Source organism: Pantoea graminicola, from assembly GCF_048452665.1.
Taxonomy (GTDB): Bacteria; Pseudomonadota; Gammaproteobacteria; order Enterobacterales; family Enterobacteriaceae; genus Pantoea.
The window spans coordinates 1-57,671 of the sequence record NZ_JBLWSJ010000004.1; the positions used below are offsets into that span (position 1 = coordinate 1).

51 protein-coding genes, 4 tRNA genes and 1 rRNA gene (1 of these 56 running past the window's edge) are annotated in these 57,671 nt (G+C 57.0%); 33 read left to right on the forward strand and 23 right to left on the reverse strand.

Features of this window, described 5'->3' with window-relative positions; translation table 11 throughout:
* The first annotated feature begins 13 nt into the window (after positions 1-13).
* A tRNA-Thr gene (locus tag ACNY69_RS10605) sits at positions 14-89 on the forward strand.
* Positions 90-123: 34 nt separating this feature from the next.
* Positions 124-239: ribosomal RNA gene (gene rrf, locus ACNY69_RS10610) — 5S ribosomal RNA — on the forward strand.
* A gap of 201 nt (positions 240-440) precedes the next feature.
* On the opposite strand, the gene ACNY69_RS10615 is transcribed toward rrf, so the two are convergent.
* From ACNY69_RS10615 to msrP, 14 genes are all read right to left on the reverse strand, one after another.
* Complete coding sequence (locus ACNY69_RS10615; RefSeq protein ID WP_111139686.1) at positions 441-1,202, reverse strand: amino acid ABC transporter ATP-binding protein; 762 nt, start codon at positions 1,200-1,202, stop codon at positions 441-443.
* 8 nt (positions 1,203-1,210) lie between these two features.
* A complete protein-coding gene (locus tag ACNY69_RS10620) occupies positions 1,211-2,311 on the reverse strand; it encodes an amino acid ABC transporter permease (protein WP_293774344.1) in 1,101 nt (366 codons plus the stop codon).
* 15 nt (positions 2,312-2,326) lie between these two features.
* Entirely contained in the window at positions 2,327-3,505 is a 1,179-nt protein-coding gene (locus ACNY69_RS10625; RefSeq protein ID WP_293774346.1) for an amino acid ABC transporter permease, read from the reverse strand.
* 68 nt (positions 3,506-3,573) lie between these two features.
* Positions 3,574-4,599, reverse strand: a complete 1,026-nt coding sequence (locus ACNY69_RS10630; RefSeq protein ID WP_111139683.1) for an amino acid ABC transporter substrate-binding protein — start codon at positions 4,597-4,599, stop codon at positions 3,574-3,576.
* A gap of 535 nt (positions 4,600-5,134) precedes the next feature.
* The gene (fis, locus tag ACNY69_RS10635; protein WP_003855228.1) at positions 5,135-5,431 is read right to left on the reverse strand and encodes a DNA-binding transcriptional regulator Fis; all 297 of its coding nucleotides are present in this window, start codon (positions 5,429-5,431) and stop codon (positions 5,135-5,137) included.
* A gap of 23 nt (positions 5,432-5,454) precedes the next feature.
* Complete coding sequence (dusB, locus tag ACNY69_RS10640) at positions 5,455-6,420, reverse strand: tRNA dihydrouridine synthase DusB (RefSeq protein ID WP_009087532.1); 966 nt, start codon at positions 6,418-6,420, stop codon at positions 5,455-5,457.
* A gap of 366 nt (positions 6,421-6,786) precedes the next feature.
* Positions 6,787-7,668 carry a 50S ribosomal protein L11 methyltransferase gene (prmA, locus tag ACNY69_RS10645; RefSeq protein ID WP_418798265.1) on the reverse strand — a complete coding sequence of 294 codons (882 nt, stop codon included), beginning with the start codon at positions 7,666-7,668 and terminating at the stop codon, positions 6,787-6,789.
* A gap of 16 nt (positions 7,669-7,684) precedes the next feature.
* Entirely contained in the window at positions 7,685-9,130 is a 1,446-nt protein-coding gene (panF, locus tag ACNY69_RS10650; RefSeq protein WP_418798268.1) for a sodium/pantothenate symporter, read from the reverse strand.
* A complete protein-coding gene (locus ACNY69_RS10655) occupies positions 9,120-9,362 on the reverse strand; it encodes a YhdT family protein (RefSeq protein ID WP_111139680.1) in 243 nt (80 codons plus the stop codon). Before ACNY69_RS10655 ends, panF begins: the two co-directional genes overlap by 11 nt.
* A 72-nt stretch (positions 9,363-9,434) precedes the next feature.
* Positions 9,435-10,784, reverse strand: a complete 1,350-nt coding sequence (accC, locus tag ACNY69_RS10660; protein ID WP_111139679.1) for an acetyl-CoA carboxylase biotin carboxylase subunit — start codon at positions 10,782-10,784, stop codon at positions 9,435-9,437.
* 11 nt (positions 10,785-10,795) lie between these two features.
* A complete protein-coding gene (gene accB / locus ACNY69_RS10665) occupies positions 10,796-11,257 on the reverse strand; it encodes an acetyl-CoA carboxylase biotin carboxyl carrier protein (protein WP_111139678.1) in 462 nt (153 codons plus the stop codon).
* 25 nt (positions 11,258-11,282) lie between these two features.
* Positions 11,283-11,735 carry a type II 3-dehydroquinate dehydratase gene (gene aroQ, locus ACNY69_RS10670; RefSeq protein ID WP_111139689.1) on the reverse strand — a complete coding sequence of 151 codons (453 nt, stop codon included), beginning with the start codon at positions 11,733-11,735 and terminating at the stop codon, positions 11,283-11,285.
* 232 nt (positions 11,736-11,967) lie between these two features.
* A complete protein-coding gene (msrQ, locus tag ACNY69_RS10675) occupies positions 11,968-12,570 on the reverse strand; it encodes a protein-methionine-sulfoxide reductase heme-binding subunit MsrQ (protein WP_111139688.1) in 603 nt (200 codons plus the stop codon).
* 3 nt (positions 12,571-12,573) lie between these two features.
* Entirely contained in the window at positions 12,574-13,578 is a 1,005-nt protein-coding gene (gene msrP / locus ACNY69_RS10680) for a protein-methionine-sulfoxide reductase catalytic subunit MsrP (RefSeq protein ID WP_418798271.1), read from the reverse strand.
* Positions 13,579-13,863: 285 nt separating this feature from the next.
* On the opposite strand from msrP, the gene csrD reads away from it, so the two are divergent.
* The 8 genes from csrD to tldD all read left to right on the forward strand — a co-directional run bounded on the left by csrD (position 13,864) and on the right by tldD (position 26,356).
* Positions 13,864-15,813 carry an RNase E specificity factor CsrD gene (gene csrD, locus ACNY69_RS10685; RefSeq protein ID WP_418798273.1) on the forward strand — a complete coding sequence of 650 codons (1,950 nt, stop codon included), beginning with the start codon at positions 13,864-13,866 and terminating at the stop codon, positions 15,811-15,813.
* A 311-nt stretch (positions 15,814-16,124) separates the two neighbouring features.
* Positions 16,125-17,168, forward strand: a complete 1,044-nt coding sequence (gene mreB, locus ACNY69_RS10690; RefSeq protein ID WP_003855260.1) for a rod shape-determining protein MreB — start codon at positions 16,125-16,127, stop codon at positions 17,166-17,168.
* 148 nt (positions 17,169-17,316) lie between these two features.
* On the forward strand, positions 17,317-18,342 hold the full coding sequence (mreC, locus tag ACNY69_RS10695) for a rod shape-determining protein MreC (protein ID WP_111139675.1): 1,026 nt from the start codon (positions 17,317-17,319) through the stop codon (positions 18,340-18,342).
* The gene (gene mreD / locus ACNY69_RS10700; protein WP_111139674.1) at positions 18,339-18,827 is read left to right on the forward strand and encodes a rod shape-determining protein MreD; all 489 of its coding nucleotides are present in this window, start codon (positions 18,339-18,341) and stop codon (positions 18,825-18,827) included. The genes mreC and mreD overlap by 4 nt, the downstream gene beginning before the upstream one ends.
* Positions 18,828-18,835: 8 nt before the next feature.
* Positions 18,836-19,429: a Maf family protein gene (locus ACNY69_RS10705; RefSeq protein WP_111139673.1), complete on the forward strand. Its 594-nt coding sequence runs from the start codon at positions 18,836-18,838 to the stop codon at positions 19,427-19,429.
* Complete coding sequence (gene rng, locus ACNY69_RS10710; protein ID WP_418798278.1) at positions 19,419-20,888, forward strand: ribonuclease G; 1,470 nt, start codon at positions 19,419-19,421, stop codon at positions 20,886-20,888. Before ACNY69_RS10705 ends, rng begins: the two co-directional genes overlap by 11 nt.
* 130 nt (positions 20,889-21,018) lie before the next feature.
* Positions 21,019-24,846, forward strand: a complete 3,828-nt coding sequence (gene yhdP / locus ACNY69_RS10715; RefSeq protein ID WP_418798281.1) for an AsmA2 domain-containing protein YhdP — start codon at positions 21,019-21,021, stop codon at positions 24,844-24,846.
* Between the two features lie 64 nt (positions 24,847-24,910).
* A complete protein-coding gene (gene tldD, locus ACNY69_RS10720) occupies positions 24,911-26,356 on the forward strand; it encodes a metalloprotease TldD (protein ID WP_111139670.1) in 1,446 nt (481 codons plus the stop codon).
* A 188-nt stretch (positions 26,357-26,544) separates the two neighbouring features.
* On the opposite strand, the gene aaeR is transcribed toward tldD, so the two are convergent.
* The gene (aaeR, locus tag ACNY69_RS10725) at positions 26,545-27,462 is read right to left on the reverse strand and encodes an HTH-type transcriptional activator AaeR (protein ID WP_111139669.1); all 918 of its coding nucleotides are present in this window, start codon (positions 27,460-27,462) and stop codon (positions 26,545-26,547) included.
* Between the two features lie 233 nt (positions 27,463-27,695).
* Here aaeR and aaeX point away from each other — a divergent pair, with 233 nt between their 5' ends.
* The 5 genes from aaeX to ACNY69_RS10750 all read left to right on the forward strand — a co-directional run bounded on the left by aaeX (position 27,696) and on the right by ACNY69_RS10750 (position 32,691).
* Positions 27,696-27,899 (forward strand): p-hydroxybenzoic acid efflux pump operon protein AaeX, encoded by a 204-nt coding sequence (gene aaeX, locus ACNY69_RS10730; protein ID WP_003855277.1) that lies wholly within the window; start codon positions 27,696-27,698, stop codon positions 27,897-27,899.
* A 7-nt stretch (positions 27,900-27,906) separates the two neighbouring features.
* On the forward strand, positions 27,907-28,839 hold the full coding sequence (gene aaeA, locus ACNY69_RS10735; protein WP_367395869.1) for a p-hydroxybenzoic acid efflux pump subunit AaeA: 933 nt from the start codon (positions 27,907-27,909) through the stop codon (positions 28,837-28,839).
* Positions 28,840-28,848: 9 nt separating this feature from the next.
* Positions 28,849-30,801, forward strand: a complete 1,953-nt coding sequence (gene aaeB, locus ACNY69_RS10740) for a p-hydroxybenzoic acid efflux pump subunit AaeB (protein ID WP_293774364.1) — start codon at positions 28,849-28,851, stop codon at positions 30,799-30,801.
* Positions 30,802-30,914: 113 nt separating this feature from the next.
* On the forward strand, positions 30,915-32,366 hold the full coding sequence (locus ACNY69_RS10745; RefSeq protein ID WP_111139666.1) for an NAD-dependent succinate-semialdehyde dehydrogenase: 1,452 nt from the start codon (positions 30,915-30,917) through the stop codon (positions 32,364-32,366).
* Between the two features lie 55 nt (positions 32,367-32,421).
* Positions 32,422-32,691 carry a barstar family protein gene (locus ACNY69_RS10750; protein ID WP_418798285.1) on the forward strand — a complete coding sequence of 90 codons (270 nt, stop codon included), beginning with the start codon at positions 32,422-32,424 and terminating at the stop codon, positions 32,689-32,691.
* A 53-nt stretch (positions 32,692-32,744) separates the two neighbouring features.
* Here ACNY69_RS10750 and yhcN (ACNY69_RS10755) read toward each other — a convergent pair whose 3' ends face one another.
* The 4 genes from yhcN (ACNY69_RS10755) to argR all read right to left on the reverse strand — a co-directional run bounded on the left by yhcN (ACNY69_RS10755) (position 32,745) and on the right by argR (position 34,661).
* Positions 32,745-33,008, reverse strand: coding sequence for a peroxide/acid stress response protein YhcN (gene yhcN / locus ACNY69_RS10755; protein WP_111139665.1), 264 nt, complete (start codon positions 33,006-33,008; stop codon positions 32,745-32,747).
* A 92-nt stretch (positions 33,009-33,100) separates the two neighbouring features.
* Positions 33,101-33,364 carry a YdgH/BhsA/McbA-like domain containing protein gene (locus ACNY69_RS10760; protein WP_111139664.1) on the reverse strand — a complete coding sequence of 88 codons (264 nt, stop codon included), beginning with the start codon at positions 33,362-33,364 and terminating at the stop codon, positions 33,101-33,103.
* Positions 33,365-33,458: 94 nt separating this feature from the next.
* Entirely contained in the window at positions 33,459-33,722 is a 264-nt protein-coding gene (yhcN, locus tag ACNY69_RS10765) for a peroxide/acid stress response protein YhcN (protein ID WP_111139663.1), read from the reverse strand.
* Between the two features lie 468 nt (positions 33,723-34,190).
* The gene (gene argR, locus ACNY69_RS10770; RefSeq protein ID WP_009087485.1) at positions 34,191-34,661 is read right to left on the reverse strand and encodes a transcriptional regulator ArgR; all 471 of its coding nucleotides are present in this window, start codon (positions 34,659-34,661) and stop codon (positions 34,191-34,193) included.
* 428 nt (positions 34,662-35,089) lie between these two features.
* Here argR and mdh point away from each other — a divergent pair, with 428 nt between their 5' ends.
* Positions 35,090-36,028 carry a malate dehydrogenase gene (gene mdh, locus ACNY69_RS10775; RefSeq protein ID WP_293774372.1) on the forward strand — a complete coding sequence of 313 codons (939 nt, stop codon included), beginning with the start codon at positions 35,090-35,092 and terminating at the stop codon, positions 36,026-36,028.
* 46 nt (positions 36,029-36,074) lie between these two features.
* Here mdh and mscM read toward each other — a convergent pair whose 3' ends face one another.
* The 3 genes from mscM to rsgA all read right to left on the reverse strand — a co-directional run bounded on the left by mscM (position 36,075) and on the right by rsgA (position 41,538).
* Positions 36,075-39,404, reverse strand: coding sequence for a miniconductance mechanosensitive channel MscM (gene mscM / locus ACNY69_RS10780; protein ID WP_367395868.1), 3,330 nt, complete (start codon positions 39,402-39,404; stop codon positions 36,075-36,077).
* Between the two features lie 14 nt (positions 39,405-39,418).
* A complete protein-coding gene (gene asd / locus ACNY69_RS10785) occupies positions 39,419-40,318 on the reverse strand; it encodes an archaetidylserine decarboxylase (RefSeq protein WP_111139660.1) in 900 nt (299 codons plus the stop codon).
* A 170-nt stretch (positions 40,319-40,488) separates the two neighbouring features.
* Positions 40,489-41,538 carry a small ribosomal subunit biogenesis GTPase RsgA gene (gene rsgA / locus ACNY69_RS10790; RefSeq protein ID WP_367395867.1) on the reverse strand — a complete coding sequence of 350 codons (1,050 nt, stop codon included), beginning with the start codon at positions 41,536-41,538 and terminating at the stop codon, positions 40,489-40,491.
* 101 nt (positions 41,539-41,639) lie between these two features.
* Here rsgA and orn point away from each other — a divergent pair, with 101 nt between their 5' ends.
* From orn to ACNY69_RS10810, 4 genes are all read left to right on the forward strand, one after another.
* On the forward strand, positions 41,640-42,188 hold the full coding sequence (gene orn / locus ACNY69_RS10795; protein ID WP_293774378.1) for an oligoribonuclease: 549 nt from the start codon (positions 41,640-41,642) through the stop codon (positions 42,186-42,188).
* 154 nt (positions 42,189-42,342) lie between these two features.
* A tRNA-Gly gene (locus tag ACNY69_RS10800) sits at positions 42,343-42,418 on the forward strand.
* 28 nt (positions 42,419-42,446) lie between these two features.
* Positions 42,447-42,522 (forward strand) — tRNA-Gly (locus tag ACNY69_RS10805).
* A gap of 26 nt (positions 42,523-42,548) precedes the next feature.
* Positions 42,549-42,624 (forward strand) — tRNA-Gly (locus ACNY69_RS10810).
* Between the two features lie 349 nt (positions 42,625-42,973).
* On the opposite strand, the gene queG is transcribed toward ACNY69_RS10810, so the two are convergent.
* Positions 42,974-44,113 (reverse strand): tRNA epoxyqueuosine(34) reductase QueG, encoded by a 1,140-nt coding sequence (queG, locus tag ACNY69_RS10815; RefSeq protein WP_418798291.1) that lies wholly within the window; start codon positions 44,111-44,113, stop codon positions 42,974-42,976.
* On the opposite strand from queG, the gene nnr reads away from it, so the two are divergent.
* The 13 genes from nnr to rnr form a co-directional block, all read left to right on the forward strand.
* Positions 44,112-45,632 carry a bifunctional ADP-dependent NAD(P)H-hydrate dehydratase/NAD(P)H-hydrate epimerase gene (gene nnr / locus ACNY69_RS10820; RefSeq protein ID WP_418798293.1) on the forward strand — a complete coding sequence of 507 codons (1,521 nt, stop codon included), beginning with the start codon at positions 44,112-44,114 and terminating at the stop codon, positions 45,630-45,632. The genes queG and nnr overlap by 2 nt on opposite strands.
* A complete protein-coding gene (gene tsaE, locus ACNY69_RS10825; RefSeq protein ID WP_111139655.1) occupies positions 45,629-46,105 on the forward strand; it encodes a tRNA (adenosine(37)-N6)-threonylcarbamoyltransferase complex ATPase subunit type 1 TsaE in 477 nt (158 codons plus the stop codon). The genes nnr and tsaE overlap by 4 nt, the downstream gene beginning before the upstream one ends.
* Positions 46,102-47,772: an N-acetylmuramoyl-L-alanine amidase AmiB gene (gene amiB, locus ACNY69_RS10830; protein WP_418798295.1), complete on the forward strand. Its 1,671-nt coding sequence runs from the start codon at positions 46,102-46,104 to the stop codon at positions 47,770-47,772. The genes tsaE and amiB overlap by 4 nt, the downstream gene beginning before the upstream one ends.
* A gap of 49 nt (positions 47,773-47,821) precedes the next feature.
* Complete coding sequence (mutL, locus tag ACNY69_RS10835) at positions 47,822-49,687, forward strand: DNA mismatch repair endonuclease MutL (protein WP_293774388.1); 1,866 nt, start codon at positions 47,822-47,824, stop codon at positions 49,685-49,687.
* Positions 49,680-50,630, forward strand: coding sequence for a tRNA (adenosine(37)-N6)-dimethylallyltransferase MiaA (gene miaA / locus ACNY69_RS10840; protein WP_293774390.1), 951 nt, complete (start codon positions 49,680-49,682; stop codon positions 50,628-50,630). The genes mutL and miaA overlap by 8 nt, the downstream gene beginning before the upstream one ends.
* Before the next feature lie 103 nt (positions 50,631-50,733).
* A complete protein-coding gene (gene hfq, locus ACNY69_RS10845) occupies positions 50,734-51,051 on the forward strand; it encodes an RNA chaperone Hfq (protein ID WP_111139211.1) in 318 nt (105 codons plus the stop codon).
* 72 nt (positions 51,052-51,123) lie between these two features.
* The gene (gene hflX, locus ACNY69_RS10850; protein ID WP_293774393.1) at positions 51,124-52,404 is read left to right on the forward strand and encodes a ribosome rescue GTPase HflX; all 1,281 of its coding nucleotides are present in this window, start codon (positions 51,124-51,126) and stop codon (positions 52,402-52,404) included.
* A 227-nt stretch (positions 52,405-52,631) separates the two neighbouring features.
* Positions 52,632-53,870, forward strand: a complete 1,239-nt coding sequence (gene hflK, locus ACNY69_RS10855; RefSeq protein ID WP_111139213.1) for an FtsH protease activity modulator HflK — start codon at positions 52,632-52,634, stop codon at positions 53,868-53,870.
* Positions 53,871-53,873: 3 nt separating this feature from the next.
* Positions 53,874-54,878, forward strand: coding sequence for a protease modulator HflC (gene hflC / locus ACNY69_RS10860; RefSeq protein ID WP_111139214.1), 1,005 nt, complete (start codon positions 53,874-53,876; stop codon positions 54,876-54,878).
* Between the two features lie 55 nt (positions 54,879-54,933).
* Positions 54,934-55,134 carry a DUF2065 domain-containing protein gene (locus tag ACNY69_RS10865; protein ID WP_111139215.1) on the forward strand — a complete coding sequence of 67 codons (201 nt, stop codon included), beginning with the start codon at positions 54,934-54,936 and terminating at the stop codon, positions 55,132-55,134.
* A 166-nt stretch (positions 55,135-55,300) separates the two neighbouring features.
* Positions 55,301-56,599 carry an adenylosuccinate synthase gene (locus ACNY69_RS10870; protein ID WP_293774396.1) on the forward strand — a complete coding sequence of 433 codons (1,299 nt, stop codon included), beginning with the start codon at positions 55,301-55,303 and terminating at the stop codon, positions 56,597-56,599.
* A gap of 218 nt (positions 56,600-56,817) precedes the next feature.
* Entirely contained in the window at positions 56,818-57,261 is a 444-nt protein-coding gene (nsrR, locus tag ACNY69_RS10875) for a nitric oxide-sensing transcriptional repressor NsrR (RefSeq protein ID WP_111139217.1), read from the forward strand.
* Between the two features lie 16 nt (positions 57,262-57,277).
* Positions 57,278-57,671, forward strand: the start of a protein-coding gene (rnr, locus tag ACNY69_RS10880) for a ribonuclease R (RefSeq protein WP_111139218.1). It continues 2,102 nt past the right edge of the window; 394 of the gene's 2,496 nt are visible here — the first part of the coding sequence; the start codon lies at positions 57,278-57,280; the stop codon falls past the right edge of the window.

The window sequence follows — 57,671 nt, forward strand, 5'->3', positions numbered from 1 at the left end:
TCAAATTTAGTGTGCTGATATGGCTCAGTTGGTAGAGCGCACCCTTGGTAAGGGTGAGGTCCCCAGTTCGACTCTGGGTATCAGCACCAGTTAAGACACGAGTTCGGTAAATAAAAGAATTTGCCTGGCGGCTGTAGCGCGGTGGTCCCACCTGACCCCATGCCGAACTCAGAAGTGAAACGCCGTAGCGCCGATGGTAGTGTGGGGTCTCCCCATGCGAGAGTAGGGAACTGCCAGGCATCAAATAAGAGAGAGCCCTTCGCACATGCGAAGGGCTTTTTTCGTTGTGTGGCAATAACGCTTTCACTTTCTGGCGTCTGTTATCCCCTCACTCTGCCGTCAGTGCATCTGCCAACAGTCAAAAAGCGAAGCTGCCTGAGTTATTCAGGCCATAAAAAACCCGGCACCAGGCCGGGTTAACAGGTTGTCTGAGCGTCTTATCAGTGGATAACCTGCGACAGAAACGCCCGGGTGCGCTCCGATTTTGGATTGGCAAAGAACTCCTGCGGTGGCGCGACTTCGACGATCTCACCGCGATCCATAAAGATCACCCGGTCTGCGACCGTTCGGGCAAAACCCATCTCGTGCGTTACACAGAGCATCGTCATCCCATCTTCAGCCAGGCCAATCATCGTATCCAGCACCTCTTTCACCATTTCAGGATCCAGCGCCGACGTTGGCTCATCGAACAGCATAATTTTCGGCTTCATACAGAGCGAGCGGGCAATCGCCACACGCTGCTGCTGACCGCCCGAGAGCTGTCCGGGAAACTTATGCGCATGTTCAGCGATACGCACGCGCTGCAGATAGTGCATGGCCAGTTCGTCCGCTTCCTTCTTAGGGATCTTCCTCACCCACGACGGCGCCAGCGTGCAGTTCTGCAACACGGTCAGGTGGGGGAAAAGGTTGAAGTGCTGGAAGACCATACCGACTTCGGTGCGCACGCGCTCAATATTACGCACGTCATCGTTGAGGTGAATTCCATCCACCACAATGCGCCCCTGCTGATGCTCCTCCAGATGGTTGATGCAGCGAATTGTGGTCGATTTTCCGGAGCCGGATGGGCCGCACAGCACGATGCGTTCGCGGGGTTTTACCTGCAGATTGATGTCTTTCAGTACGTGGAACTGCCCGTACCATTTATTTACGTTCTCAAGCGAGATCATCAGCGGGTCGGAAGAGTGTGTCATAGAGTCAGTCATGTAAAACCTCAGTGCGGTGTACGCCCGGTGTGAAAGCGCTTTTCCAGATACTGGCTATAGCGCGACATGCTAAAACAGAAGATCCAATAGACCAGCGCAGCAAATACATAGCCCTCGGTCGACATGCCCAGCCAGGCCGGATCGACCGTCGCCTGCTGGACGCTGCTGAAGAGATCGAAGAGGCCAATGATGATGACCAGACTGGTATCTTTAAACAGGGCGATGATGGTGTTCACCAGGCCGGGGATCGTGAGCTTCAGAGCCTGTGGCAGGATCACCAGCATCTGTGTCTTCCAGTAGCCGAGCGCCAGCGATTCGGCGGCTTCATACTGCCCTTTAGGCAGCGCCTGCAGGCCGCCGCGAACTACCTCGGCCACATAGGCGGACTGGAAAAGGATCACCCCGACCAGCGCACGCACCAGCTTGTCGATCGTTGTGCCTTCCGACATAAACAGCGGCAGCATTACGGATGACATAAACAGCACGGTGATCAGCGGAACGCCACGCCAGAACTCGATGAAGATAATCGACAGCGTGCGCACCACTGGCATCCGCGAACGACGACCCAGCGCCAGCAGGATGCCCAGCGGCAGTGCACCGGCAATCCCGACCGAGGCGATAATCAGCGTCAGCGTTAACCCACCCCATTGACGGGTTTCAACCCGCTCCAGCCCCAGATAACCGCCATAGAGCAGGAACCAGACCGTCAGCGGATAGATGACCGCCCAGGCGGCGATATAACGTCCGCGATAAGGCAGGCTTTTCACGAACATCGGCACAATCGACAACAGGCCAATCACCAGTGCCAGGTTAATGCGCCAGCGCAGCTCATGCGGGTAGAGCCCATACATGAACTGACCAAATCGCGCATGGATAAAGACCCAGCAGGCGCCCTCTTTGGTGCAATCGGCGCGCGTGGAGCCGATCCAGTTGGCCTGAAAAACCAGCCAGTTCAGCGCGGGCGGAATGACATGCCAGATTATCCAGAGGCATAGCAGCGTCAGTAAGGTATTAAACCAGCTTGAAAACAGATTTTTACGAGCCCAGAGCCAGGCGCGACTGAACAGCGTCGTCGGGACGGGGGGCGTTTCATGTGTAGTCACAGACATAGGGATCCCGTTCTCTTAACGCTCAACCAGCGCAATCTTGCGGTTGTAGACGTTCATAAGCAGCGATATCAGCAGGCTGATAATCAGGTAAACGCCCATCGTGATCGCGATTGTTTCGATAGCCTGACCGGTCTGATTCAGGACCGAGCCGGCAAACAGCGACACCATATCGGGATAACCGATGGCGGCGGCCAGTGAGGAGTTCTTCACGATGTTCAGATACTGGCTGGTCAGCGGCGGAATAATCACCCGCATGGCCTGCGGGATAATCACCTGGCGCAGCGTCACCGGATTCGGCAGGCCCAGCGAACGTGCGGCTTCATGCTGACCATGCGGTACCGACTGAATGCCGGAGCGGATAACTTCCGCGATAAACGACGAGGTATAGATCGAGAGTGCCAGCGTCAGCGCCGCCAGCTCCGGAATCATCACCGAGCCACCCCGGAAGTTGAACCCGCGCAGTTGCGGCACATCCCAGTGCGTTGCCGGACCAAAACCCATGTAGGCCAGCAGCGGGAAAAGGATCAGCATCCCCACCGCAGCGGGCCATGTGCGACGTAACTGACCGGTTTTCAGCTGGTGCGTTCGGTTAAAGCGGAACAGGCCATAGCTCACAGCCAGTGCCAGAAGCAGCGCGATAACAAACGGCCAGCTGCCGGGGGCGTAGGTCGGCCACGGCACGTAGAGCCCGCGATTGCTGACATAAGCCAGATCGAAGGCGTTCAGCGCCTGGCGCGGGCCGGGCAGGTTGCGCAGTACCGCAAAGTACCAGAAGAAGATCTGCAGCAGAGGCGGGATATTACGGAAGGTTTCGATATAGATATTTGAAAGCTTCCGCAGCAGCCAGTTGTCAGACAGGCGGGCCAGACCGACCGCGAATCCGATAATCGAGGCGAAAACAATACAGAGTGCAGAGACCAGCAGCGTGTTGGTTAATCCGACCATAAACACGCGCGCGTAGGTATCTCCCTCCGTGTACTCAATCAGGTGCTGCACGATGCCGAAACCGGCCGTGCGCTCAAGAAATCCGAATCCCGATGTAATGCCGCGACTGGCGAGGTTGATAATGGTGTTGTGCACCAGATAACCCACCACACCAAGCACCGCGACGACGGCGATGAGCTGATAAATCCAGGCGCGAACCGTGGGATTACCAAATGAAAAATCCCTTTTCACGGTTGGGCGTTGTGACATGTTGAAACCTCAGTAACGAAAGCTGGGGTAGGGCACCGCAGAATACGGTGCCCGATTGGCGAGGTCTGTTAACGTACCGGCGGTGCGTACTGAATGCCGCCCTGGTTCCACAACGCATTCTGACCGCGAGCAATCTTCAGTGCGCTATCTTTACCGACGTTACGGTCAAAGCTTTCCTGATAGTTGCCCACCTGCTTGATGATGTTGTAGGCCCACTTGTTATCCAGCTTCAGATCTTTACCAAAATCACCTTCTGATCCGAGCAGATGCGCCATATCCGGCGTCGTTGGCTTCGCGGCCATCTGGTCGACGTTCTTCGAAGAGATACCCATCTCTTCCGCGTTCAGCATGGCGTAGAGCGACCATTTCACGATGGTGAACCAGTCATCATCGCCGCGGCGTACCAGCGGCCCCAGCGGCTCTTTAGAAATCACTTCTGGCAGCACGATGAAGTCGTCAGGCTTGCCCAGCTTGATACGCAATGCATAAAGCTGAGACTGGTCAGAGGCCAGCGTGTCGCAGCGACCGCTATCCAGCGCCTTGGCCGACTCATCAGAACGATCAAAGGTCACCGGGGTATATTGCATCTTGTTGGCTTTGAAGAAGTCCGCCACGTTCAGCTCGGTGTCGGTGCCCGCCTGGATACAGACGGTGGCGCCATCCAGCTCTTTCGCACTTTTCAGACCGGCTTTCTGGTGAGTCAGGAAGCCGATGCCGTCGTAATAGTTCACGCCCGCAAACAGGAAGCCCATACCGCCATCACGCGATGAGGTCCAGGTGGTGTTACGTGACAGCACATCGACTTCGCCGGACTGCAGGGCGGTGAAACGCTCTTTGGCGGTCAGCGGGGTATATTTGACTTTGGTGGCATCGCCAAATACTGCGGCAGCCGCAGCACGACAGACATCCACATCGATACCCGTGAACTTGCCACTGGCGTCGGCATAGGAAAAGCCCGGCAAGCCGTCACTGATCCCACATTGAACAAACCCTTTTTTCTTGATCGCATCCAGTGTGGTGCCTGCGTGTGCCTGCTGAGCAAGGCCAGCCAGCGCAGCAGCGGCGATCAGCGTAGAGAGCATCATCTTTTTCATAAAGCATCCTGTGTGGCGGGATTATGTTGTTATGTTTGCGCACTTTACTGTGCGTTTTTTTCCTGTCTGTGGCAGTCAGCCATCCACGACTCTGCAAAGCTGATGCCAGGTTTGCAGAGGCCTGAATAGGATTGAAAGAACGGCTAATAATCGGAAGCACCCTGAAAGTTCCGCTAATATCGCGCACCAAAAGGAAGCAATGCGAGTCGACCCGATCACATTTAGTGCAAATAGTTTCACTAAATGAGAGCAGTGTGAGCGTTCACTCAGGGCGAAATGTATGGAAAGCATCTGTTGCTTTTTAATGCGCAGAAAATCACACAATCAGAGGTGACAGGGAGGGAGAGCCAGACCAGAAGTAAAACAGCAGAGAGAACAGGGAAAGCGAGGGGGCAAAATATCACGCCAGCAACTGCAACTATAGTTACCATATTGCGGGCAACTGTTTCACGTCCTGTGCCGCGACTTTGTGGGATAACGCACAAATAAAAACGCCAGCCCGAAGGCTGGCGTGATTAACAGACTGAACTAAAAATCAGTTCATGCCGTATTTTTTCAGTTTCTTACGCAGCGTACCGCGGTTGATACCCATCATCAGGGCAGCACGGGTCTGGTTGCCACGGGTATACTGCATCACCATGTCCAACAGAGGCTGCTCGACTTCAGCCAAAACCAGCTCATACAGGTCGCTCACATCCTGACCATTCAGTTGAGCAAAATAGTTCTTCAGTGCCTGTTTAACCGAATCACGCAAAGGTTTTTGAGTTACCTGATCCTGTGAGTTAACGGTAGAAACGGTCAGTACGTCAGAATTTACGCGTTGTTCGAACATAGTTCTTTCAGCTCTTTATTTCGTTACGCAAGATTTTCGAAGTATGCCTCCAACGCCTCCAGCTGTTCGCTGGCATCCTCAATGGCGTTGAATGTGCGCCGAAACTGGTCATTAGGGGCATGCTCCTGCAGGTACCAGGAGACGTGCTTGCGCGCTATACGGTATCCCTTGCCTGAACCGTAAAAGTCGTGCAGCTCACGTATATGCGAAACAAGCAAGCGCTTGACCTCTGCCAGCGGCAGCGGGGCAAGCAGCTCCCCAGTGTCCAGATAATGCTGGATTTCCCGGAAGATCCACGGTCTTCCCTGAGCAGCGCGTCCTATCATCAGAGCATCGGCCCCTGTATAGTCGAGCACCGCTCTGGCTTTATGCGGGTCAGTTATGTCTCCATTCGCGATAATCGGAATGGAAACACTCTGCTTAACTGTCCGAATGCTGTCATATTCAGCTTCTCCGTTGAACAGGCAGGCACGAGTGCGGCCATGTATCGTCAGAGCCTGGATACCGCAGCGTTCAGCCAATTGGGCAATCGCGACACAGTTCCTGTTTTCAGGATCCCAGCCAGTACGAATTTTCAGCGTGACCGGCACGTTCACTGCATTAACCACTGCGGAGAGAATCGACTCCACCACGGCGGGATATTGCAGCAAGGCTGAACCCGCCATTTTGCGGTTAACCTTCTTGGCAGGGCACCCCATATTAATGTCGATAACCTGTGCACCAGCTTCAACATTAATGCGTGCAGCTTGCGCCATTTCGCTGGGATCGCAACCGGCAATCTGCACGGCGCGAATGCCTGGCTCATCACTGTGCACCATACGTAAGCGAGATTTGTCGCTTGCCCAGACTTCGGGGTTTGATGACAACATCTCAGAAACTGCCATGCCTGCACCCATTTCATGACACAACGTCCTGAACGGCCTGTCGGTAATACCGGCCATAGGCGCTGCAATCAGTCGATTTCTCAGCTGGAGGTTTCCAATACGCATGAAGTCAGAATGGCCATACTGTGTCTGCAAGGCGGCGTATATTACGCATTTTTGCAGGAAGATGAAAGGCCAAACTTTGAACAATCAGCAAGAAAGATCAATGAAAACGGGGTGATGACAGGAACTATTAATAATTAAACTTAAATATCAGACACTTAATAATTTATGCTGAAATTGTGAACAAAAGTTTTTCCAGAAAAGTACGCCAATTCACCAGATAATAAACGTCACATGCCGTGATTAACGATACAAGCATCCAGTCCAGGTCAGAAAAGCCCGCAACTTACGCTGCGGGCTGGTTGAATATGCTGTTACGACGCTTTGCGCCTGAAACTGCGCTATCCGTGAGGCAGAGGGGGGCAAAAATCAGGATTTAATTCCGGTAATCCGGCACCACTCCTCTTTGACCGCCACCGGGTCGAGAGCGAATTCGCCCGCGTAGGCTTCACAGACACCCTCCGCCTGGCTCTCTAACACACCGGACAGGCCCAGATGGCCGCCAGACTTCGGCAACACGCTAATCAGCGGGGCCAGCTCACGCAGCGGGCCTGCCAGGATATTGGCGACGACCACATCCGCCTGCAGATTGTCGGGCTGCTGGTAGGGCAGATAGAGCGACAGACGGTCGGCAACGCCATTACGCTCGGCATTATCCCGGCTGGCCTGAATCGCCTGCGGATCGATATCAATGCCGATCGCCTGAGCGGCACCCAGCTTCAGGGCGGCGATCGCCAGGATCCCCGAACCACAGCCGAAATCGATCACGGTCTTGCCGGCCAGATCCAGCCCGTCAAGCCAGGTGAGGCAGAGCGACGTCGTGGGATGCGTGCCGGTGCCGAATGCGAGCCCGGGATCCAGCATCACGTTGACGGCATCGGGATCCGGCACGTCGCGCCAGCTTGGACAGATCCAGAGACGCTCGCCAAAACGCATCGGGTGGAAGTTTTCCATCCATTCTCGCTCCCAGTCTTTGTCTTCGATCTGCTCGATCCGGTGGCGAAAACCTGCACCCAGCAGCGGATGCTGGGCCAGTTCGGCGGTGACAAAAGCCATGTCCGTCTCTGCATCAAACAGGCCGATAACATCGGTATCGCCCCACAGGCGTGTCTCACCCGGCAGCGGTTCATAAACCGGCGTGTCGTTGGTATCCTGAAAAGTCACGGAGACGGCACCGATCTCCATCAGTGCGTCGCTCAGCGTTTCCGCATGTTCACCTGAGCTGTTTATTTTGATTTGAATCCACGGCATAACGTCTCTCTTTCCGTCAATGTTGCGACGCGTCGACCCTATGCGGCGCGCGTCCAAACAGGTTGCCCACTAAAAAGGCCAGCAGGCTCAGAATCAGTGAAGGCACGATGGGGTGAAAACCCAGAATCTGCAGGTTGAGGCTCGCCAGAAAGGCGTAGCAGCCTCCGCCCACCACCATGCCGGTAATGGCACCAGCGGCATTGGCGCGCTCCCAGTAGAGGCCCAGAACCAGTGGCCAGAGGAACACCGCCTCAAGGCCGCCAAAGGCCAGCAGATTCAGCCAGATAATCATATCGGGCGGGTTCCATGCCGCAATCAGCAGCAGGATACCCAGTGCAAAGGTAATGGTGCCAGACAGCCGTCTCAGCCGCGTCTCATTCTCCAGATGTTGCGGGGCGACACGCAGATAGAGATCTTTTATCAGCGTAGCCGACGCCTGCAACAGCTGGGCATTGATGGTCGACATAATGGCGGCCATCGGTGCAGCCAGAAACAGACCGGCCGCCAGCGGCGGCAGAACGGTAATCATCAGGGTCGGTATTACGCTATCCGGCACGGTCAGGTTCGGCAGGACGGCCCGGCCCAGCGCACCGGCCAGATGCATACCCAGCATCAGGATCACCACCACGATGGTGCCCAGAATAATAGCCCGATGCACGGCCTTGCTGTCTTTGTATGAGATGCAGCGCACCGCCGTATGGGGCAGGCCAATTACTCCAAAGCAGACCAGAACGATAAACGAACTCAGGAACGTTGGCGTAATAATCTCGCCAGGCCCCTGCGGCGACAGCAGCGCAGGATCGATCGCATGCAGTTTCTCAACGGCCATGCTGAGGCCGCCAGCCTGATGGATCACCGCGAACAGCAGCAGGCAGGTGCCAATCAGCATCACGATCCCCTGCATGGCGTCATTGAGAACGCTGGCGCGGAAGCCGCCAAACGCCGTATAGAGCGCGATGGTGCCGCCAAAGATCAGCAATCCTTTGTCATAGGGGATGCCCGCGGCGGTTTCAAGCAGACGGGCACCGCCAATAAACTGCACCGTCATGGCGCCGATAAAGGCGATTAGCAGGCTCAGGCTCGCCAGCCAGATCAGCAGCGGGCTCTGATAGCGGGCATAGAGCATATCATTCAGCGTGACTGCATTATATTTCCGCGCCAGGATGGCAAACTTTTTCCCCAGCACGCCCAGCGAAAGCCAGACGGCGGGCACCTGTACCATCGCCAGCAGAACCCATCCCAGCCCATATTTATAGGCCGCACCGGGACCGCCGATAAACGAGCTGGCGCTGATATAGGTGGTGGTGAGGGTCATCGCCAGCACAAATCCGCCCATCGAGCGGCTGCCAAGGAAATATTCCGTCAGAAAACTGCCCTGACGCCTTTTGCGCACGGCAAAAATCGACAGTGCAGCAATCAGCACCAGATAGATCAGTAACGGCAGGATAATTTCACCGTTCATTTTTATCCTCCAGCGGCATATCGCGGAAAATCATCCGCACCATCAGCCAGCACAGAAAAATGAACAACAGGGGAGCAAACAGGCAGGAGAGTTCGAACCAGCGCGGCAGTCCGGTCACACCGCTTTCGCTGCCACCCAGCCAGGCGGAAAGCCCCCAGGCAGCCAGCCAGAGCAGGGTGAGATAGAGAGACCAGCGTGCCTCTTTATGTGCCTGGATAAAACGAGCATCCATGATTCAACCTTAACGCCAACGGCAAAAGAAAAAGGCCGGATTAACCGGCCTCTGACTGACTCAGCGTTGCGATTACTTCTCGTGCAAGCCGAGTTTTTTCTCCAGATAGTGGATATTGGTTCCACCGTGCTGGAAATTCTCATCGGACATGATTTTCATCTGCAGATCAACGTTGGTCTTGATACCGTCGATGATCAGTTCCGCCAGCGCATTCTTCATGCGGGCGATGGCCACGTCACGCGTTTCGCCGTAGGTGATCAGCTTGCCGATCATGGAGTCGTAATAAGGCGGCACGGTGTAGCCTGAGTAAATGTGCGACTCCCAGCGCACGCCAAAACCGCCTGGCGCGTGGAAGCGGGTGATTTTACCCGGGCTTGGCAGGAAGGTCACCGGATCTTCGGCGTTGATACGGCACTCAACCGCATGTCCGCGAATCACCACTTCATCCTGTTTGATCGACAGGGGCTGACCGGCAGCAATACGCAGCTGCTCTTTGATCAGATCCACACCGGTGATCATCTCTGTCACCGGATGTTCCACCTGAATACGGGTGTTCATTTCAATGAAGTAGAACTCACCGTTTTCATACAGGAACTCGAAGGTGCCTGCGCCACGATAGCCGATCTCAATACAGGCTTTTGCACAGCGATTGCCGATGAAGCTGCGCAGCTCCGGCGTGATGCCCGGACCTGGTGCTTCTTCGACCACTTTCTGGTGACGACGCTGCATGGAGCAGTCGCGCTCGCCCAGATAGATCGCGTTGCCCTGACCATCGGCCAGAACCTGAATCTCGATATGACGCGGATTCTCCAGATACTTCTCCATGTACACCATGTCGTTGTTGAAAGCCGCTTTGGCTTCCGCTTTCGTCATGTTGATGGACTGTTCCAGATCTTTGTCGCTGCGCACGACGCGCATACCACGACCGCCGCCGCCGCCAGACGCTTTGATGATGACCGGATAGCCGATGCGCTTAGCAAAGGCACGGTTCTTTTCCATGTCATCCGTCAGCGAACCGTCAGAGCCCGGTACGGTCGGGACGCCAGCTTTCTTCATCGCGTTGATCGCAGAAACTTTGTCGCCCATCAGACGAATCGTTTCGGCTTTCGGACCGATGAAGATAAAACCAGAGCGCTCAACCTGCTCGGCAAAATCGGCATTCTCAGACAGGAAGCCGTAGCCCGGGTGAATCGCGACTGCGCCCGTGATCTCTGCAGCAGAGATCAGCGCCGGGATGTTGAGATAACTTTTAACTGACTGCGCAGGGCCGATGCAGACGGTTTCGTCTGCCAGCAGCACATGCTTCAGGTCACGATCCGCGCTTGAGTGTACCGCAACAGTCTTGATGCCCAGTTCTTTACAGGCACGCAGAATGCGCAGCGCAATCTCACCGCGGTTAGCAATAACAATTTTATCCAGCATGATCTGCCCCGTTACTCGATGATAACCAGTGGCTCGTCAAATTCGACCGGCTGACCGCTCTCAACCAGGATCGCTTTCACCACGCCTGATTTGTCTGCTTCGATCTGGTTCATCATTTTCATGGCTTCGACGATGCACAGGGTATCGCCCGCATTCACTTTCTGACCGACTTCCACAAAGGCTTTCGCATCCGGGCTCGGCGTGCGGTAGAAGGTACCGACCATCGGTGAACGCACGATGTGACCGCTGATTTCAGCCGGTGCCGCGTCGGCAACCGCCGCAACAGGCGCAACCGCCGTCGCCAGCGCAGGCTGCTGAACAGGGGCAGCGTAAGCCTGCTGCATCATCGGGTAACCGCTATTTGCAGGTGCACGGCTGATGCGAACGGATTCTTCACCTTCAGAGATTTCCAGCTCAGAAATGCCAGACTCTTCAACCAGTTCGATCAGTTTTTTAATTTTACGAATATCCATGAGTGGGGTTCCGTACTCAGTTTGATTAATTAGTTTGAGACAGGCGTTTGACTGCCGTTTGTAAAGCCCATGTGTAGCCGTCAGCGCCAAGCCCACAGATCACGCCAGCAGAAACATCAGAAAGATAGGAGTGATGACGGAAGGGCTCGCGGGCATGCACATTGGAGAGATGAACCTCGATAAAGGGTATTTCTACCGCTAACAAGGCATCACGCAGTGCGACACTGGTATGGGTAAACGCGGCAGGATTAATGATGATGTAATCCACATTGCCTTTGGCCTCATGAATGCGATCAATCAGCTGAAATTCAGCATTGCTTTGCAGGTGGCTCAACTCCACATTCAGCTGGTCTGCCTGGCGTGTCAGATCGTCAACAATCTGACGCAGCGTGGTGTGACCATACTTCTCAGGTTCGCGGGTTCCCAGCAGGTTAAGGTTGGGTCCGTTCAAAAGCAGAATATGTAATTTATGCGCCATCGTGCTGCCATCTCCCGCAATCATTGAGGCATCGCGTAAAATACCTTGCGAATCTTCATTTGTCACCTTTCAGGATGAAAAAGAAGACCCGACGAGCAATAAAGCCGGGCATTATATCCGTTTCGTGTCATTTCGCAGCAAAATACTGGTCTTATCTGCGAAGATGATCGGATGTGGCCTGGAGGCCACATCTTTTATCAGAAAACAGCAGCGGAAAACAACGGGCCAAGCGCTAACGGGGCCACCCTTTGAGGAATTTTTTGTAACGCCAGGCTAACAGTATCGCCGCCAGCAGCGCATAGATAAGTGGCTGGGGGGAGAGGATTTTTACCGACCAGATATAGTGGATCGGCGCCAGGATAGCGACCAGATAGACCAGATTATGCAGGGTCTGCCAGCGTTTGCCGAGTTTGCGCTGCGCGCGCTGAAACGAGGTCAACGCCAGGGCCAGCAAGATCAGCCAGCTGATAATGCCCAGCGTCAGATAAGGCCGGGAGATCAGCTCGCTGCCCAGCAGACGCAGGTTATCGATGCCCAGTTCCAGCAGGTAGTAACTCAGCAGGTGGAGAGAGGCCCAGACAAATGTCCAGACGCCCAGCAGACGACGGGTGCGGATTAACAGCGGCTGTTTACCGTAACGGGCCAGCGGTGAAACCAGCAGCGTACCCAGCAGCAGCTTCAGCGCCATCCGGCCGGTAAAGTGCTGAATATCTTTGGCCGGATCCGCGCTCAGTCCACCCTGCATCGCGGCAAGGATCAGATAGACCAGCGGCAGAAAGGCCGCCAGATGCAGGATCACCTTGAGCCACACGATCTGTTTCAGTGTCAGGCGCACCACTTAGTAATTCTCCCGTAAATCCATGCCACGGTAGAGCGAAGCCACCTGATCGGCATAGCCGTTGAACAGCAGGGTGGGTTGACGTTCAACCTTCAGCGTGCCGCCCGGACCAATGAAACGCTCGGTCGCCTGCGACCAGCGCGGATGGTTAACATGCGGGTTCACATTGGCATAAAAACCATACTCATCGGCGGCGATCTGGTTCCAGGTGGTCGGCGGCTGTGTCGCGGTCAGCGTAATTTTGACGATCGACTTGATGCCCTTGAAACCATACTTCCACGGCACGGTCAGCCGAATCGGCGCACCATTCTGCGGAGGCAGCGCTTTACCATAGACCCCGGTCGTCAGTATCGTCAGCGGATGCATCGCCTCATCCAGACGCAGACCCTCGACATAGGGATAGTTGAGGCCGCCACCGATAAAACGATCTTTCTGGCCCGGCATCTGCTCAGGATCGTAAAGGGTCTGGAAAGCAACAAAGCGCGCCTTGCTGGTGGGTTCCGCCAGAGAGAGCAGCTTATTCAGTTCAAAGCCTATCCAGGGCACCACCATCGACCAGGCTTCGACGCAGCGCATGCGATAGATCCGCTGCTCCATGGCGAACTTTTTAAAGATGTCATCCATATCCAGCGTCATCGGCTTCGCGACTTCCCCGTCAATGGTCAGTTTCCATGGCTCCGTTTTCAGGGTTCCGGCATTGGCGGCGGGGTCGGCCTTGTCCAGCCCGAACTCATAGAAGTTGTTATAGCCGGAGACTTTATCTGCGGGCGTTAAGGTGAGGTCGGCCTGATATTGCGCGGGTCTGGTGAACTCCAGCGGCCGGCCTGCGGGGGCGGCCGGGCGATCGTTGCCTTTAAACCAGCTGAGAATGTCGGCATTTGCCATGCCCGGCATCCCCATCGCCGCCGCGCTGAGTCCCAGCGTTTTCAGCACCTGACGGCGCTTCATATTAAAAATGCTTTCCGGCGTTACGTCGCCTTCGGTCAGATAGGGTGTGCGTTTCATGGGCCTTCTCCAGACAGGATGTCATCAACCAGCATGATGACTATCGCTGATATCAGCCAGTTTCGCCGTGAAAATGTGAAATTTCCTGGCTGCGCTTAGCGATGAGAATGCACTGAAAAGTGTCGGGATCAACGTCAGCTTCGCTATCACGACGATATACTTCGGCTTCATGCGACCCGGCGCTGTCGACAGCGGCAAATTATGCTATTTTTGCTCGCGTTTTCGTCAGGCTGACGGTACAAGGTTGGGTGATCCGGTTATCACCCCAGTAAGACAGGCACAGGGATGCGACTAACCACAAAATTATCGGCGATTATTACGTTTTTAAGCCTGCTGGCCATGTCACTGATGCTGGCGGGCTGCGTATTCAGCGTGATCTGGTTCAGTCATGAACGGGTTGAACATCGGGCGCAGGCGCTGGCCACGGAAGTGGATCAGGCGATGTTCACCCAGACGCCGTCAGAGATACAACGCTGGCTGGTGCGCATGATGCCGGTCATGAATGCCGAGCAGATCCTGCTTCACAACGGCAGGCAGACGTTTCTCACCCTCTCACGACATGAAAACCCGATGCTGGAAGATGAGCCTAACCGGTTTATCCAGGTTGATGTGCCGTTGATGCATCAGACCGGACTGGCACTGCGGGTCGTCACCCTCGATCCCGCCAGAACCTGGCTGGGCTCGATCACCGGCACCTCCACGCTGAGTCTGCTGTTTGCCATCATACTGGTAATGAGCCTGACGCTGCTGATGATGCATCGCTGGCTCACGCGTCAGTGGCGCGGCATGGAGCATCTTGAAGCGCGGGCCGAGGCGATTATCAGCGGAGAGCGGGGCGTGATGCCGGAGCGCGTCATGGATGAGTGGCCACCCCGCGCCAGCCGCGCACTGGATGTGCTGCTGGCCGATCTGCAGGAGGCGGGCGAACAGCGTCTGCGTATCGACACGCTGATCCGCACCTTTGCCGCCCAGGATGGCCGCACCGGCCTGAATAACCGGCTCTTCTTCGATAACCAGCTGGCGACGCTGCTGGAGGATCAGGAAAATGTCGGCACCCACGGCGTGGTGATGATGATCCGTCTGCCTGATCTGGACACGCTGAGAGACGCTCTGGAGCCGGGGCTGCCAGAGGAGTACCTCTTTAACTTCGTCAATATGCTTTCCACTTTTGTGCTGCGCTATCCCGGCGCACTCCTGGCGCGCTACTTCCGCAGCGATTTCGCCGTACTGCTGCCGCATCGCAGTCTTAAAGAGGCCAACGCGATCGCCGATCAGCTGATCAATGCGGTGGACTCTCTGCCGCCGATGCGGCTGGTGAACCGGGATGACCTGATTCATATCGGTATCAGCGCCTGGTGCAGCGGTCAGACGGTGCCACAGGTGATGGAAAATGTTGAGATGGCGACGCGTCGCGCGACGCTGCTGGGCGGCAACAACTGGACCAACGGCGCCGGTAATCCGCAGGATGCCGGGCGGGGAAGCGTACGCTGGCGGACGCTGCTGGAGAATACGCTGAGTCGGGGCGGGCCACGGCTCTACCATAAGCCCGCCGTCAACCTCGAAGGCAAGGTGCAGCATCGGGTCATGCTGACCCGCATCTTCGACGGCGATAAAGAGGTGCTGGCCGCGGAGTATATGCCACTGGTACAGCAGCTCGGCATGGCGGAGAGCTGGGATCGCCAGCTGATGACTCGCATCGCGGCGCTCTCTGAACTCTGGCCCGAAGAGACGCTGGTGATCCCGGTGACGATTAACTCACTTCTGCAGCGCCCCTTCGTGCTCTGGCTGCAGAACATGCTGCTGCAGTGCCCGAAATCGCAAAGAAAACGATTTTTATTTGAACTTGCCGAGGCAGATGTTTGTCAACACATCAACCGGTTAGCGCCGGTATTCCGTGCGCTGAAGGCTTTTGGCTGCCGGATTGCGGTGAATCAGGCCGGTTTAACCGTGGTCAGCAGCGCCTATATACGGCAGCTGCCGCTGGAAGTGATCAAGCTCGATGCCGGTCTGGTGCGCAACATCGAGCGGCGGACCGAAAATCAGCTGTTCGTGCAGAGTCTGCTGGAAGTCTGTAAGAGTACGGGTGTGCGGGTGTTTGCTGCCGGCGTCCGGACGAAAGCGGAGTGGCAGACGCTGGCGGCGCTGGGTGTGGCTGGCGGTCAGGGCGATCTTTTTGCCCCTTCGCTTCCGGTTAACAGTAACGTGAAAAAGTATTCACAACGTTACCGTATTTAATCAATTGCCGTCGTGCAGACGGCAATGTGCGGTTTTTTTTAATGTTTAGCCGCGTCTGAATCCCGGACTTTTCTGCCGGAAATGTTAGATTTTATGTCGGGCAGGAAAGGGGCCGATATCGCGAAAGGCAGTACTGATGGCCTCTGGTCGCCATTCTGCCATGACAGATCGCCGGTTCGGATGACTTAAACGCAATCAGGCCTCTTTTTTCACCGAAGCAGAACGTTTTTGCGCCTTGTGGCCGCTTCGTGTGGTTGGTAAAGTAAGCGGATTTTATTTTCCGCCCCCAGCTTGCAGGATTATCCCTTAGTATGTTTAAAAAATTTCGTGGCATGTTTTCCAACGACCTGTCCATTGACCTGGGTACTGCGAATACCCTGATTTATGTAAAAGGACAGGGCATCGTGCTGAACGAGCCTTCCGTTGTCGCTATCCGACAGGACCGTGCCGGTTCACCGAAAAGTGTCGCGGCCGTGGGTCATGACGCCAAACAGATGCTTGGCCGTACGCCCGGCAATATTGCCGCTATCCGTCCGATGAAAGATGGCGTTATCGCTGACTTCTTCGTGACCGAAAAGATGCTGCAGCACTTCATCAAACAGGTTCACAGCAACAGCTTTATGCGTCCCAGCCCACGTGTGCTGGTCTGTGTCCCCGTCGGAGCAACCCAGGTTGAACGTCGCGCCATCCGTGAATCCGCCCAGGGCGCAGGCGCTCGCGAAGTCTTCCTGATTGAAGAGCCGATGGCTGCCGCGATCGGTGCAGGTCTGCCCGTGTCAGAAGCGACCGGTTCAATGGTCGTCGATATTGGTGGCGGTACCACTGAAGTCGCCGTGATCTCCCTGAACGGCGTGGTTTACTCCTCCTCGGTCCGTATTGGCGGCGATCGTTTCGATGAAGCTATTATTAATTATGTGCGTCGTAACTACGGTTCACTGATTGGTGAAGCGACCGCAGAACGCATTAAGCATGAGATCGGTTCTGCCTATCCGGGCGACGAAGTCCGTGAAATCGAAGTGCGCGGCCGTAACCTGGCCGAGGGTGTGCCGCGTGGTTTCACGCTGAACTCCAACGAAATTCTGGAAGCGCTGCAGGAGCCGTTAACCGGCATCGTGAGTGCGGTGATGGTTGCCCTTGAGCAGTGTCCGCCTGAGCTGGCCTCTGACATCTCAGAGCGCGGCATGGTGCTGACCGGTGGTGGCGCGTTACTGCGCAACCTGGATCGTCTGCTGATGGAAGAGACGGGCATTCCGGTCGTGGTAGCTGAAGATCCGCTGACCTGCGTGGCACGCGGTGGCGGCAAGGCGCTGGAAATGATCGACATGCATGGCGGCGATTTGTTCAGCGAAGAATAATTGCCTCAACCGGCTGAGAACGCGATGATCATGCAAGGGAGCGGCATGTGAACCGGCGAAGTCTGTACCGGTACATTGCGTTCAGCCCAGGGAAGCACGGCATTCTGCCGCTGCTTCCTCTCCTGTTGTCGAGGATCACGCAGATTATATGAAGCCGATTTTTAGCAGGGGGCCTTCCCTGCAGTTGCGTCTTTTTCTGGCGGTTATTGTGGCCATTGCCATCATCATCGCCGACAGTCGTGTGGGCTCTTTCACCCAAATACGCAACTATCTGGATACGTCGGTCAGCCCGTTTTACTTCCTGGCCAATGGGCCACGTCAGCTGCTGGATGGCGTGTCAGAGTCGCTGGCGTCCCGTCAGCAGCTGGAGCAGGAAAACAAAGCCTTACGTCGTGAGCTCTTCCTGAAAAACAGTAACCTGCTAATGCTGGGGCAATATAAGCAGGAAAACGCACGTCTGCGTGAACTGCTGGGTTCACCGCTGCGCCAGGATGAGCAAAAGATGGTGACGCAGGTCATTTCGACCGGCACCGATCCTTATACGGACCAGGTGGTGATCGACAAAGGCAGCGTTAACGGCGTCTATGAAGGACAGCCGGTGATCAGTGATAAAGGCGTGGTCGGTCAGGTTATTGCGGTCGGGCAGCTCACCAGTCGCGTGCTGCTGATCTGCGATGCCTCTCATGCTCTGCCGATTCAGGTTCTGCGCAATGACATTCGTGTGATTGCGGCGGGTAACGGCTGTACCGAAGATCTCCAGCTTGAGCATCTGCCGGGGAATACGGATATCCGGGTCGGGGATGTGCTGGTCACGTCCGGCATCGGTGGTCGCTTCCCTGAGGGCTATCCGGTCGGGGTGGTCTCCTCGGTGAAAGTGGATACTCAGCGCGCCTACACGGTGATTCAGGCCCATCCGACCGCCGGGCTGCAGCGTCTGCGTTATCTGCTGCTGTTATGGGGAGCGGATCGCAATGGCGATATGCCGCTGCCGCAGGATGAAGTTCATCGCGTGGCGAATGAGCGTCTGATGCAGATGATGCCGCAGGTTTTACCGCCTGCAGGTGAAATGGGCCCGCCTGCGCCTTCCACGCAGATGGGACCGCCTGCACCTTCCACCAGCAGCAGCAGTAGCGGGCAGAGCGGCACCTCGCGTTCACGCGGGGGCCAGCCTTGAGTCGATATCGCAGCCAGGGACGTTGGGTCATCTGGCTCTCTTTCCTGGTGGCGCTCGTCCTGCAGATCATGCCGTGGCCGGATGAGATTTATATGTTCCGGCCTTCATGGCTGCTGCTAATCCTGATCTACTGGGTGCTGGCCCTGCCACATCGGGTCAATGTCGGCACCGGTTTCGTGCTGGGTGCCATCATGGATCTGATCGCGGGCTCCACGCTCGGTGTGCGGGCGCTGGCGCTCAGTATCATCGCCTACCTGATTGCCTTTAAGTTTCAGCTGTTCCGTAATTTAGCGTTATGGCAGCAGGCGCTGATGGTAATGGTCCTGTCGCTGGCGATGGATGTGATCGTCTTCTGGGCTGAATTCCTGGTAATCAACGTTTCATTCCGACCTGAAATTTTCTGGAGCAGTGTTGTCGACGGTATTCTCTGGCCCTGGCTATTCTTGTTAATGAGAAAAATTCGTCGTCAGTTTGCTGTTCAATAAGGAAATTTATGGTAACCCTCTATCTTGCTTCCGGTTCACCGCGTCGCCGTGAGCTGCTGACTCAGCTTGGCCTGACATTCGAACGCATCGTGACTGACGTTGAGGAGCAGCGTCAGCCCAACGAAGCGGCAGCAATCTATGTCCGCCGTCTCGCTAATGACAAAGCGCAGGCGGGCGTCCGGCTGGCCGCGCAGGATCTGCCTGTGCTGGGCGCGGATACCATCGTGGTGCTGAATGGCGAAGTGCTGGAAAAACCGCGCGATGCCGCCGATGCACACGCAATGCTGCGCAAACTCTCCGGGCAGACGCATCAGGTGATGACCGCGGTGGCGCTGGCTGACAGTCAGCAGGCGCTGGATTGCGTCGTGACGACGGATGTGACCTTCCGCACCTTAACCGGCAGCGACATCGACGACTATATCGCGACCGGGGAACCGATGGATAAAGCGGGCGCGTACGGTATTCAGGGCAGGGGAGGAAACTTTGTCCGCAAAATTAATGGAAGTTACCATGCAGTGGTGGGATTACCCCTGGTTGAAACAGCGGAGCTGATCAGCCATTTCCAGTCACTGCGTGCCGTAAGGGGTCAACATGACGGCTGAATTACTGATTAACGTCACGCCTTCTGAAACGCGGGTGGCCTATATCGACGGTGGCATCCTTCAGGAAATACACATTGAGCGTGAAGCGCGGCGCGGCATCGTTGGCAATATCTATAAAGGACGGGTAAGCCGTGTTCTGCCGGGTATGCAGGCGGCCTTTGTTGATATCGGTCTGGAAAAAGCAGCGTTCCTGCACGCCTCGGATATCATGCCGCACACGGAATGCGTCGCGGGTGATGAAAAGAAAAACTTTATCGTTCGTGACATCGCCGAGCTGGTGCGTCAGGGCCAGGATCTGGTGGTGCAGGTGGTGAAGGATCCGCTCGGCACCAAAGGTGCGCGTCTGACCACCGACATCACGCTGCCGTCGCGTTACCTGGTCTTTATGCCCGGCGCATCGCACGTTGGGGTGTCTCAGCGCATTGAGAGCGAAAAAGAGCGCGACCGGCTCAAGGCGGTGGTGGCGGATTATTGCGATCATCTGGGCGGCTTTATTATCCGCACGGCGGCAGAAGGGATCGGTGAAGAGGAGCTGGCGCAGGATGCCGCGTTCCTCAAACGTCTCTGGACCAAAGTCAGCGAGCGTAAAAAGCGTAACCAGACCCGCTGTCTGCTCTACGGCGAGCTGGCGCTGGCCCAGCGTATTCTGCGCGACTTCGCCGGTGCTGCGCTGGACCGCATCCGGGTCGACTCCCGCCTGACCTGCGACATGCTGGTGGAGTTCACCAGTGAATTTATCCCGGAAATGGCCGGTAAACTGGAGCTCTACAACGGTAAACAACCTATTTTCGACCTGTTTGATGTCGAAAATGAGATTCAGCGCTCGCTGGATCGCAAGGTTGAGCTAAAGTCAGGCGGATACCTGATTATCGATCAGACCGAAGCGATGACGACCATTGATATCAACACCGGTGCCTTTGTCGGTCATCGCAATCTGGATGAGACCATATTCAACACCAACGTTGAAGCCACTCAGGCGATTGCGCGCCAGCTGCGACTGCGTAATCTGGGCGGCATTATCATTATCGACTTCATCGATATGAGCAACGAAGACCATCGCCGGCGGGTCCTGCATTCGCTGGAGAGCGCGCTCAGCAAAGATCGGGTGAAGACCGGCATCAACGGCTTCTCTGCGCTGGGACTGGTGGAGATGACCCGTAAGCGAACCCGTGAAAGCATCGAGCATGTGCTGTGTCAGGATTGCCCGGTCTGCAAAGGGCGCGGCACGCTGAAAACGGTTGAAACCGTCTGCTACGAAATCATGCGTGAGATTGTCAGGGTACACCACGCCTACGATTCTGACCGTTTTCTGGTCTATGTCTCCCCGACGGTCGGCGAGGCGTTGAAAACTGATGAGTCGCATGCGCTGGCCGAAGTGGAAATCTTTGTCGGCAAGCAGGTTAAAGTGCATGTCGAGGCGCTCTACACGCAGGAGCAGTTCGACGTTGTTATGATGTAATGCCAGCCCGGTCACCGGGCTGATTCAGCGCCCTTGTTGGGGATAAAATGCGTACAGGCGCTTTTATCTGAAGACGGTCGGGTATGCGGACCCATTATCCACTGTTTACGGAACACAAGGAGAGGCGTGAGTGAGGCAGTTGCCGAGGATTTTGTTACTGCTGGTCGCGGCAATCATCGTGATTGTTGCGCTGCTGGTCAGTGGATTGCGTCTGGTGATGCCGCATCTCGACAGCTATCGCAGCAACCTTCTGCAATTCATCTCTGCGCGCAGCGGTGTGCCGGTCGAGGCCAGCCAGCTTCAGGGAAAATGGGAGAACTTCGGCCCGACGCTGCAGGTTCGCGATCTCAGCGTGGATCTGCATGACAACGGCCGGCTCACCATCAAACGCATCCATCTCGCGCTGGACGTCTGGCAATCCCTGCTGCACTGGCGCTGGCAGTTCCGCGATCTCACTTTCTGGCAATTACACCTCGACAGCAATCGTCCACTGCTGGATAACGACAAAGAGAAAAACAGTTTCCGTCCGGCGCAGATCAATGAACTTTTCCTGCGTCAGTTTGACCACTTCGATCTGCGCGACAGCACCATCCGTTTTCGCACCCCTTCCGGCCAGCACGCTGAGCTGACGATCCCCCGCCTGACCTGGCTCAACGAAAATAACCGCCACCGTGCCGAGGGTGAAGTCAGCCTGTCGAGCTTTACCGGCCAGCATGGCGTGGTTCAGGTGCGGCTCGACCTCAATGACAGCAACGGGCTGCTGAACGATGGCCGGATCTGGATGCAGGCCGACGATGTGGATATGCGACCGTGGCTGGGCCGCTGGATGCGTGATAACACTCGTCTGGACAGTGCCCGTTTCAGCCTGGCCGCCTGGGTCAGCCTGCGTGATGGCGACATCTATGCGGGCGATCTGCTGTTGCGCCAGGGCGGCGCCAGCTGGCAGGGCGAAACCGGACGGCACCAGATCACGGTCGACGGGCTGACCGCGCACCTGTCGCGCTTCCGGAATGGCTGGGTAGTCAACGTACCGCAGACCCGCCTCAGCACCGACAACCAGCCCTGGCCCGCAGGCCACTTCTCGCTGTTATGGCGTCCCGAAGACAAACAGCTGCCAGGTACCGAAAGTCAGGCTGAAGTCCGCGTGCGCGCCACGCAGCTGGTGCTGAAACACATTGCGCCGATCGTTCCGCTGTTCGCGCCGCTCTCTCCGGCGCTGTTTGAGAACTGGCAGGCGCTGCAGCCGCAGGGCACCGTCGATGGCCTGGCGCTGGATATACCGCTGCAGCAGCCTGAAAACATCCGTATGCAGGTGAAGTGGCAAGATTTCAGCTGGCAGCACTGGAAGCTGCTGCCGGGTATCAGTCACCTCAGTGGCGAGGCGCGCGGCAGCCTGACCCATGGACAGGTCAGCGTCGATATGGGCGCGGCGACCGTTCCCTATGGCGACATGTTCCAGGCCCCGCTGGAGATTAAAAAGGTGACCGGCGCGCTGCGCTGGCTGCGTGATGAACATGGACTGACGCTGGCGGGTGAGGATCTGGATCTCCAGGCGCGTTCACTTCATGCGCGTGGAGACTTCAGTTACCAGCAGAACAGCGGAAGCGAGCCACGTCTGGATATTCTGGCCGGTATCCGGGTGACGGATGCAGGTGATGCCTGGCGCTATTTCCCGGTTCCGCTAATGGGCAACGGCCTGACACACTATCTGAGCGGGGCCGTGAAGGGCGGCAAAGTCGATAATGCCACGCTGCTGTTTGCCGGTAATCCGGCTCTGTTCCCGTTTAAGCACAATGACGGCATGTTTCAGGTCTGGGTGCCGCTGCGTCAGGCGACCTACGCGTTTCAGCCAAAATGGCCTGCGATCAGTAATCTCGATATCGATCTCAACTTCCTGAATGATGGCCTCTGGATGAACGCGCCGGTGGCCAGACTGGGCGAGGTGGAGGCGCGCAACGTCAGCGCAGTCATTCCTGACTACCTGAAAGAGAAGCTGATTATCGATGGCGATATCAGCGGGCAGGGCCCTCAGGTCGCGGATTATTTCCAGCAGACGCCGCTGAAGCCCTCTCTGGGTGCCGCGCTGGAGCAGCTGCAAATCAGCGGACAGGTCGGGGGGCATCTGAACCTGGATATCCCGCTGGATGGCGAGCAGGTGCATGCCAGAGGCAACGTCGACCTGCAAGATAACGCGCTGTTTATCAAACCGCTAAAAACCACTATTAACCGTCTCTCAGGCCGCTTTCGCTACGACAACGGCAATCTGGTCAGCGACGATCTGCGTGCAGAGTGGTTTGGTCAGCCGATGGGCGTGCGTTTCAGCACCCGGGAGAACCCGGATGACTTCGGCGTCAACGTCAGCCTTCAGGGCGACTGGCAGCCCGCTAAAATCCGTGAGATCCCAGCCGCCGTCAGCAGGCAGCTTGGTGGACATCTGCCGTGGCAGGGCGAGGTCGGCATTACGTTACCGCATCAGGGCGGCGCACGTTATGACGTCGCGTTGAACGGCAATGCAAAAGAAGTAAGTAGTCGCTTACCTGCGCCGCTTGCAAAACAGGCTGGCGAGGCGATGCCTGTTACCATTCAGGCCAGTGGTGACCTGCACCATTTCGATCTCAGCGGCAGCGTTAACGGCAACCAGCGTTTCAACAGCCGCTGGCTGCTGGAGCCGACGCTGCGTGTGGATCGCGGTATCTGGCTGAACGATGCACGCAAAACGCCGGCACTGCCCGATCGCGCGGGTATGGTGCTGAATCTGCCTGCGCTGGATGGCGAAGCCTGGGTGGCGATGCTGGCCGCCGGGGATTCCGCAGGCGGACGGCAAGCGGACAGCGGTGATTTCCAGACCGGCCCCGTCACGCTGCCCGGCAATGTCACCCTGCGCAGCCCGGCGGTCACGCTGGGCGGGCAGCAATGGCATGATGTCGATGCGACCCTGGCACAGAGTGCGGGCGGCAAAAGTCAGGTCAGCGTGAATGCGAAAGAGCTGCGCGGCAGACTGACTATGGCGCCTGCTGCGCCGTGGCAGGTCAGCCTGGATTATCTCTATTACAATCCGCAGTGGGAGAACGGGGCCAGCGAAGGCGGCAAAGGCGCTTCTCAGCAGGCCACGAAGATTAACTTCAGCCAGTGGCCCGCGCTGCAGCTCTTCTGCAAAGAGTGCTGGGTGCTCGGCCAGAAATATGGTCAGGTATCCGCACTGCTCCAGCCTCGCGGGGATACGTTAGCACTTACTAACGGAAAGGTGGATACCGGCAGTTCACAGCTGAAAATCGACGGCGAGTGGGTCAACCGCCCGAGCGACCCGCGCACCTCGCTGAAAGGCACGCTGAAAGGGGCGAATATCAACAACGCCACCAACTGGTTTGGCGTGAATACCCCGCTGCGCGATGCACCTTTCGATATCGCCTACGACCTGCACTGGAAATCGGCGCCGTGGCAGCCCGCTGCAGAAACCCTGAGCGGCACCCTGAAAACCCACTTCGGCAAAGGGCAGATCGCGGATGTGAACACCGGCACGGCGGGGAAAATCCTGCGTCTGGTGAGCTTCGATGCGCTGCTGCGTAAGCTGCGCTTCGACTTCAGCGACACCTTCACCAACGCCTTCTACTTCGACTCCATTAACGGCACGGCCTGGATTGAAAACGGCGTGATGCGCACCGACAACCTGCTGGTAGACGGACTGGAAGCCGACATCGCGATGCAGGGTAAACTCGACCTGGTGAAGCGCCAGATCGATATGGAAGCGGTGGTCGCGCCGGAGATATCGGCGTCGGTCGGCGTGGCAATCGCCTTTGCCATCAACCCGGTGATTGGCGCGGCAGTTTTTGCGGCCAGTAAAGCGCTGGGACCGCTGTGGAATAAGATCTCACTGCTGCGTTATCACATCGGCGGCCCGCTGGATAAACCGGAAATCAATGAGGTACTGCGCAAACCGCGTGAAACTGACAACAAGTGAATTTGACGCCGTACCGGAATTACCGCAGGCTATGATTATCTGAGCACATAATGAGTGAGAAACGATGACTCTGAACCTGGTAAGTGAGCAGTTACTGACTGCTAACGGCATTAATCAGCAGGACCTATTTTCCCTGTTAGGGCAGCTTTCAGAACGTCGTCTGGATTATGCCGATCTCTATTTTCAGTCCAGCTTCCACGAATCCTGGGTGCTGGAAGATAAAATCATCAAAGATGGCTCATACCATATCGATCAGGGTGTGGGCGTGCGCGCGGTCAGCGGAGAGAAAACCGGCTTCGCCTATGCGGACCAGATTACGCTGAATGCGCTGCGTCTCTCGTCTGAAGCGGCGCGCAGCATCGTGCGCGAGCAGGGCAATGGCAAAGCCCACACGCTCTCTGCCGTGATGAACCGCTCACTCTATCCGGCGGTCGATCCGCTGAGCAGCCTGACGCGTGAAGAGAAAATTGCCCTGCTGCATCGCGTCGATAAAGTGGCCCGCGCCGAAGATCCGCGCGTGCAGGAGGTCAATGCCAGCCTGACCGGCGTCTACGAACAGGTGCTGGTGGCAGCCACCGACGGCACGCTGGCCGCCGATGTGCGACCGCTGGTGCGACTCTCTGTCAGCGTTCAGGTGGAAGATCAGGGCAAGCGCGAGCGCGGTGCCAGCGGCGGCGGTGCGCGTACCGGCTATGCGTTTTTCCTGGCGGATGAGAATGGTGAAGTCCGCGCTGACGCCTGGGCGCGGGAAGCGGTGCGCATGGCGCTGGTGAATCTCTCTGCGGTCGCCGCGCCAGCCGGTGCCCTGCCAGTGGTGCTGGGTGCGGGCTGGCCTGGCGTCCTGCTGCATGAAGCGGTCGGTCACGGTCTGGAAGGCGATTTCAACCGTCGCGGCACCTCCGTCTTCAGCGGTAAAATCGGTCAGCAGGTTGCGTCTGAACTCTGTACGGTGGTCGATGATGGCACCCTTGAAGGGCTGCGTGGATCGCTGGCGATTGATGATGAGGGCGTGCCGGGTCAGTACAACATGCTGATCGAGAACGGCGTGCTGAAAGGCTACATGCAGGACAAGCTGAATGCGCGACTGATGGGCGTCAGCCCGACCGGCAACGGCCGTCGTGAATCCTATGCGCACCTGCCGATGCCGCGCATGACCAACACCTACATGCTGGCGGGTAAATCCTCACCGCAGGATATTATCGAAAGCGTGGATTATGGCATCTATGCGCCAAACTTTGGCGGCGGTCAGGTTGACATCACCTCCGGCAAATTTGTCTTTTCTACCTCAGAGGCCTATCTGATCGAGAAGGGCAAAATTACTAAGCCGGTTAAGGGTGCCACGCTGATTGGTTCCGGTATCGAAGCGATGCAGCAGATCTCGATGGTGGGTAATGACCTGGCGCTGGACAAAGGCGTCGGCGTCTGCGGCAAAGAGGGACAGAGCCTGCCGGTCGGCGTCGGTCAGCCGACCCTGAAGCTCGATAAACTGACCATCGGCGGCACTGCCTGATGTGACCTCCGCAACCTGCCGCCCGGCGGGTTGCGGAACGGTTACCCGCACGCTTCCGGCAGGCAATGGACCGGCTGAAAGCGCAGGGAAGAAACGTGCATCTCAGTAAAAGATCCTCTGCCGCTTTCCGGCGCTTCGCTGGACTGGTTTCAACGCCTGCGCGGGCAGAGGTTTTCAACGCCCTTCTGTCAGCTTTTACGATGCAGCTGATACTGCTCAGCCACCTGTTCAAAATAGCCGGTCAGATAATCGATACAGACCTGCACCTTCAGCGGTAACTTATCCTTCTCGGTGTAAAGCGCATAGACCGGACGCGGGTCAGACTGATACTGCGGAAACAGAATATCGATCTCGCCCGCGGTAATCTCATCGATCACCCACATCATCGGAACATAGGCGATGCCATTGCCCGACTTCAGCCAGCGCAGCAGCGTCAGCGAATCGTTGGTGACAAAGCGGCCCTGCGGTGCCAGGCGCGTCACTAATCCTTCCGGCGCAATCAGCTCGAAATTGTTGTCGGGCCGCACGCTATATTCCAGCCAGGAGAAGTTATCGATATCACCCGGCTTCTCCGGCGTGCCATGCTGTGCCAGATAGCTTTTTGCGGCGCACACCACCATCGGCATCGCGCCAAGACGCCGGGAAAAGAGGCTGGAATCTTTCAGCGCGCCGACGCGGATCACCAGGTCCAGCCCGTCGGCGATCAGGTCCGGCGCCGGTACGCCGGTGACCAGGTTCACGCTCAGCCCCGGATACTCCCGCAGCATTTCGCTGGTCATCCCGGCTAACACGTTTTGCGCCATGGTCGAGGAGCTGCCAATCCGCAGTACGCCAATGGGCGTATTGTTAAACGCATAGAGCTGTTCATGCACCTGCGTCGCTTCCGCCAGCATCCGGCGGCAGCCCTGATAGTAGATTTTGCCCGCCTCGGTCAGCCCGATACTGCGGGTGCTGCGATTCAGCAGCTTGACCTGTAGTGCATCTTCCAGTCTGGCGACGATCTGACTGATTGAGGAGACGCTCAGATGAAGCTGACGCGCCGCAGCAGTGAACGAACCCAGTTCGACCACCCGGGCGAAAACGGACATACCTTTCAGTCGTTCCATTGTTTACTCTGGCTTAAAAGTGATTTAGATCACATTCTGTAGAAAATGGTTAGTAATGCACGTTATTATAAGCGCGCCGGGGTATTTCCCGGTGATTCTTCATTGCCTGATACCCCTCGATGATACGCTATTATTAAGCCAGCTGCGGTTCCGATAGCGCTGGCAGAGGGTTTTGCTGTGGCATCTGCAGAAGGCAAAGGCGTGTCCCGGCAAGGTCGAACTAAGGATTTCTGATGAGTGTGCTTCCGGTATTTGTCATGTTTGGGCTCTCTTTCCCGCCCGTTTTCATCGAACTGATTATTTCACTCATGCTGTTCTGGTTAGTGAAACGCGTGCTGACGCCGAGCGGCATCTACGATCTTGTCTGGCATCCGGCACTTTTTAATACAGCGCTTTACTGCTGTGTGTTTTACCTTGTCTCCCGTTTATTAGTCTGAGGTTTAAGTGAAAGCACTCATAAGAAAAATCGCGCGTTACGCGATTACGCTCCTGCTGGTCATCATCGCAGTGGTTATCATCTTTCGTGCCTGGGTCTTCTATACCGAATCCCCCTGGACGCGTGATGCACGTTTCGCGGCTGACGTGGTGGCGATCTCGCCCGATGTCACCGGCCTGATCACCGATGTACCGGTTCATGATAACCAGCTGGTGAAGAAGGGCGATACGCTGTTTGTGGTGGATCGGCCGCGCTATCAGAAAGCGCTCGCGCAGGCTCAGGCGGACGTTGAATATTACCAGGCACTGGTCAGCGAAAAACGCCGTGAAGCCGGACGTCGTAATCAGCTTGGCACCTCGGCGATGTCGCGCGAAGCGATTGAACAATCCAACAACGATCTGCAAACCAGCGAACATCAGCTGGCGAAGTCGATGGCGACACGCGATCTGGCGGAGATCGATCTGGAGCGCACCAACATCAAAGCGCCATCCGATGGCTGGGTCACTAACCTGAACGTCTATCAGGGCGAGTTCATCACCCGCGGCTCCGTGGCGGTGGCGCTGGTTCAGCAGCACTCCTTCTATGTGCTCGCTTACCTGGAAGAGACCAAACTGCACGGCGTGGAGAAGGGCTTCCGGGCCGAAATCACGCCGCTCGGCAGTAACATAGTACTGCGCGGCACGGTTGACAGCGTGGCTGCCGGCGTGACCAACAGCAGCAGCTCGGTCGACAGCAAAGGGATGGCGACGGTGGACTCCAACCTGGAGTGGGTCCGACTGGCGCAGCGTGTGCCGGTACGTATCCGGCTGGATCAGCAGCCTGGCAATCGCTTCCCGGCGGGCACCACGGCGACGGTGGTCATCACCGGGCAGGGGGATCGCCAGCCTGAACAGGTTTCGCCGCTGGTCCGTCTGCTGAATCGCCTGCGTGAGTTTGGTTAAGAGGGCGATATGATCGAGTTCCTGCGGTTCCCGGTAAAACTCACCTTCGCGCTGGTTTTAGCGCTGATGGTGGGCTTCCACCTTAACCTCGAAACGCCGCGCTGGGCGGTGATGACCGCCGGGATTGTGGCGGGCGGCACCGCCTTTGCTGCGGGGGGGGACCCCTATTCAGGGGCGCTGCGCTATCGCGGTGTTTTGCGTATTATCGGGACCTTTATCGGCTGTATCGCCGCGCTGACCATCATGATCGCCACCGTTCGGGCGCCGGTCGTGATGCTGCTGCTGTGCTGCATCTGGGCAGGGCTCTGCGTCTGGCTCTCCTCGCTGATCAAGGTCGAAAACTCCTACGCGCTGGGACTGGCAGGCTACACCGCGCTGATTATCGTGGTGACGGCGAACGCCAGTGGCGGGCTGACGCTGGTGCCCCAATATGCGGTCGAGCGTTGCAGCGAGATTGTGCTCGGCATCCTGTGCGCCATCCTGGCCGATATGATCTTCTCGCCCCGTTCAATCAAAAAAGTGATCGATGCAGAGGTCGATTCGCTGCTGGTGGCGCACTATCACCTGCTGCAGCTCTGCGTCGCCCACGGTGATAAAGAGGAGGTGGACAAAGCCTGGAGCGCGCTGGTCCGGCGTACCACGGCGCTGAACACCATGCGCAGCCAGCTGATGATGGAATCCTCCCGCTGGAAGAACAGCCATCGCCGTTTGCAGATGCTGAATACGCTGTCGCTGACGCTGATTACCCAGGCCGCCGAAACCTTTCTGATCCAGAACTCCCGCCCTGACTACATCCCGCCTCAGTATCGCCTGATGGTTGAGAAGCCCGCCACCACGGTAGAAGAGGTGCACAAGCGGATGAAAGTGATGCGACGGGTGATGGGCGCCAGCGACAAAACGACGCCGGTCACGCTGAGCAGCTGGGTCGGTGCCGCCACCGAATATCTGCTGCTGATCAACGGCATTAAAAGCAACAGCCGGATTACCTCCCTGGAAGAGACGATTCTGCAGCGCGAAGTCGTGATTCAGGCGCGTTCTGCGGAGACACATCATGCGATGATCAACGGTATCCGGACCTTTGTGGCGACCGCGCTGGGTTCGCTGTTCTGGCTCTACACGGGATGGACCTCCGGCAGCGGCTGCATGGTCATGCTGGCGGTGATCACCGCGCTGGCAATGCGTATGCCAAACCCGCTGATGATGGCGAAAGACTTCCTCTACGGCATGACGGTCGCGGTTCCGCTGGGGGCGTTCTATTTTATGTATGTCCTGCCCGCCACGCAGCAGAGCGCGCTGCTACTCTGCATCGCCATCGGGCTGCTGGGTTTTATTGGCGGCATCTTTATCCAGCGGCGTCAGCTCGGTACACTCGGCGCACTGATTGGTACGCTCAACGTGCTGGTGCTCGATAACCCGATGCAGTTCCACATCAACGTCTTTCTCGACAACGTGCTTGGCCAGGTTATCGGCTGCTTTGTGGCGATGATGGTGATCCTGCTGATCCGCGATAAATCGAAAGCGCGCACCGGCCGTAAACTGCTGAACCGCTTTATGTATGCGGCCGTATCGGCGATGACCACCAATCAGGCGCGTCGGCGCGAAAACCATCTGCCGGCGCTCTATCAGCAACTCTTCCTGCTGCTGAACCTGTTCCCCGGCGATATCAATAAATACCGTATCGCCTTAACGCTGATCATCGGCCATCAGCGGTTGCGGGACGCGGAAGTGCCGGTCAATGCCGATCTCTCAGCGTATCACCGGCAACTGCGCTACACCGCAGATCGGGTGATCGCCGCCAGCAGCGATGACAAGCGGCGTTACTACTTTGAACGGCTGCTGAAAGAGCTGGCGGTCTATCAGGAAAAGCTGGCCCATTACGAGGCACCTGAAAGCGTTACGGAGCCGGTAAAACGGCTGGCGCTCATGCTCGACAAATATCAGAACACCCTCATCCAAATCTGAATCTGGCCGCTGCGACCGGCAGCGGCCCGTCCAATCTCCGCCCGTCATAAAACCTGCTGCTTTTGCCAACTATACTCTCTGGACGGAAGCGTAAAACTGACAGGAGCGAATCAATGAAATCACTGCAAGAGAGCGAACTGTTCCGGACCGGCTATTTAGCGGATGGCCAGTGGCATCAGGCAGCCTCCACCTTCGACGTCACCAATCCGGCGACCGGCGAGGTGATTGCGCAGGTGGCAAAAGCGGGTAAAACGGAAACGGAACAGGCTATCGCCGCCGCAGAGCGCGCCTTTCCCGCCTGGCGGGCGCTCACCGCAAAAGCACGCTCTGAGATCCTCACACGCTGGTACCAGCTGATTATTGAGAACAAACGCTGGCTGGGCGAGCTAATGACCCTGGAACAGGGCAAGCCTGTGAAAGAGGCGGAAGGTGAAGTCGAGTATGCCGCCAGCTTTATTCAGTGGTTCGCCGAACAGGCAAAACGGGCCAACGGTGAGATCATTCCGCCCGCGAAACCAGGCTCGCGTATCCTGGCCACCCGCGAACCGATTGGCGTGGTGGCGGCCATTACGCCGTGGAACTTCCCGATGGCGATGCTGACCCGCAAGCTGGGGCCGGCCCTGGCCGCAGGCTGCACCGGCATCATCAAACCTGCCAATAACACGCCGCTCTCCGCCTTTGCGCTGCTGGCGCTGGCGAAGCAGGCGGGCGTACCGGATGGCGTGCTGAATGCGGTGGCCGGTGACACTCACGCCATCAGTGACGCGATTATGGCCAGCCACGTAGTGCGCAAAATCTCATTTACCGGCTCGACGCAGGTGGGCAAGCTGCTGATGCGCAATGCCGCCGAAACCATGAAAAAAGTGTCGATGGAACTGGGCGGTAATGCTCCCTACATCGTGTTTGAGGATGCTGACATTGATGCCGCCGTACAGGGCGCGATCGCTAACAAATTCCGTAACGCGGGCCAGGTGTGCGTCAGCGTGAACCGCTTTTACATTCACAATGCGATCTATGATCGTTTCACGCAGCAGCTGGCGGCCGAGGTCAACAAGCTGAAAGTCGGTAACGGCATGGAAGAGGGCGTGATCGTCGGCCCCCTGATCGACGCCCCGGCGGTGGAAAAGGTGGAGCAGCACGTCAAAGACGCCGTCGCCAGAGGCGGCAAATTACTGGCGGGGGGCGAACGCCATGCTCTGGGCGGCAACTTCTGGCAGCCCACGGTGATCGCCGAAGCCCACGAAGAGATGCAGCTCGCGCAGGAGGAGACGTTCGGCCCGGTGGCAGCCTGTTTCCGTTTTGATGATGAAGAGGATGTCATCCGCCGCGCCAATGCCACGCCGTTCGGTCTGGCCGCCTACTTCTATACCCAGAATCTGCAACGGGTGTTCCGCGTCTCAGCGGCGCTGGAGAGCGGCATGATCGGCATTAACGAATGTGCCGTTTCAACCGAGCTGGCCCCCTTCGGCGGCGTGAAAGAGTCGGGGCTGGGCCGTGAAGGTTCGGTACTGGGGATGGAGGAGTATCTGGAAGTCAAAACGCTCCATCTGGGCGGTTTGGGCTAACGGACAGAAACGGGCGGCAGAGGTCGCCCGCAGACGGAGCATGGGAGCGGTCAGCATGAAAATCGAGCGTTTTGATTTTAATGAAATTGTCGATCAGGTCCATTTCTTCCGCCAGTTCAGCGAGCGATTTGCGCTGGAAGAGCGCCGCATCTGCGATCTGGATGGATTATGGGATGTGGTGACGGGCGACCTGTTACCCATGCCGCTGGAGATTGAATTTATCAATCTGGGCAGGGGGCAGCGACGGCGTTATGGTGCGCTGATTCTGTTGTTCGATGAAGCGGAAGAGGAGCTGGAAGGGCAGCTTCACTTTAACGTCAGATAAAAAAAGGCCCCGGAGAGCGGGGCCAAAGGGTTCGTCATTATTCTGACGAGGAATTACTTATAAAGCTGTGCGGTGATGTGGTAGTTGTCACCGGTACGCGCCTCAATCACTTTGTAGGCGCTGGCACCCTGCGCATCGGCTTTCTGAGAAAGCTCAGCACGGTAATCCATTGGCGCACCCGCTGTGCCACTGATGGTCACGGTTCCCGCAGGCTGCAGATTCTGAGTCTGGTCGCCGGTTACCAGCTGCGCGGCAGATGCGCCGAACGCCATAACGGAAAGCAGGCTGACTGTAGCGATGGTTGTTTTGATATTCATGTTCGTCTCCTCAATATATTCAACAACCTGCGGTTCATCGTAAAGGCGGGTCGTCGATATTTTCAACGCCGTTCAGGCGTCATCATGGTCGGTTATTTGTAAAGTTCAGCGGTGATATGCCAGGTGTTATCCTGGTTGTTTTCAATGATCCGATAGTGACCGGCACCCTGGGCATCCGCTTTCTCTGACAGCACCTGACGGACGTGCGTCTGGTCGCCATTACGGCCACTGATGCTGATGGTCTGGTTCATCGACTGCAAACCCTGCGCTTCCTGATTAGTCACCAGGCTGGCAGCGCCTGCACCCATTGAGATCAGGGAAAGGCCAAGGGCGGCGATAGCTAATTTCATTTTCATAATCAACTCTCCTGCAATATCTGTTTCTGCTTCCGCTCTCCGGCACGGCAGTGTGCGTGTCTGACAAGAGAGGCGGGCTTAATCGGGCTACGTCTTAGTTATAAAGCGCGGCGGTAGCGTGGTAGTTGCCGTTGTTATAAGCCTCAATGACGCGATAGGCTTTTGCGCCCTGCTGATCGGCTTTGTCACTGAGCTGCTGACGGATATCCATTGGTGAACCGGCAACGCCGCTGACGCTGATGGTGCCTGCAGGCTGCAGATTCTGCGCCTGGGCAGCATCGATAGATTCTGCTGCTACAGCGCCAAATGAAAGAGCGGAAAGGATACTCAGAGTGGCGATGGTAGTTTTAACGTTCATAGATATTTCCTCGTCGTCTATTTTTATCTTTCTGGTTTGTGTGATTTGCGTCACGAAAAGAAGTATAGAACTAATAACGAGAGAAATTAATATCCCGCTAATAATGTTTTTTTGTGATACTTTATCCTTATGGCTACTTTTAATAACTCAACGTTATAAAAAACGTTTAAAAAATAGCCTTTTCGCCGCTTTTAAGTGCAAAAACAGTGATATAGATCACTTTAACTTTTAGTGCGAAATGCAGGGGTGTTTCAGGCTGGGGTTTGATCTGGATCCGGGCAATGGTGCCGGATTAATGTTGTAAGGCAGCGTAAAATAGCGCAGAAGGCGAAGCAGAAGATGATTTCTGCCCACAGGCGCCGTAATTAAAGCGGTCTGTGGTGCAGGGCCAGGCGGGCAAACCGGAAAGCCGTGGTAAGGCGCGGGAAGCTGACGGCCAGGTCTGTACCGGAAGCCGTCAGTCTGCTATCAGAGTTCCTGCTCAAACAGGTTGAGAATGGCGCTGTGCAACTGCTTCACCGTAAAGTCGCGCGCACGGGTAATAAAAATCGTGTCATCACCGGCAATCGTTCCCAGAATCCCTTCCGATTTACCCAGCGAATCCAGCAAGCGGGCAATCAACTGCGCGGCACCAGGACTGGTATGGATTACCACCAGGGCGTCATTGTAGTCGATATCCAGTACCAGATTTTTCAGCGGGCTGGTGGTGGTCGGTACGCCAAGTTCTGCCGGCAGACAGTAAACCATCTCCATCTTGGCATTGCGGGTACGCACCGCGCCAAACTTCGTCAGCATGCGTGAGACTTTGGACTGATTGATATTCTCAAAGCCCTCATCCTGCAGCGCCTGAACAATCTCGCCCTGGGAACTGAATTTTTCTTCTTTTAATAAGGCTTTGAAAGCCTTGATCAGATCGTCTTGTTTAGATGGGTTTCGCATAGGTTACCAATATATAGAGTGAATAACCGCGCATCCGCCCGCGGCAGAGTGGTGATTATGCATTTAAATGCATTTTTATGCAATCGTTCGATTGGTGAGCGGGGTTCGGGCGGCTGGCGGGCGGCGATAATAGCAAATAAATCCGCTCAGACCAAAACCCCCGTCACAGCCGCAGAAAGCGAAGGTTGCAAAGTTGTTATATTATTGGTGGTGTAGTAACAGAAAACGCACGCAGCCGTTCTCTGTCTGACGACGGCAAGGTTGTCGGTCATTCAGGCGTAATGATAAGTAACTTTTGAATCCGGAGATTAAGTGCGAAAGCACGTAGAATTAACAGCGGATAATTATCATCGCCTGAGCAGTTGATTAAGGTCTGACACAGATAGAATTTCGGCCCATCTCTGCCCCACCTTAATAAGGAGTTAAGAATGAAAGTTGCCGTTCTCGGTGCCGCTGGCGGCATAGGCCAGGCGCTCGCACTTCTGCTCAAAACCCAGCTTCCTGCAGGTTCAGAACTCTCACTGTATGACATCGCGCCGGTTACGCCTGGCGTTGCCGTTGATCTCAGTCATATCCCTACTGCCGTCTCCATTCAGGGATTCAGCGGCGAAGATGCAACACCGGCTTTACAGGGCGCAGACGTGGTATTGATCTCCGCCGGTGTCGCCCGGAAGCCCGGTATGGATCGCGCAGATCTGTTTAATGTGAATGCCGGCATCGTTCGCAACCTGATTGAACAGGTGGCCACGACCGCACCGAAGGCGCTGATTGGTGTCATTACCAATCCGGTTAATACCACCGTGGCTATCGCGGCAGAAGTGCTGAAAAAGCACGGCGTCTACGACAAAAATCGTCTGTTCGGTGTCACAACGCTGGATATCATCCGTGCCAATACTTTTGTGGCGGCGCTGAAGGGCAGGCAACCTGACCAGGTTGAAGTCCCGGTTATCGGCGGGCACTCCGGCGTGACGATCCTGCCGCTGCTGTCTCAGGTTAATGGCGTCAGCTTCAGCGATCAGGAGGTTGCCGATCTGACTAAGCGGATCCAGAACGCCGGAACAGAAGTGGTGGAAGCCAAAGCGGGTGGCGGATCGGCGACGCTGTCGATGGGTCAGGCTGCTGCCCGTTTCGGTCTGTCTCTGGTACGCGCGCTGAATGGCGAGCCGAATGTGGTGGAGTGTGCCTATGTGGAAGGCGAAGGCGAATATGCACGCTTCTTCTCACAGCCGCTACTGCTGGGTAAAAACGGTATTGCGGAACGCAGGCCGATTGGCACGCTGAGCGCGTATGAGCAGCAGGCGCTGTCGGGCATGCTGGAGACGCTGAAGAAAGATATTGCTCAGGGTGAAGCGTTCGTTAAGCAGTAACGCACTCCACAGCGTGAAAACGCCCGGCTCAGCCGGGCGTTTTGCGTTACAGACCGCCAGATTTATAGGCGCGGGCAGCCGGTGTGCCGTTGCTGGCAGGCAGCTTCTTACCCAGCGTTTCCATACGCATCTGGAAGGGCGGGAACGGCATCTCAATACCGTGCTGATCGAACCCACGCAGAATCAGTTGATGCAGTTCATGACGCAGCGGCATCCGGTGTCCCATCTCTGCGGCATGTACGCGCAGTTCAAACAGCTGAATACCCTGCTGCAGATCCACAAGGAAGGCTTCCGGCTGTGGGGTGTCCAGCACATAGCTGCAGCGTTCGGCCGCCTGTATAAGAATGGTGGTGACCTCTTCACTGCTGACTTTAGCCGGGGCCGGGATAGTCAGTACCACGCGCGTGACCGAATCGGACAGCGACCAGTTGATAAACTGCTCCGTGATAAAGGCTTTGTTCGGCACGATAATCTCTTTGCGGTCCCAGTCGGTAATGGTGGTCGCGCGGGTATTGATCCGGGTGATACTGCCGGTCAGGTCACGGATCGTTACGGTGTCGCCGATACGGATCGGTTTTTCAAACAGAATAATCAGACCAGAGATAAAGTTGGCAAAAATCTCCTGCAGACCAAATCCCAGTCCCACACCGAGTGCCGCAACCAGCCACTGCAGCTTCGACCACTCAATCCCGATCATCGAGAACCCAATCAGCCCGCCAACCAGCAGCAGCAGATACTTGGTCAGGGTCGTGATGGCGTAGCCTGTGCCGGGTGTCAGATTCAGGTGCTGCAGCAGCGCCAGTTCAAGCAGCGCGGGCATATTGCGCACCAGCTGGGTAGTGATGATAAACACCAGAATGGCAATCAGCACCGCTCCCAGGGTGATTGGCTGGATCGACTCCACACCCTGCACGGACGTACTGACATCCCACAATTGAATATTCTCCAGGAAGCCAAAGGCGGAGTGGATTTCCGACCAGAGCACAATCACGGAAACCAGGGCAATCAGCGTCAGGATAGAACGCACCAGCCGCAGTGACTGGGCGCTGATCGCATCCAGGTCGATCACCGGCTCTTCGATTTCAATCGCATCGGTGTTCTGAGTGCCTTGCTCTTTCTCTTCTTCGCTGCGCGCCCGATTGGCCAGCATATCGGCGCGGCGCTGACGGGCGCGGTCAAAGCCGAGCCGGCGACGCTGAATCAGCATCCAGCGCCGGATGATGTAGTAGATGACCAGCAACAGGAACCAGATGGCGACGGAGGTTTCCAGACGCGCCAGCAGCGCCTGCGCGGTCGCCAGATATCCCACGGCGGAGGCGAGGGCGGCCATCAGCGGCATGGCGATCATCAGGTTCCATAGCATCCGGTTGACCATGTTCTCGCCGTTCCCCTCTTTATCGAGGTAGAGCGGAATACCGGAACGCTTCAGGCTCACGGTGACAATACTGATTGCCCCACAGATCAGGATAAAGCAGAGACGGCCCAGCGATGCAGAGAACTGGCGATCTTCCAGATTCCCTAAGGCGATCAGCAACATGATCAGCGGCACAATCAGGCCGATGCTCAGCGAATAGTAGCGCATGGCGCGCGCCACCCGGTTCTGCGGCCAGCGGAAATGCACGATAAACAGGCCGTTGGGCCGGGCAAAGGCGGCGCTGATCATAAAGACCCACAGCAGGGGTAGTGTGGCGGTAATGCCATCACCAATCGCCACGGCAATAGGGTAGGGCCAGGCGTTCTGCAGGCCATAGCCCAGCGCCCCCCACAGCACCGGCAGCGGCAGCGCCACCAGAATCGACCAGAACACCGTACGGATGGTCAGGCGGAAGCGATCCTGCGTGACCTTACCGACTTTACTGGCGGAGCGTTCGAGAAATGCATTGAAGTGACGGCGTGAGCTGATACTGAAACCGACCAGCAGCAGCGCGCCAATAATCGGCAGCACCGAATGGCGGCTGGTAAACATCATCGCCATCGCTTTGCCGAGCTGACCCAGGGTGTCCAGCGACAGCAGGCGGGAGAGATCTTTCGCCAGATCCAGCGGGTAGCTCAGGCTGATCGGGCTGACATCGGCGGTCCAGAACAGGTAGCGGTGGGTTGCATCCTTGACCTCGGTCAGCGCGTCCTGCAACTGAGTGTTGCCGACTTTCAGTTTGGTGATCTCCAGGATCAGCGTGTCGCAGCCGGAGATCAGAGAGTTAAGCAGCTCACGCTGGGTGCGGAGCTGGGCATCAAGAATACGTTTCTGATCGGCCGTGTAGGCCTGACCATCGGCCTGGTGTCCTTTACGCAGGGACTCCTGGCGCTCCAGCAGATCTTCGTAGTAAAGACGCTGCACGCGAAGCTGCGCCATCTCATTGTCAATCTGCTGCGATTTCGGCATCTCCGGCAGACGCGCAACCTGCGCGCGCAGCGCTTCCCCCAGCAGGTTCGAGGCGCCCAGCCACTGCGACTGTTCGCGCAGGGTAGAGAGCGCCTGACGGACCTGAATAATCTGGTTGGTGGCAAGGCGCTGCTGCGACGCCACCAGATCCATGCGCTGCGCCTGCTGATTCAGCGCACCAGAGAGTTCGCGGTTGACCCGGAACTGATCGCTGATCGCCGGCGGCAGATCGCCACTGTTTTCGGCCAGCTGTTCGGTGCGCGCCAGCGCAACTTCCGCCTCACGCTGCCGCTGGTCGTTGAGCTGATTGCGCAGCGCCTGCAGATAGTTATCCAGCTGCGTCGCTTTACGCTGATGGACCTCTGCGCGCATCCGCGCCAGCTCCTGACGGTTGTTGGCTGAAAGCTGCGCCAGTTCGAGTTCATCGACGCGCGCTTTGTTGGCGGCGTTTTCAGCCTGGCGGGCCGCCAGTTGCAGCTGACCCTGAGGCGAACTGCTGCTGACGCCCTGTAAGCGGCGTTCGCTCTCTGTCATCGCCCGGCGGGCGTCGGTCTGCTGCTGGGGCAGCTGAGATAAGGAGTCACTGATCTCCCGCGCCCGATCCTGCTCCTGTCGCGCCTGACGACCCTCCTCCAGCAGCTGACTGCTGACCTGCAGGATCTCCTGATCCAGCTCGGCGCTGCTCATATTGCTGCGCACGGTTTTCCCGCTGTCGCTCAATGCGGCAATCTGCTGACGCAGTTCACGCGCCAGACGCGGGAAATCGTCAATGACCTGCTGATATTGCGCGGCGCGCTCCAGTGATTCATCGCGTTCAGAGAGGAAATTCAGGGCAGCTTCGATCGTCTGGATCTGCTCCGCCTGCGTCGGGGAGCTTTTGGCCGATTTGATCTCTTCCAGCTGCTGTTTAAGCTGGCTGGCGTCAGGAAGGCTGGCCGCAGAGGCCGGGCTGCTGAGCCAGAGGCTCAGCAGCAGGAGGAGAATCGGGCGCACAGAGGACTCTCAATTTAGTCAGTAATGACGTCAGACATGTCCGTGGCGACCGGCAGCGCAATTGCCAGCGGCTGGCCGAGACGGGTTTTGCTTTCCGCTTCCAGGCTTTCCGCCAGTTTGACGCGGCCTGGTGCGAACAGGTTGATTACAGTCGAGCCGAGTTTAAAGCGGCCCATCTCCTGACCTTTCAGCAGGACCACCGCGCCTTCATCTTCGGCTGCCGGATAGTGCCAGCGTTTAATCACCCCTTCACGCGGCGGCGTGATAGTGCCCGCCCAGACGGTTTCGATGCTGCCGACGATGGTGGCACCGACCAGGATTTGCACCATCGGGCCGATATCGGTTTCAAAGTAGCAGATCACGCGCTCATTGCGGGCAAACAGGTTCGGGATATTACGCGCGGTCAGTGGGTTGACCGAATAGAGGTCGCCAGGCACATAGATCATCTCGCGCAGGATACCGTTGCACGGCATATGGACGCGGTGATAGTCGCGTGGTGCCAGATAGGTGGTGACGAATTCGCCCTCCACAAAGCGGGCTGCCATGCGCTCATCGCCCGCCAGCAACGCTTCCAGGGAGTAGTGATGACCTTTAGCCTGGAAAATCTGGTCGCCGTCAATGTGACCGAGCTGGCTGATCGCGCCATCTGCGGGCAGGGCGATCAGGCTGGCATCGGCATCGACCGGACGCGCGTCATCTTTCAGCGGACGCACGAAAAAGTCATTAAAGGTGCGATAGCTGGCCGTGTCAGGCTTACGTGCCTCTGCCATGTCTACCTTGTAAAACCAGACAAAGATGTCGATGACCAGTTTGGTTAACCAACCACCGCGGCGACTGGCGCCCCAACCGGCAAGTTCAGTCAGCCATTTCTTCGGGAGAATATGATTCAAGCCGAGTTTTAAACGATCAAACACCTTAGCCTCCTGGCTATTTATGACGTTGTAAAAAAGGGGGCGGATTGTAGCAGTGCCCCGTTCAGATCGCGACTATATCCGATTTCCGGCACGCTGCACGTTCCGTGTGCACGACTGGAATGCACTTCGCAAAATGCAGCGGCTGGTGGGCGCAGAGGCGGTTATACCGGTTAACTCTCACCGTCAGGGAAATTTTTACGCGTTTTTACCTGTGCCATGCTCTCCAGGATACGGTGGTAGTTATCGAAACGGGAGCGGTTAATTTTTCCCTCTTCAACCGCTTCGCGAATGGCGCAGCCCGGATCGCTGCCGTGCTTACAGTCTCGGAATTTACATGCGCCCAGGAAGGCGCGGAACTCGACAAACCCACGGGTCACCTGTTCCGGCTCCAGATGCCATAAACCGAACTCACGCACGCCCGGTGAATCGATCACGTCGCCGCCGTGCGGGAAGTGGTAAAGCCGGGAAGCGGTGGTGGTGTGCTGGCCCAGGCCTGAACCGTCGGACACGTCGTTGGTCAGGATAGCGGCCTGCTCATCTTTGTCGAAGCCGAGCAGGGCATTCAGCAGGCTCGATTTGCCGACGCCCGACTGTCCGGCAAAGATACTGACGCGGTCGGTGAGCGCCGCTTCCAGAGCGTCCAGACCATTTTTCGCCCGGCTGGAAACCATGACCACGCGATAGCCAATCTGGCGATAGATATCCATCTGCTGGTCAACACGGAGACGCGCAGCCTCATCCAGCAGATCGGTTTTGTTCAGGACCAGCAGCGGTTCGATCTCCAGCGTTTCGCTGGCTACCAGGTAACGATCGATGATGTTCAGCGACAGCTCTGGCAGGATGGCGGAGACGATAATAATCTGATCGATGTTTGCCGCCATCGGCTTTACGCCGTCGTAAAAGTCGGGGCGGGTTAAGACGCTGGTGCGCTCGTGCACCGCTTCGACAATACCTTTGCCGCCGCTGGTTGCCGGACGCCACAACACCCGATCGCCTGTGACCAGCGAACGGATAGTACGGCGGATATTGCAGCGGTGGGTGACGCCTGCGCTATCCTCAACGTCAGCATGCATGCCAAAACGGCTGACAACGACCCCATCTGCAGCTTCACCAAACAGGTTGTCATCCGCTTCCGGACGCTCTCTGCGCTGGTTGAGACGGCGATCGTGGTTTGCGCTTACGCGGCGTTGTTGGCCCTTCGACAGTTTATTTTTACTCACTCACCCTCACAGCGTTAGCCAGATTTCGCCCGGCTGGGCAAAACGTCTATGATACACCTTATTCATTGTGAATGACGACTATAGCAACCGCAGGAAACAGCATGGCTACTGGAAATGAACAGAATCTGATCTGGATTGATCTTGAGATGACCGGACTCGATCCGACGCACGATCGCATTATTGAGATTGCGACCCTGGTGACCGACGCCAATCTTAACATTCTCGCGGAAGGGCCGGTTATGGCCGTTCATCAGTCGGATGAACAGCTGGCGCTGATGGATGAGTGGAATGTCCGCACCCACACCAACAGTGGTCTGGTGGCGCGGGTCAAAGAGAGCAAAATTGACGATCGCGCCGCGGAGCTGGCGACCATCGAATTTCTGAAGCAGTGGGTGCCCGCGAATAGCTCGCCGATCTGTGGCAATAGTATCGGGCAGGATCGCCGCTTCCTGTTTAAATATATGCCCGAGCTGGAGGCTTATTTCCACTATCGCTATCTGGATGTCAGTACGCTGAAAGAGCTGGCCCGCCGCTGGAAGCCCGAGATCCTGCCGGGCTTCAAAAAAGGCGGCACACATCAGGCGCTGGATGACATCCGCGAGTCCGTGGCGGAGCTGGCTTACTACCGCGAACACTTTTTGCAGCTTTAATCGCCGGGGGGTGCGCATGAAATCGCCAGGTTGACGATTAAATCGGCAAACGCGCAGAAAGCGAAAATTTTTGCTTTCAGAGGCTTGCAGCAGCAACGATTTCTCGTATAATGCGCACCCCGTACCGGTGAAGAATTTTGTAACGGTACAAGGCGCGGGAATAGCTCAGTTGGTAGAGCACGACCTTGCCAAGGTCGGGGTCGCGAGTTCGAGTCTCGTTTCCCGCTCCAGATTTAAGATGTAAGCAGTACCCTCTTTGCGGGAATAGCTCAGTTGGTAGAGCACGACCTTGCCAAGGTCGGGGTCGCGAGTTCGAGTCTCGTTTCCCGCTCCAGTTTTATATAGCAGTGCCCTTCTTATGCGGGAATAGCTCAGTTGGTAGAGCACGACCTTGCCAAGGTCGGGGTCGCGAGTTCGAGTCTCGTTTCCCGCTCCAGATTTAACATCACACTGTTTCAGTCAAAAATTGCGGCTGTTTTGCGTCGTAACGCCTTAATGGTTTCCTCAGGGTTATCCACAGCGCGACACCCCATTCTCAGCGCCCGTTAGCGCGATCTGCAAATCATTTCTGAACAGAGTTATCCACAGCTTTCTGTTTTAAGCGAAGCGCTAGTCTCATTATCAAATAAACACAACTTTTTTATAACCTTTTGATATTTTTGCTTTTGATAATATTTCAATTTGTTATCTGGCAGCAAAAACAGCGTCATTGCAGTTGAATGACAACAACTTTTTATTTTTATTCACAGCATGTGGAAAACGATAATCTGCGCCGGGCTGGTCATTCACGCATCACGCGGTAAACCTTTCTCAACGGCACGCACCAGCCGTTTCTGCTGGGCAGGCTGCACGTCGACAACGAGCTGTTCGCGTTTCTGCTGCTGCTGCGCGATCGCCCACTGAATATGTTCATCCAGCAATTCACTCTCGCCGAGACGCCGTTCCAGCACCGGCATGATGTCGGCCGACCAGGGCGCGTTACCCAGCGCGACGGCGATATTGCGCAGCCAGCGTAAATGTCCGATGCGCCGAATCGCCGAGCCTTCGGTGATGCGCAGAAACTTCGCTTCATCCCACTGAAACAGATCGATCAGCGCCGGCGCATGCAATGCGGCGCGTGGCGAAAAGTCGCTTTCGTCACTGAGCTGACCATAGCGATTCCACGGACAGATGAGCTGGCAGTCATCGCAGCCATAGATCCGGTTGCCCATCAGTGGACGAAACGCTTCCGGGATTGCGCCTTCCAGCTCAATGGTGAGATAAGAAATACAGCGGCGGGCATCCACAACGTAAGGTTCTGTGATGGCGCCGGTGGGGCAGATTGTCATGCAGGCGACACAGCGGCCACACTGCTCCGGCTGCGGCGTATCCACCGGCAGCGGAATGTCGATCAGCAGTTCGCCGAGGAAAAACCACGAGCCCGCTTCGCGATTCAGAATCAGCGAATGTTTACCGGTCCAGCCAAGCCCGGCTTTCGCCGCCAGCGGGCGTTCCAGCAGCGGGGCGGAGTCGACAAAGGGGCGAAAATTAAGCTCGCCACAATGCGCCTGGATCATTTCCCCGAGCTTTTTCAGTCGATTGCGCAATACTTTGTGGTAATCGCGGCCTAACGCATAACGGCTGACATAGCCCAGACGGGGATTTTTCAGCGTGCTGGCAAAGGCGGCTTTGGCCGGAAGGTAGTTCATGCGAACGCTGATCACACGCAGCGTGCCGGGCAGCAGTTCATGCGGACGCGCCCGCATCATGCCGTGTCGCGCCATCCACGCCATCTCGCCATGATACTGCTTGTCCAGCCACGCCTGCAGACGCGGCTCTTCGGCACTGAGATCGGTGTCGGTGATGCCAACCTGCTGGAAACCGAGTTCGGCTCCCCACTGTTTAATCTGCTGTGCGAGTTGATGAAGATCGAGAGGGTATGACATGAGTGACCAGGATTCGAAGAAAAACAGCCGCAGTTTACCATATTCTGTCTGGCCTGCGCAGGCAGTGGCGCAGCTTGAGCAACAGGGGGCCGACGCACTCGGCATCACCCTGTATGAGCTGATGCTGCGCGCCGGGCAGGCGGCCTTTACGCATCTGACTGCGCACTGGCCGCAGGCCAGCCACTGGCTGATTCTGTGTGGTCACGGCAATAACGGCGGGGATGGCTATGTGGTGGCGCGGCTGGGGCAGGCGGCAGGCAAAACGGTGACGCTGCTGGCGTGCCAAAGTGACAGGGCGTTACCGGAAGAGGCGCAGCGGGCCCGCGATGCCTGGCTGGATGCGGGCGGTGCAATCCATGCGGCCGATGCGGTCTGGCCAGAGCAGGTCGATGTGATCGTCGATGCGCTGCTGGGCACCGGCTGCCAGCGTGCGCCGGACGAACCTTACGCCTCGCTGATCGCACGCGTTAATGCCCACGCTGCGCCGGTTCTTGCCATCGATATCCCGTCCGGCTTATCGGCCCGCAACGGCACGGCGCCCGGCGCGGTCATAGACGCCTGCCATACGCTGAGCCTGGTCGCGCTGAAGCCGGGACAGATAACCGGCAAGGCGCGTGACTACGTCGGCAAACTCTTCGCTGCCGATCTGGGGCTGGCCGCGTTTCTGGCGGGCGAGACGGCCCCCATCGCCCGTTACGACGCCAGCGTACTCTCCCGCTGGCTGAAACCGCGTAAGCCGACCTCGCACAAAGGCAGTCACGGTCGTCTGCTGGTGGTGGGAGGCGATGCCGGTACGGCCGGGGCGGTGCGCATGACGGCAGAGGCGGCGCTGCGCAGCGGCAGCGGATTAGTGCGAGTGCTTACTCACAAAGATAATATCATCCCGATTCTTACCGCCCGCCCCGAAGTCATGGTCGATGAACTGACCGACGAGCGGCTGACGGAGGCGCTGGCGTGGGCCGATGTCATCGCTATCGGCCCCGGTCTGGGCCAGCGTGAGTGGGGAAAGCGGGCGCTGAAGCAGGTCGCGGCCAGTGAAAAGCCGATGCTTTGGGACGCGGATGCACTTAACCTGCTGGCAATCAGTGCGGAGAAACGTCAGAATCGCATTATTACGCCGCATCCTGGCGAAGCGGCGCGTTTGCTGAATATTGAGACCAGTGAAATTGAGAGTGACCGCTTACATGCAGCGCAGACACTGGCGCAGCGTTACGGTGGCGTGGTGGTTCTGAAAGGTGCCGGTACACTGATTGCCAGCGAGCAGGGCGAAATGGCCTTTGCCGATGTCGGCAATGCCGGTATGGCATCGGGCGGAATGGGCGATCTCCTGAGTGGGATCATCGCCTCGCTGGCAGGCCAGAAACTGACGCTGTTTGACGCGGCCTGCGCGGGCTGTGTGGCCCACGGAGCCGCCGCCGATGCGGTCGCGGCGCAACGCGGAACGCGCGGTATGCTGGCAACCGATTTACTGGATCTCCTGTGGCAGTTTGTTAATCCTGAGATGAATAAAGAAGCATGAAGACCTGTGTTATCTCTTTGCCCGATGAGGCGGCTACGCTCAGTCTGGGCGCTCAGCTGGCGCGCGCCTGTGGCAGCGCGGCAGTCATTTATCTCTATGGCGATCTGGGGGCGGGTAAAACCACCTTCAGCCGCGGCTTTCTGCAGGCGCTGGGCCATCAGGGCAACGTCAAAAGTCCCACCTACACTCTGGTTGAGCCTTACACGCTGACCGACCGGACCCTCTACCATTTCGACCTCTATCGCCTCGCCGATCCGGAAGAGCTGGAATTTATGGGGATCCGCGACTATTTCAGCGGTGAGGCGATCTGTCTGGTCGAGTGGCCGCAGCAGGGGGCCGGATTCCTGCCGTCGCCCGACCTTACCTTAACGCTGCGCTATGTGGGCGAGGCGCGTGAAGCGGCGCTGACGGCACAATCCGCGTCAGGCCAGCAGTGGGTTGAACGGTTCAGCCAGGGCAGGGAACAGGCATGATGTCATGGATGAAAATCGCGCTGGCGTCACTGCTGCTGCTGGTTTCTGCTCCCCTGTTTGCCGCCACGCTGTCAGATATCAAAGTGGCCAACGGTGACAGCCAGGCAACCATCACCCTGAATTTTTCCGGACAGCCGGTCTATGGCTATTTCCCGCTGCACAACCCCGATCGCGTGGTGCTCGACGTCCGTCAGAGCGGTGTGGTGCAGGGGTTACCGCTGAACTTCAGCGGTGAGAACATCGTCAGGCGCATTCGCAGCAGTACCCCAAAGGACAAGCAGAGCGTGCGGCTGGTGTTTGAACTGACCCAGGCGGGGAAAACCCGGGCGGTCACTCAGCGCGACGGCAACAACTACAGCGTGGTCTTTACCATTACCGGTAAAGCGCCGGTGGTGACGCGCAGCGAGCCCGCACCGGTCATCGCCCCGACGCGCGTGCCGACCCCGAGTGCCGCCGCGGCCAATCCGTTTAATGCCAATCCGGTGACCTCGGTGACCAGCACGGCCAGCACCGTGCGCCCCGGCAGTCGCGTCAGCCAGAATGACACCGTGATTGTGGCGATAGATGCCGGCCATGGCGGCCAGGATCCGGGTGCTATCGGCCAGCGCGGGTTAAAAGAGAAGAACGTAACGATTGCGATCGCCCGAAAACTGCGGGTGCTGCTGAATAACGATCCGATGTTCAAAGGCGTGCTGACACGCGATGGCGACTATTTTATCTCAGTTATGGGCCGTTCCGATGTGGCGCGTAAAGCCAACGCCAACGTGCTGGTGTCGATCCATGCGGATGCGGCCCCAAGCCATGCGGCGACCGGCGCGTCAGTCTGGGTGTTATCAAACCGTCGCGCCAACAACGAGATGGCTAACTGGCTGGAGCAGAAAGAGAAGCAGTCTGAGCTGCTGGGCGGTGCAGGAGACCTGCTGGCGAACAGCCAGGCCGATCCTTATCTCAGTCAGGCGGTACTTGACCTGCAGTTCGGTCACTCGCAGCGCGTTGGCTATGACATCGCGCAGAAAGTCCTGCAGCAGCTGCGCGGCGTTACCTCGCTGCACAAGCGTCTGCCTGAGCACGCCAGCCTTGGGGTCCTTCGCTCGCCGGACATTCCTTCTCTGCTGGTGGAAACCGGCTTCATCAGTAATTCCTCGGAGGAGCGACTGCTAGGCAGTAGCGCACACCAGGATAAGATTGCGCAGTCGATCTATAAAGGTCTGCGCACTTATTTCCTGGCGCACCCGCTGCAATCCATCCCAAAGGAGGAAAACCTGCCGCTGGGCTCGTCGCCAGCGGTGAGCGTCGCCAGTAATCCGGCGACCGGGGTGACGCAGTATACCGGCGTGACTCAGCGCCATACCGTTACGCGCGGGGAGACGCTCTCCGGCATCGCCGCGAAATATGGTGTCAGCATGGCCACGCTGCGTGAGATGAACACCCTGAAGCGTGATGTGGTGTGGGTCGGCCAGCGGCTGAAAGTCCCGGCCAGTGCGGCCGCCAGCCGGACCACCCGCGCCGCGCCGCGCGGTATGGTTCGCCATAAGGTCGTCGTCGGCGATTCCCTGACCGGGATTGCGGCGCACTACGGCGTCAGCCCGAAAGCCATAATGCAGACCAATAATCTGAAGTCGACCAACGTCATGCTGGGGCAGAACCTGAAAATTCCTGCATCCTGATTGTGTGCCCGGCCGCTGCGCCGGGCTGTCAGCTAAGAGGATATCCACGATGCCGATACAAATTTTACCGCCTCAGCTGGCAAACCAGATTGCAGCGGGTGAAGTGGTTGAACGTCCTGCCTCGGTTGTTAAAGAGCTGGTGGAGAACAGTCTGGATGCGGGCGCAACGCGCATCGATATCGATATTGAGAAGGGCGGCGCGAAGCTGATCCGCATTCGTGACAACGGCTGCGGCATCGTGAAAAGCGAGCTGGCGATGGCGCTGGCCCGACACGCCACCAGTAAAATCGCCTCGCTGGACGACCTGGAGGCGATCATGAGCCTGGGCTTCCGGGGTGAGGCTCTGGCCAGTATCAGCTCGGTCTCCCGTCTGACGCTCACCTCCCGCACTGCCGATCAGAGTGAAGCCTGGCAGGCTTATGCCGAAGGGCGCGATATGGCAGTGACGGTCAAACCGGCGGCACATCCCTGTGGCACCACGCTGGAGGTGCTGGATCTGTTTTACAACACGCCGGCACGCCGCAGATTCATGCGCACCGAGAAAACCGAGTTCGGGCATATCGACGAAGTGATCCGTCGCATTGCGCTGGCACGTTTTGATGTCGCCCTGTCACTGAGTCACAACGGCAAAATGATGCGCCAGTATCGCGCCGTCAACGAAGAGAGTCAGCGCGAACGGCGGCTGGCCGCAATTTGCGGCACCACCTTTATGCAGCACGCGCTGCGCATCGACTGGCAACACGACGAACTTGCGCTGCGCGGCTGGGTAGCCGATCCGGCCGGGTCGCGCCAGGTGACCGAGCTGCAATACTGCTATGTTAACGGCCGGATGATGCGCGATAAGCTGATTAACCATGCTATCCGCCAGGCCTTCCAGACCCAGCTTCAGGATGATCAGCAGCCCGCCTACGTGCTCTATCTGGAGATCGATCCCCACCAGGTGGATGTCAACGTCCATCCGGCCAAGCATGAAGTCCGGTTCCACCAGTCGCGCCTGGTGCATGATTTTATCTATCAGGGCGTAGTCAGCGTGCTGCAGGCGATTGCGACACCCGCGCTGCCTGCGCTGAAGGCTGAAGAAACCGCTCCGCGCTGGCAGCCCGAAAACCGTCAGGCGGCTGGCGGCAACCATTTCGCCCAGCCTGCGTCGTCACCCGGGGAGCGCAAACCGTCTGCCCCCGCCCGGGACACGCCGCCCGCTGCGGCACCGGCCTGGCAGAATAAAGAGAACCTATACCGGCAGCGTGAAGGGGCGGTGTACCAGCAGCTGCTGAAAACGCCCGTCGACAGCGCGCCGCCGCCGGGCGCGCGTGAGCCTGAACCGCGCCGGACCGAAAAGGCTTCGCCGCTGGCGGCCCATGCGCAGAGTTTTGGCCGGGTACTGACCGTGCTGCAGCACCACTATGCGCTGCTGGAACAGGATCAGACGCTCTCGCTGATGGCGCTGCCGGTGGCGGCGCGCTGGCTGAAACAGGCGCAGCTGGAACCGGGCGAAGAGGGGCTGAAACCGCAGCCGCTGCTGATTCCCGTGCGGCTGAAAATGGCCAAAGATGAACGCGAGGCGGCCCGCAAAAATAGCAGCCTGCTCAATCAGATGGGCATCGAACTTCAGGCCGATGGCGACCACGTCACCCTGCGCGCAGTGCCTTTACCGTTACGAACACAAAATTTACAAATCTTGATTCCTGAGCTGTTAGGCTATCTCGCCCGGCAGCAGGAGAACTCTGCGACGCAGCTGGCCCGGTGGCTGGCGCGACAGCAGGATACAGAGTCCTCCAGCTGGAATCACTCACAGGCGATTAACCTGCTGGCTGAGCTTGAACGGCTCTGCCCACAGTTACTGAAATCGCCGCCTTCAGGCTTATTACAGCCCCTAGAGATTGAGAGCGCGGTGAACGCGTTGAAGCATGAGTGAATTAAACCAGGCTGGCCGGCCAAAGGCTATTTTTTTGATGGGACCCACGGCATCTGGCAAGACGGCATTAGCCATCGAGCTGCGTAAGCAGCTACCAGTGGAACTAATCAGCGTCGATTCCGCCTTAATCTATCGTCAGATGGATATTGGCACGGCGAAACCGTCGGCTGAGGAGTTAGCCGTGGCGCCCCATCGCCTGCTCGACATTCGCGATCCCGCAGAGGCCTATTCGGCTGCGGAGTTCCGGCGCGATGCGTTAGCAGAAATGGCGGAGATCGTTGCAGCCGGACGAATACCGCTGCTTGTTGGTGGAACCATGCTCTACTTCAAGGCGTTACTTGAAGGATTGTCGCCGCTGCCCCCGGCCGATCCGGAGGTGCGTCAGCAGATAGAGCAAACGGCGCGTGAAAAAGGCTGGGAAGCTTTGCACCGCCAGCTGTGTGAAATTGACCCGGTTGCCGGCAGTCGTATTCATCCGAATGATCCGCAGAGACTTTCGCGAGCACTGGAAGTTTTTTTTATTTCGGGTAAAACTTTAACGGAACTGACTAAAACATCCGGTGAAGCGTTACCCTACGACGTGTACCAGTTTGCCATCGCCCCCGCGAGTCGCGAACTGCTGCACCAGCGCATCGCGTTGCGTTTTGAGCAGATGTTGGCGTCAGGATTTGAAGCGGAGTCTCGGGCCCTGTTTGCACGAGGTGATTTGCATACGGACATGCCTTCCATCCGGTGTGTCGGTTATCGTCAGATGTGGTCTTATCTGTCAGGCGAAATCGATTATGACGAGATGGTTTATCGGGGAATTTGCGCAACCCGGCAGCTTGCTAAGCGACAGATGACATGGTTACGTGGCTGGGAAAATGTTCACTGGCTTGACAGTGACGAGCCCCGGCTGGCGCGTGATACAGTGTTACAGGTTCTTAGTGCGAAGCATGGGTGATTGTGTACAATTGATGGGTTATCGTGCGCAAATTTTTACGCAGTTTTTTCAGAACCATAGGTTCTACGAGCAACAAACAACAAGCATATAAGGAAAAGATAGAATGGCTAAGGGGCAATCATTACAAGACCCGTTTTTGAACGCACTGCGTCGTGAACGTGTTCCGGTTTCGATTTATCTGGTTAACGGTATTAAGTTGCAGGGTCAGATTGAGTCATTTGATCAGTTCGTCATCTTGCTGAAAAACACGGTAAGTCAGATGGTTTATAAGCACGCCATTTCTACCGTTGTGCCTTCGCGCCCGGTTTCTCACCATAGCAATAATACCGGTGGCGGCAGCAACAATTATCATCACGGTGGCAGCAACACACCTGCACAGCCACAGTCACAGCCACAACAAGACGGTGACCACGCAGAATAACGCGTCGCCGTACAGCCAGGTGCGGAGAACAGCGGTTTTCCGTCCTGGTCTTTTATTAAGCGAGGTTATAGCTTGTTTGACCGTTATGATGCCGGTGAGCAGGCCGTACTGGTACACATCTGGTTCTCCCAAGACAAAGAAGTAGAAGATTTGCAGGAGTTCGAAACCCTGGTCTCTTCTGCTGGCGTTGAGGCGCTGCAAGTGGTCACTGGCAGTCGTAAAGCGCCACACCCCAAGTATTTTGTCGGTGAAGGAAAAGCCGTTGAAATTGCCGATGCGGTAAAAACAACTGGAGCATCGGTCGTATTATTCGATCATGCCCTTACGCCCGCTCAGGAGAGAAACCTTGAGCGTCTGTGCGAATGCCGGGTTATTGATCGCACCGGTTTAATTCTGGATATCTTTGCCCAACGCGCACGTACCCACGAAGGTAAATTGCAGGTTGAGCTGGCGCAGCTACGCCATCTTGCCACACGTCTGGTGCGCGGCTGGACTCACCTTGAACGTCAGAAAGGCGGGATCGGCTTACGCGGTCCGGGTGAAACACAGTTAGAAACCGACCGCCGCCTGTTGCGCGGTCGTATCAGCCAGATTCTGTCCCGTCTTGAGCGGGTGGAAAAACAGCGCGAGCAGGGACGTCAGTCGCGAGCCAAAGCGGACATCCCGACCGTGTCGCTGGTGGGCTATACCAACGCCGGTAAGTCGACGCTGTTTAATGCTATGACATCGGCCAATGTCTTTGCCGCAGATCAGCTGTTTGCGACGCTGGACCCGACGCTGCGCCGTCTGAATGTCGCCGATGTCGGAGATGTGGTCCTGGCGGATACCGTCGGCTTTATCCGCCATCTTCCTCACGACCTGGTTGCCGCTTTTAAGGCCACGCTGCAGGAGACCCGTCAGGCGACGCTGTTACTGCATGTGATTGATGGCGCAGACCTGCGCGTCACGGAGAATATCGCGGCCGTCGATACCGTTCTGGAAGAGATTGAAGCGGACGAAATCCCGACGTTACTGGTCATGAATAAAATCGATATGCTCGACGGGTTCGAACCGCGTATCGATCGCAACGAAGAGAATCTGCCCGTCCGCGTCTGGCTGTCTGCCCAGACGGGTGAAGGCATTCCGTTGCTGTGGCAGGCGCTGTCTGAGCGTCTGTCGGGTGAAATTGCCCAGCACGCATTACGTCTGCCGCCGGAAGCGGGGCGACTTCGCAGCCGTTTCTATCAGCTGCAGGCGATTGAGAAAGAGTGGAATGAAGAAGACGGCAGTGTAGGATTGCAGATACGTATGCCCATTATTGAATGGATGCGTTTATGTAAACAGGAACCGTCGCTGACCAGTTACATTGTTTGATATTGCCCAAACGCATTTACCTTAAAAATGGAAGATTGTCGCATTTTCGTTGCATGACCGAATACGCAGGATTTACCCGGGTAGCTCGGATTTCAGCAAGGCGGCAACTGAGTGTATCGCCGGACGCTTACGCAGGTAAGTGGCCGGGGTGAGCAAAGGCAGCCAACACTGCTGCAATCCGAAAAATGAAGGGTAAAAACCGTAATTACAATAAATGGAGTAGAAACATGGCGTGGAATCAGCCCGGAAATAACGGACAGGACCGCGACCCGTGGGGAAGCAGCAATAATCAAGGCGGCAACTCTGGGGGGAATAAGGGAGGACGGGAATCCGGGCCTCCTGATCTGGATGATATCTTCCGTAAGCTGAGCAAGAAGCTTGGTGGACTGGGCGGTGGCAAACAGAGCGACAATGGTCAGCGCGGCTCTGGCAGCGGCGGCAAAATCGTGGGCATCGTGGCGGTTGCTGCGGTGGTCATCTGGGCTGCCAGCGGTTTCTACACTATTAAAGAAGCGGAGCGTGGCGTCGTTACGCGCTTCGGTAAATTCAGCCATCTGGTCGAGCCGGGCCTCAACTGGAAGCCGACCTTTATCGATCAGGTGCGTGCGGTTAACGTCGAATCGGTACGTGAGCTGGCGGCGTCTGGCGTGATGCTGACCTCGGACGAGAACGTGGTTCGCGTCGAGATGAACGTGCAGTATCGCGTGACCGATCCTGAACGCTATCTCTATGCGGTGACCAGCGCGGATGACAGCCTGCGCCAGGCCACCGACAGTGCCCTGCGTGGCGTGATCGGGCGTTCTACTATGGATCGCATCCTGACAGAAGGCCGTACCGTCGTCCGTAGCGATACGCAGCGTGAAATCGACGAGACAATCCGCCCTTATAACATGGGTATTGCGGTGCTGGACGTCAACTTCCAGGCTGCCCGTCCGCCGGAAGAGGTGAAGTCCGCGTTTGATGACGCCATTGCTGCACGCGAAAACCGTGAGCAGTATGTCCGCGAAGCCGAAGCCTACGCGAATGAAGTGCAGCCGCGTGCTAATGGACAGGCGCAACGTATTCTGGAAGAGGCGCGTGCGTACAAAGAGCGGACCGTTCTGGAAGCGCAGGGTGAAGTGGCGCGTTTTGCCAAGATCCTGCCGGAGTATAAAGCCGCACCGGAAATCACCAAAGAGCGCCTGTATATCGAAACCATGGAGCGTGTGCTGAGCCATACCCGCAAAGTCCTGGTTAACGATCGGGGTAACAACCTGATGATGCTGCCGCTGGATCAGCTGATGCGTGGCGGTCAGGCTTCTTCAGGCCAGAACGGTCAGAAGGGCGCGAACGGTGCTTCTCTGCCTGCCATCTCCGACCGCAGCGCAAGCCGCAATGACACGTCGTCATACAGTCCGGACAACATCATGGATCAGCGTCGGGCCAATGCTCAGCGCAGCGACAGCCAGCGCGAAGGGAGAGAGTAATCGATGCGTAAGCCAATAGTATTTTTGATCATTGTCGTGCTGGTGGCGCTCTATGCGTCGCTGTTTGTGGTACAGGAAGGGCAGCGGGGCATCGTCCTGCGCTTTGGTAAAGTCCTGCGTGATGGCGAAAACAAGCCGCAGGTCTTTGCGCCGGGCCTGCACTTCAAGATCCCGTTCCTGGAAACGGTTAAAACGCTGGATGCACGTATTCAGACCATGGACAACCAGGCCGATCGCTTCGTCACCAAAGAGAAGAAAGATCTGATCGTGGACTCCTACATCAAGTGGCGTATCAGCGATTTCAGTCGCTACTACCTGGCAACGGGTGGCGGTGATGTCTCTCAGGCGGAAGTGCTGCTGAAACGCAAGTTCAGTGACCGCCTGCGTTCTGAAATGGGCCGTCTGGATGTGAAAGATATCGTCACTGACTCCCGTGGTCGCCTGACGACGGATGTCCGCGATGCGCTGAACACCGGTTCGGCGGGCAGCGATGATGAAATCGCCACGCCAGCAGCGGATGACGCGATTGCCAGCGCAGCGGCCCGCGTCGAGCGTGAAACCAACAGCAGCGAGCCAGCGCCAAACCCGAACAGCATGGCCGCGCTGGGTATTCAGGTGGTGGATGTGCGTATCAAGCAGATCAATCTGCCGACCGAAGTCTCAGATGCGATCTTCAACCGTATGCGTGCCGAACGTGAAGCGGTCGCGCGTAGCCAGCGTTCGCAGGGTCAGGAAGAGGCCGAAAAGCTGCGCGCCCAGGCGGACTACCAGGTAACCCGTACACTGGCTGAAGCCCAGCGTGAAGCGCTGATCACCCGCGGTGATGGCGATGCGGAAACGGCCCGGTTGTTTGCGGATGCGTTCAGCAAGGATCCTGACTTCTACGCCTTTATCCGTAGCCTGCGTGCTTACGAAAACAGCTTCAGCGAAAATCAGGACGTGATGGTGTTAAGCCCGGATAGCGACTTCTTCCGATATATGAAGGCACCCTCTAACGCGACACGTTAAGAACTGATATAACCTGTGGGCCGACAATGTTGTCGGCCTTTTTTTGGGTATCAGCATGAAAACAAGCATCTGGATGGCGCTGGCACTGGTATTGGTGCTGGAAGGGTTAGGGCCTATGTTTATGCCGCGCGCGTGGCGACGCTGGATCCTGACGCTCTCACGGCTGCCCGACCGTCTGCTGCATCGCTTTGGTGGCGGACTGGTGGTCGCAGGGATGGTCATCTACTGTATGCTCAGTCTGCACGGCAATCTGTAAGCATAGGGTTAAGACCGGCTAAATTGTGCCTTTTGCCGCGCGCATCCCCAACATATTGTAGTGAGCAAAACTCAGACAAAAAAGCGCGCAATCGTATGCTAAAAGTGCTGAAAACCACGGGATCAGATGGTAGAATCCTTTTTTAAGCAATCGGTGATTTTGAGAAATGGGTAAGAACGTCGTCGTACTGGGCACCCAATGGGGTGACGAAGGTAAAGGTAAGATTGTAGACCTTCTGACTGAACGCGCGAATTACGTTGTGCGTTATCAAGGCGGCCACAATGCGGGCCACACGCTTGTCATCAACGGTGAAAAAACCGTCCTCCACCTGATCCCTTCTGGCATTCTGCGCGATAACGTGACCAGCATCATTGGTAACGGCGTAGTGCTCTCTCCTGAAGCCTTAATGAAAGAGATGAAAGGCCTGGAAGCGCGCGGGATTCCGGTACGTGAACGTCTGCTGATTTCTGAAGCCTGTCCGCTGATCCTGCAATATCACGTTGCGATGGATATGGCGCGTGAACGTGCGCGTGGTGCGAAAGCGATCGGTACCACCGGTCGTGGCATCGGACCGGCTTATGAAGATAAAGTTGCGCGCCGCGCACTGCGCGTCAGCGACCTCTTTAACAAAGAAACCTTTGCTGCCAAGCTGAAAGAAGTCGTCGATTTCTACAACTTCCAGCTGGTCGAGTACTACAAAGAGCCGGCCGTTGACTTCGATAAAGTGCTCAGCGATGTGATGGAAGTCGCCGACATCCTGACTGGCATGGTGGTTGACGTCTCTGAGCTGCTGGACACGGCGCGTAAGCGTGGCGACCTGATCATGTTTGAAGGCGCACAGGGTACGCTGCTGGATATTGATCACGGCACCTATCCGTATGTAACGTCATCCAACACGACCGCAGGCGGCGTGGCAACCGGTTCAGGTATCGGTCCGCGTTATGTGGATTACGTGCTGGGTATCGTAAAAGCTTACTCAACCCGCGTCGGTGCAGGTCCATTCCCGACCGAACTGTTTGATGAAACCGGCGAGTTCCTGTGTGCGCAGGGCCATGAGTTTGGCGCAACCACCGGACGTCGTCGTCGTACCGGCTGGCTGGATGCGGTCGCCGTTCGCCGCGCTGTTCAGATTAACTCTCTGTCAGGTTTCTGCATGACCAAGCTGGACGTGCTGGATGGTCTGAAAGAGGTGAAAATCTGCGTGGCCTATCGTATGCCTGATGGCCGCGAAGTGACTACTACACCCCTGGCCGCAGAGAACTGGGAAGGCATTGAGCCGGTCTACGAAACTCTGCCAGGCTGGAGCGAGAAAACATTTGGCGTGAAGACGCTGGAAGGCCTGCCTCAGGCTGCACGCGATTACATCAAGCGTGTGGAAGAGGTGACCGGTGTGCCGATTGATATCATCTCAACCGGTCCCGATCGCAGTGAAACAATGATTCTGCGCGATCCGTTTGACGCGTAATCATTCAGGCCGGACACTGTCCGGCCCTTGTTTTTCCACTCTCTGATGCCACTTAATCTCCCTTCGCTTGTCAAATCCTGTGCTGGCTGAAAAAAACGCACGTCAAATCAGACACTGGTTTATCATCGTAGTTAATCGAATGGCGATCCGATTTAATCCTGATATCAACCCTAAGGCGATTTATGCAATGTCGTGCCTGAAGGTTCACTGAGGTTACTGTGCAGCTCACAAGTTTTACTGATTATGGCCTGCGGGCCCTGATTTATCTGGCCTCCCTGCCCGAAGGCCAGCAGACCAATATTACTGAAGTGACGAACACCTACGGTTTGTCACGTAACCACATGGTCAAAATCATTAATCAGCTGAGCCGGGAAGGGTATGTCGCAGCCACACGCGGTAAAAATGGCGGGATTCGCCTGGGGATGTCGCCCCGTGAGATTGTGATTGGCGATGTCGTACGAAAAATGGAGCCACTACAATTAGTGGATTGTGCCTCCTGTGCTATTACGCCAGCCTGCCGTCTTAAGCAGGCGCTGCATGATGCAGTACAGCGATTTTTGCAGGAGCTGGATAGCTATACGCTGGCAGATTTGGTTGAAGGGAATACACCACTTTATGAAATCATCCTGTCCCTGTCGCCAGCGGAAATAAATATTAAATGACATCGGAGGAACCGTTATGTCAAAAGATCCTTTTCAGGATAGAGAAGCTGAAAAATACGAAAACCCTATTCCAAGCCGTGAATTTATTCTGGCGCTGTTAGAGAAACGTGAAAAACCGGCCAGCCGTGAAGAGCTGGCTGAAGAGATGAATCTGCACGACGAAGAGCACCTTGAGGCGCTGCGTCGCCGCCTTCGCGCGATGGAGCGCGATGGTCAGCTGGTCTTCACCCGCCGTCAGTGCTATGCGCTGCCAGAACGGCTTGATCTTCTGCGCGGTAAAGTGATCGGCCATCGTGATGGCTATGGTTTCCTGCGGGCTGAAGGTCAGAAAGATGACCTCTACCTCTCTGCCGAACAGATGAAATTCTGTATGCACGGGGATGTGATCCTGGCGCAACCGCTGGGTGCCG

Coding starts and splice junctions, on each gene's coding strand:
- ACNY69_RS10615 (WP_111139686.1), bottom strand. CDS start 1,202: ATGACTGACTCTATGACACACTCTTCCGACCCGCTGATGATCTCGCTT.
- ACNY69_RS10620 (WP_293774344.1), bottom strand. CDS start 2,311: ATGTCTGTGACTACACATGAAACGCCCCCCGTCCCGACGACGCTGTTC.
- ACNY69_RS10625 (WP_293774346.1), bottom strand. CDS start 3,505: ATGTCACAACGCCCAACCGTGAAAAGGGATTTTTCATTTGGTAATCCC.
- ACNY69_RS10630 (WP_111139683.1), bottom strand. CDS start 4,599: ATGAAAAAGATGATGCTCTCTACGCTGATCGCCGCTGCTGCGCTGGCT.
- fis (WP_003855228.1), bottom strand. CDS start 5,431: ATGTTCGAACAACGCGTAAATTCTGACGTACTGACCGTTTCTACCGTT.
- dusB (WP_009087532.1), bottom strand. CDS start 6,420: ATGCGTATTGGAAACCTCCAGCTGAGAAATCGACTGATTGCAGCGCCT.
- prmA (WP_418798265.1), bottom strand. CDS start 7,668: ATGCCGTGGATTCAAATCAAAATAAACAGCTCAGGTGAACATGCGGAA.
- panF (WP_418798268.1), bottom strand. CDS start 9,130: ATGAACGGTGAAATTATCCTGCCGTTACTGATCTATCTGGTGCTGATT.
- ACNY69_RS10655 (WP_111139680.1), bottom strand. CDS start 9,362: ATGGATGCTCGTTTTATCCAGGCACATAAAGAGGCACGCTGGTCTCTC.
- accC (WP_111139679.1), bottom strand. CDS start 10,784: ATGCTGGATAAAATTGTTATTGCTAACCGCGGTGAGATTGCGCTGCGC.
- accB (WP_111139678.1), bottom strand. CDS start 11,257: ATGGATATTCGTAAAATTAAAAAACTGATCGAACTGGTTGAAGAGTCT.
- aroQ (WP_111139689.1), bottom strand. CDS start 11,735: ATGGCGCATAAATTACATATTCTGCTTTTGAACGGACCCAACCTTAAC.
- msrP (WP_418798271.1), bottom strand. CDS start 13,578: ATGAAACGCACACCCTATCTGACCGAAGGCGACGTAACGCCGGAAAGC.
- csrD (WP_418798273.1), top strand. CDS start 13,864: ATGCGACTAACCACAAAATTATCGGCGATTATTACGTTTTTAAGCCTG.
- mreB (WP_003855260.1), top strand. CDS start 16,125: ATGTTTAAAAAATTTCGTGGCATGTTTTCCAACGACCTGTCCATTGAC.
- mreC (WP_111139675.1), top strand. CDS start 17,317: ATGAAGCCGATTTTTAGCAGGGGGCCTTCCCTGCAGTTGCGTCTTTTT.
- ACNY69_RS10705 (WP_111139673.1), top strand. CDS start 18,836: ATGGTAACCCTCTATCTTGCTTCCGGTTCACCGCGTCGCCGTGAGCTG.
- rng (WP_418798278.1), top strand. CDS start 19,419: ATGACGGCTGAATTACTGATTAACGTCACGCCTTCTGAAACGCGGGTG.
- tldD (WP_111139670.1), top strand. CDS start 24,911: ATGACTCTGAACCTGGTAAGTGAGCAGTTACTGACTGCTAACGGCATT.
- aaeR (WP_111139669.1), bottom strand. CDS start 27,462: ATGGAACGACTGAAAGGTATGTCCGTTTTCGCCCGGGTGGTCGAACTG.
- aaeX (WP_003855277.1), top strand. CDS start 27,696: ATGAGTGTGCTTCCGGTATTTGTCATGTTTGGGCTCTCTTTCCCGCCC.
- aaeB (WP_293774364.1), top strand. CDS start 28,849: ATGATCGAGTTCCTGCGGTTCCCGGTAAAACTCACCTTCGCGCTGGTT.
- ACNY69_RS10745 (WP_111139666.1), top strand. CDS start 30,915: ATGAAATCACTGCAAGAGAGCGAACTGTTCCGGACCGGCTATTTAGCG.
- ACNY69_RS10750 (WP_418798285.1), top strand. CDS start 32,422: ATGAAAATCGAGCGTTTTGATTTTAATGAAATTGTCGATCAGGTCCAT.
- yhcN (WP_111139665.1), bottom strand. CDS start 33,008: ATGAATATCAAAACAACCATCGCTACAGTCAGCCTGCTTTCCGTTATG.
- ACNY69_RS10760 (WP_111139664.1), bottom strand. CDS start 33,364: ATGAAAATGAAATTAGCTATCGCCGCCCTTGGCCTTTCCCTGATCTCA.
- yhcN (WP_111139663.1), bottom strand. CDS start 33,722: ATGAACGTTAAAACTACCATCGCCACTCTGAGTATCCTTTCCGCTCTT.
- argR (WP_009087485.1), bottom strand. CDS start 34,661: ATGCGAAACCCATCTAAACAAGACGATCTGATCAAGGCTTTCAAAGCC.
- mdh (WP_293774372.1), top strand. CDS start 35,090: ATGAAAGTTGCCGTTCTCGGTGCCGCTGGCGGCATAGGCCAGGCGCTC.
- orn (WP_293774378.1), top strand. CDS start 41,640: ATGGCTACTGGAAATGAACAGAATCTGATCTGGATTGATCTTGAGATG.
- nnr (WP_418798293.1), top strand. CDS start 44,112: ATGAGTGACCAGGATTCGAAGAAAAACAGCCGCAGTTTACCATATTCT.
- queG (WP_418798291.1), bottom strand. CDS start 44,113: ATGTCATACCCTCTCGATCTTCATCAACTCGCACAGCAGATTAAACAG.
- tsaE (WP_111139655.1), top strand. CDS start 45,629: ATGAAGACCTGTGTTATCTCTTTGCCCGATGAGGCGGCTACGCTCAGT.
- amiB (WP_418798295.1), top strand. CDS start 46,102: ATGATGTCATGGATGAAAATCGCGCTGGCGTCACTGCTGCTGCTGGTT.
- mutL (WP_293774388.1), top strand. CDS start 47,822: ATGCCGATACAAATTTTACCGCCTCAGCTGGCAAACCAGATTGCAGCG.
- miaA (WP_293774390.1), top strand. CDS start 49,680: ATGAGTGAATTAAACCAGGCTGGCCGGCCAAAGGCTATTTTTTTGATG.
- hfq (WP_111139211.1), top strand. CDS start 50,734: ATGGCTAAGGGGCAATCATTACAAGACCCGTTTTTGAACGCACTGCGT.
- hflK (WP_111139213.1), top strand. CDS start 52,632: ATGGCGTGGAATCAGCCCGGAAATAACGGACAGGACCGCGACCCGTGG.
- hflC (WP_111139214.1), top strand. CDS start 53,874: ATGCGTAAGCCAATAGTATTTTTGATCATTGTCGTGCTGGTGGCGCTC.
- ACNY69_RS10865 (WP_111139215.1), top strand. CDS start 54,934: ATGAAAACAAGCATCTGGATGGCGCTGGCACTGGTATTGGTGCTGGAA.
- ACNY69_RS10870 (WP_293774396.1), top strand. CDS start 55,301: ATGGGTAAGAACGTCGTCGTACTGGGCACCCAATGGGGTGACGAAGGT.